We start from the raw sequence: 55241 nt of genomic DNA, 5'->3' as shown, positions 1-55241 counted from the left end.
CCGCCGTCGCTGCTCGATGCTGGTGGAACGGGACGGGCCCAAGGGCACAACCTCAGTCCTGATCGACACTACACCGGATATGCGCAGTCAGTTACTGGATACGGGTACTGGGCGGCTGGACGGGGTGGTCTACACCCACAGCCATGCCGACCACGTCCACGGCATCGACGACCTGCGTATGATCGTGTTCAACATGCGCACCCGTGTGCCCGTCTGGGCCGATGGCGACACTCAGAACGACCTGCTCGGGCGGTTCGGATATGCGTTCATCCAGCCTGACAGCTCGCCCTACCCGCCGATCCTTGATCTGAAAACCATCAGTGGCCCGTTCGAGATCGACGGCCCCGGCGGCCCGATCCCGTTGCAGCCGTTCAAGGTTAATCACGGCTCGATCGACGCGTTGGGCTTTCGGATTGGCGGACTGGTCTATCTGCCTGACGTGGCCGAGATCTATGACGACGCATGGCCTGCACTGCAAGGGCTGGACTGTTTGGTCATCGACGCGCTGCGCCGCACGCCGCATCCAACTCACGCGCATCTGGAAAAGACGCTCGGTTGGATCGAACAGCTCCAGCCCAAGCGCGCGGTGTTGACCAATATGCACATCGATTTGGACTACGCCACGGTCGAGGCTGAAACCGCCGACCACATCACCCCTGCCTATGATGGCATGGTGATCCATCAGGCCCTTTAAATAGCCCATGGTGCCTGCCGTAATACTCCACAGGATGGCACCATGCTGCAAAGCCTGATCGACGTTATCCTGCCAGTATTTCTGGTGATCGGTGCCGGGTACACAGCCACCGCGTTAGGCTATTTCAAAGAGGCCCATATCGACGGGCTAATGAAGTTCACTCAGGGGTTCGCCATCCCGTGCCTGCTGTTTCTGGCTATCGCCAATCTGGACCTCAGCGCCAGTTTCGACCCACGCCTACTGTTCAGTTTCTACACCGCTGCGGGTCTATGTTTCTGCGCAGGTCTGTTCGGTGCGCGCCTGATTTTCCGGCGCGAGTGGGAAGATTGCGTCGCCATCGGCTTCTGCTGCCTGTTCTCGAACTCGGTCCTGCTGGGGCTGCCAATTACCGAACGCGCTTATGGTCCGGAAAACCTGGCCGGGAACTACGCGATCATCGCCTTCCATGCGCCATTTTGCTATGGCATCGGCATCACAGTGATGGAGGTCATTCGTAGTCGCGGCCACGGTGGCACGCGGATGGTGCGCTCGGTCTTGTCTGCTATGTTCCGCAATGCACTGATCCTGGGGATAGCGTTGGGGTTTATCGTAAACCTATCCGGGATCGGTGTGCCCGGAGTGGTCAATGACGCTCTTGGCTTGATCACCCGTGCGGCCCTGCCCGGCGCATTGTTTGCCTTGGGCGGCGTACTGGTCAAATATCGACCCGAGGGTGATTTACGCACCATTGCCTATGTCTGCGGCGTTTCGCTTATGCTGCACCCCAGCCTTGTCTGGTTGTTCGGCTCGACTGTGGGATTGCCGCAAGACTTGTTCCGCTCAGGGGTGCTGAACGCTGCCATGGCACCCGGCTTTAACGCCTACATATTCGCGAACATGTATGGCCGCGCCAAACGGGTCGCGGCCTCCTCCGTTTTAGTCGGCACCGGCGCCTCGATCCTGACGGTCTGGCTGTGGCTTACGTTGTTGGGTTGATACGTTCGCAAGGCGCATTGACTTCGCCAAAACACACGCCACCTTTGGCAGAACCAAACAGGATCGCACCTATGCCAAACGCTGTAATTGTCGCCCACGGTCAACCGTCTGACCCCGAGCCAGCCGAAGCGGCCCTGGCGGCTTATGCGGCCGAGGTGAATGAAATGTGCAGTGGGGTGAATGTCACTTCTGCAACGCTCGCTGCACCAAGCAAGCTAGAACATTGCCTGGACGACTTACCTGATGACACGGTAATTTACCCATTGTTCATGGCCAAAGGTTGGTTTGTCACTAGCGCTTTGCCAAAACGGCTGGGGGGAAGAGAATTGCGCATCCTCGATCCTCTTGGCGTTGATAAAGCCCTTCCAGCCATCGCTGCCGAGGCGATTGGATCGACCATTCAATCAAACACATGGTCAACAGACCAGTGCAACTTGATCCTCGCTGCACATGGATCGGGTCGCAGCCGCAATCCTTCGGCTGTCGCCAATCAGTTCGCGGAACTCGTGAGTGAGAGGATCAAGCTGAAGTCCATCCGGGTAGGATTCGTTGAAGAGGCCCCTTCGATTTCTGAGGCGGCGGCAAACTCTGGGCAAATCGCGCTTTGCCTGCCTTTCTTCGCGTGCCGCGGCGGTCATGTGTTGGAAGACGTACCTCAGGAATTGGAACAAGCTGGATTTCAAGGGAAGGTCATGCCTGTAATAGGCGAACTCGCCGGAGTAAAACGCCACATCTCGGCTGTTCTGGCACAGGCTTTCGAAAAAGTTTAAGTCGTGAAAGCTTAGTGCGGCGAGGCTTGCGAATGCGCAGTTTGTACGCGCTGACCCAAAAATGACGAATACAGGCAATGCCTTGATCGCCCCATTCGCTTGGCCTCATAGAGGGCCTGATCTGCCGCATTCAAAATCTCGGCTGCTTTCGGCGCCTGAAACTGCGTCGACAACGCAGTGCCAATACTAGCTGATATCTGACACACGGCCCCCTCAAAGATCATGGGTTGTCGCAACCTGTCAATCAGGCGGGACGCAATTGCGGACAGAACAGATTCGTCGATCAGGTGTTTGAAGATGATGACAAATTCATCGCCACCAACCCTTGCGACAGTATCGTCGTTTCGGGTTTCTTCGATCATAATACAAGCCGCCTGTTGCAGGACATAGTCGCCCGCCGCGTGACCGTATCTGTCGTTCACTGACTTAAAAAAATCCAGGTCCAGATGCATCAAGGCAAATGGCGTGTCACCAGAAGCCAAATGCCCAAGCAACACATCCATGGCCCTGCGGTTTTTCAACCCGGTCAGCATATCCGTGTATGCCTGTTCCTCGGCCGCCAGCATCGCGCCCTGCAGGCGCAGGTTCAAAGATCGCGACGCCTCCATCGCGGCAGACTTAGCCTCGACCAGATAAAGTAGCTCGATCGCGAGATCCGTTCCTGAGAAATCCGCACTGGTCAGCGCATAGTCACGAACCGCATCCAAAATAGAAATTCCGAAGGACAGGTTTATCACCGCCCCCTGCCCGTTTGGCAAAGGAGCGATCAACCCCTTGAGCGCTGTGTGTGGCTCACCCTTTATTCTCAGGTGCAACTTCGCTCCGGCCAAGGACGAGAGCGCTGCGAGCGTCGTCACTTTGCGAGGTCTGACAAGCTCGAATACTTCCAAAAAGTCTTTTCCAGGCATTGGCTGATCTGGACGCAACTTCTGCAGGGTCGGACCGACCTGCGCGATTCTACCCCCACCATCCACAAGAACAAACATCGGACACAAAGTCCCAAGCATACCTGCAAGATCATCGATTTCGATCATGGCTTCCTGGCCCCCAGATCGAAATTCCGCCCGGCGGAAAATGCGCTTTCAACGAGTGCAATCGTGATGACCTCGACCTCGCCTTGCTGTCCTTCATGGGTTAGGAAGGCAAGCGCCCCGTAGTCGTCGGCCACAGCGCGCAATACCCCAACCATGACACTGGCATACCCTGGCAAACCCGAATAGCAGTGCAAGTGATACTCTGACGAAGAGACCTCTCGCAGCTCCAGAAGAGGCAACCGCAAATCGGACACCGCCAATCTAACCCGATCCGAAAGATCATCCAAAGAATGCAGGAACTCTACATACGTATCGCCGCCAAATCGGAGTAGACGACGCAAATCCTCCATATTGGGGTGCGAAACCAAATAGGTTCCCAGATCTTCCAGAATCTCTGCTCGTGGGCGCTTTAGTTCGGCGCAAAGCGCATCCAGAACCCGCGTGGTCATCGCGTCATCGTAAACCAGCATTGCCTCGAACTCGGTAAAACCAAGATCTGCGGCATCAGTCACCCGCATCCAGCAAGATTGCCCGTATGTCGCGCTCACAAAGGACTGTACTGCCCGGTTTATCAGACCATGCATGGGAAGCCTCGGTTTGGTTTCCGATGCACTGTGACTCAGAAATCCTTAACAAAACGCGAAAATGCAAGTTCCGAGATGCAAAACACGCACAAGTCTCAAAGTGGAAGCCATTGGCTTTGCACTAAAAATCAGTCGGAGCACCTCCTTCGGCTTTACGGCGCTCGACAAAGTCTGCAAGTTCTTCGCGAATGCCCTCATCTATTGCCGGGGGCTCAAAACTGGTAATGATTTCCTTGAACATGTGATGGGCCCGTTCAGCGGTCCAGATTCCGCCCGCAACGTCCCAGCCTTCATAATTCTTCCAGTCACTCAGAAACGGTTGGTAGAACGCTGTGGTATAGCGATCCTGAGTGTGCTGAATGCCAAAGAAATGACCGTCATTCCCGACCGCACGGATCGCGTCCAAAGCAATCTCATCCGGTCCCGTCGCCGTGATCTCGGGCTGCATATAGCGTTGGATTTGCTGTAAAATTTCGCAATCCATGATAAACTTTTCGGGGCTGGCGATCAGCCCCCCTTCCAGCCACCCGGCCGCGTGATAAACCATATTCGTCCCCGATTGCACAGCCGCCCAAAGCGAGTTCGAGGTTTCCCAAACCGACTGACCGTCGGGTACGTTGGCCGCGCAGACCCCAGATGACCGCATGGGTAGGCCATAAAACCGCGCCATTTGCCCGGTCATCTGCGTCGAACGCATGTACTCGGGCGTTCCAAACGCGGGCGCACCGGATTTCATGTCTACATTCGATGTGAACGTCCCGATCACGCAGGGTATGCCCGGCCGGACGTACTGGAACAGAGCAATCGCACACAGAGCCTCGGCCAGCGATTGCGCCACCGCACCCGCCATTGTTACCGGGGCCATCGCTCCGGCCAGCGTGAAGGGAGTTACAACAATCGCTTGCCCACGTCGCGCCAGCCTCAAACACCCGTCGATCATCGGGTGGTCATGTTTTAGCGGCGAGGTCGAGTTGATGTTGGTGTACATCCGGGGTTCTGCCTCGAATTCTTCGTGGCTGTGCCCACCAGCGATCCGCACCATTTCCATGACGTCTTCGACACGTTCCTTACCCAGCGAATACGCGTGCATCGCTTTGTCAGTGAGGGTCAACTTGTCATAGAGTACATCTAGATGCCGGACACTTGCGTGGATATCAACGGGCTCGACCGGGTATCCGCCTGCGAAATGAATACAGTTGAAATACTGAGTCAGTTTCAGCAGATTACGGCACATTTCACGGTTCCCCGGAACCTTGGTACCGATCTCCATATCCCAATAATTCGGAGGCGATGACACATTACCAAACAACAGGTTGCGACCACCGATTTCGATCCGGCGATCCGGATTGCGCGGCGTGATCGTGAAAGATGATGGTGCCTTGCCCACCATCTCCATAACAAAATCCCGCCCCATACGGACGTTATCCCCTTCGATGGTGCAACCGGCCTTACGCAGGATATCGATAGCTTCTTCATTGTAGAATTCGACACCAATCTCTTCGAGAATGCGCATTGCGCCCTCGTGGATCGCTTGAATTCCCGCCTCGTCCAGAGGCTCGGTCGGCTTGTCGATATTGATCGGTGGGCTCCACGGCATCTGGTCAATAACCGCGCTGCCCCTGCGTTCGGCTGCTCCTGCCCGCCCGCCACTGCGACGTTTGCGTGTTTTCGCCTCTGCCATTGAATCCTCCGCGAGCTTGTCTTTTGTCAAGCAAGCCTCGAAGCAAGGCATGTGGCCGCTCTGTCTGCGACACCTCTTGTCGGTTTTGAGGTCCGATGCGCCGATTCTGGAGCTTAGGCGATCAGTTTCGTGTCAACCATTCCGGTATGTGGCCGATATTTGGTAAGACGACATCCGCCATTGGCTGCAGAACTTCAGCCGGAGCCAAGCCCGTCAGCACACCGATCGTCGTCATACCCGCTGCCCGGCCCGCCTGAAGATCATGGAGGCTGTCACCAACCATAGCGACGCGTTCAGGCGGAAGATTCACATGCGCGGCAAAGGCCAGCAACTGGCCCGGACCCGGCTTGAACCCATGGCCGCTGTCATAACCAGCAACAAAATCGAAATGATCCCGAATACCGGCTGATGCCAAATGCTCCAGCGCTGGCGCTTCGCCGTCATTTGTTGCAACACCCAGCTTAAGTCCCGCCTCCCGCAACCCGTCGAGAAATGGGGTCAACGGCACAGCTTGCGCCTGTGGGGCCGAGGCGGATTCTGCGTTCAACAGGTCGATCAGGGCGTCTCGTGGCATCTCCGCCAAGTGTGGTGCCAACGTCTCGGCCACTTCTTCGACTGTTCCCGCAATCACGATGCTGTCTTCCGAGTATGTGACTCGATCCAGATCGAAGCCAATCACACGACCCAGCACCCTTGCCCTGTCATGATCCCCATCGGTCAGGCGCAGCAACATATTGCGCCCGAAAGCACCCCAGGTATCGGCAAAGTCGAACAGAGTTCCGTCCTTGTCGAACAGAAGCGCGTCTATCGGCATCTCAAGCTCCAGAAGTGTTTTCATCAAGTCCAATGCATGTCTGCCGCCCCGGACAAAACCGCACGCGCCTGTCCGGGAAGATCATAAGGCACAGAATTGGCGTCACAGAATTCCACAACCCACGAATCGTCAAGCATGAGGAATTCAAGAATCGAGCCAAGGAACTCCGGCTCTGCAGCTCTATCACGCAGATCCTGAGCTGAAGCGCCAGTTGACCCAAGAAAAACAGGCAACAATTCCTCATTTCCCGCAAGCCAAGCCAGAACATTCAGCGCCAGCGTTTCGGCAGATTGAGCAGAGATTGGCATAAAGAGACCCCGGAATTGATCTTGGAAAGGGTTTGTTAACCAGACTCATAAACACTTTGACAACGCATGCAATCAACGGTGACAGATATGTCCGTGCAGGGAACTATCCTTGTCCTCGACAGGACCTCGACCAATCGCATCATGCTGAAGGTTCAGTTGACCGCAGCATGGTACCACGTCGTTCAAGGTGAAAAACTGGAAGGGCTGGCTGGGCTTTTACGGCGAACACGGCCTGATCTGGTTCTCACGGCCCAGACTCTGCCGGATGGAACAGCAACTGATGTCAAACAGCTTCTCGCGGCTGATCCGGACTTAGCCGATGTCCCTGTTGTTGCGATAGCGGCGCAAAACGACAAAGCCGCCCGGCTGAAAGCCCTTTCGGAGGGGCTGGACGACGTGCTGGTGCATCCCTTTAAGGATTCGCTTCTGCTGGCACAGGTCCGCAGCCTGTTGCGCGCTCGTGCTGAAACACAGGATCTGAAGCTAACTACAAACGTTCAACCATTGGGTTTCGCCGAGCCCGCAGTAAATCTGATCGCGCCACCCAAACCGTCGCGCGTGGCCGTTTTGGCCAGAACCGCGCGATCGGGTGCCGCGTGGCGAAATTTGCTTGCGGATCAGACAGGACATAACGTCTCCGCGCACACTTCTTCGAACCTGCAGGGCGTTTTATCAGGGCCGGTCCCGGACGCAATTGTAATAGAAGTCGGCACAACACTGGCGGGGCTCAATGTTCTGGCGGATCTGAAGTCCCGAGCGGCCACACGTCGCACAGTATTGATCGCGGTACTTGACCGCAATAACGCGACGCTCGCCGCCGAAGCACTCGACCGGGGGGCTGACGCGGTTTGCATGGGAGGCTTCTGTGTCGAGGAGGTTAGGCAGCGACTGACCAACAGGCTTGCCCGCAAAACCCAGATGGATCAGATGCGCGCATCGCTTCACAGGGGAATTGCGGAATCTTGGATTGATCCTCTGACCGGTCTGCACAACCGCCGATACGCCATGCGGGCTATGGATCAGATCGCGCGCAAGTCGTTACAGCTGGGTCAGGGTTTTGCCGTTATGCTGGCTGATCTAGACCATTTCAAATCCATTAATGACCAGTATGGCCACGCTGGCGGGGATATCGTTCTGACCGAGGCGGGAACCCGGATGGAACGTGCAATCGGATCCGATGGTTTTGTCGCGCGGATTGGTGGCGAAGAATTCATGATCGGGCTACCTCATGCCACTGAAACGAGGGCGGTCAATGTTGCGCGATCACTGTGTAATTGCATCAGACAAAAACCGTTCTCGCTACCGGACAATACAGAACCCGTTCCAGTCACTATCAGTATCGGTCTAATCACAACCCAGCCCACCCCATTTCAAACTGAGCCACTAGATGAGCTGATCAAGTCCGCCGATACGGCGCTTTATGCTGCCAAAAAGGCAGGGCGCAACCAAGTCAGGGTCAGACAATGCGCGGCCTGAGGCACTAATTCTTCCTCTTCTTGCCATGAGGACCATGACGCACAACCTCGTCCAGGCGGTCGGCGTAAAGCGCGCGTTCCGCGTCAGTCATGTCGGTGACCTGCTCTAGCCATTGACCTTGCAAGTTTGACTGCAATTCCGCCAAAGACTGTGACTGCTGCAACAAGATATCTTGCACCGTCTTGGGGTCAAAAGGGACTTCCCTCAAAGCAGCACTGAGGATCTCGAAATTCCGGACCCGATCCTTCGAACCGGCTTTATGGCGCGCTGAGAGTTGCCCACGCAGTGCCTTTCGATCCTCTTTCGGCAAGGCCCGGTACAGCGCCGATCCAAATCCCGGAGGCGCCTTGGCGTGATCTCCGCCCTTGACCCGCAGCACAGTTCCTACGGCGACACCAACCACAAGAAGGTTGAACCCCAAAGATACGGCCAACAAAACCTTCACCCATCTGCGTTTTGGTTTAGGATTGTCGCTCATTCCGCGCCCTCCAGAAATGAAGTGTCCAAATCGGCCAGAGCAAGCCCGGCTTCTTGCTGGTAGATATAGGTCGCAGGGTCCGGCAAAAAGTCGGGCGCAGCAAAGCCGATCCAAACGCCGGCCGCGCTGGCCGCCACCAAACCACCAAAGCTGTGCCAGCCGCCGATACCATCTAACACCCTAGCCCAATAAGAACGTCGGGGCCTGTCAGCAGCTTTGATCTGATTTAGGCGTACCTGCTCTGCATCTGTCAGGATACGAACCGTCAGATCATCAGAAAGCAAAGGCCGGTTCTCACGGGCCGTCGCAAACATCTCGTCCAGATTTTTTTCATCTTCGGTCATCGTCATACCCCAATTCCTCGCGACGCCCTGCCAGAATCCCGGCCAAGGCCCGCTTGCCACGTGCGGTCAGGCTTTCAACCGCTTCTACCGAAATCCCCATGACACCGGCGATCTCGGGGTTTGGCAGCTCTTCTATGTGCCGCAAAATAACTGCCTGACGTTGCCGTTCGGGCAGCTGCTCCAGTGCCAGCTGAAGCGCATCCTTGCGGGCTTCGTCCTGCATACGGTCCGCTACACTCGGACTGCCATCTTCTGGCTCGGGCACGTCAGCAAGCCGGTCAGGTTTGTTCTTGCGCATGTGATCAACGCACAGGTTCATCGTCACGCGATACAACCACGTCGACACTTTCGCCTGCCCCGATACCCAATCCGGCGCAACTTTCCACAGCCGCATCATTGCATCTTGGGTAACATCTTCGGCCTCGGCCCGATTGCCCAGCATGCGCATGGCGACCGACAAACACCGCGGCCCCAAACGGTCCGTCAAAATACGAGCAGCTGCGGCATCACCCTGTGCGAAAAGGCCCAGCAACGTATCGTCGCTGGGCATATCCGCAGCACGCGACTGGCTGCGGATGGAAGTGGATGAGGACGTCAGAGCCTCCATCCTGCATCAGCTGTCGTCAGTGTCCGACTTTGCCCGCTTTTTGTGATGGCGGCCCATCTTGTCCTTCGCATCGGCAAATTCCTGTTCCGAGATCGCCCCGTCGCTATCCGCGTCTATTCGATCAAACATCTTGTCAGCGCGGCGTGGTTTCGGCAACTCGTCCTGACTCAGAGACCCGTCCTGATTGGCGTCATGCTTCTCGAACATCTTGGTCACACGGTCATTGACCCTTTTCTGGCCAGCGGCCTGCATCTCTTCAATGGTCAACTGCCCATCTCCGTTCGTATCCGCATCAGTAAAGCGTTTGCTGCGATGGGCCAGCATTTCTTCCTTCGTCACCTGGCCATCGCTGTTGGCATCCAGTTCCTGGAAAGTCACAGGTTCGCGATCACGCGGCCCTGCGGCCAGTACAGAGGTGCCCGTGACGGCCACAGCCGCGATCAGGACTACCGGGATGAATTTGGCGCTTTTCATATCGTTTTCCTTTGTTTTCGCGGCCCTTTTGCCGCTGCTTACATGGGTTCAAACGATGCGGCGCCCGGGTTCCGTCGCGAAACTTTTAAAATTCCCAGAAAAAAACAGCGATGCAAAGCGACGCACCCCCCTTTTAAGTTGCACAAAAGATGCGCAATCTCCGCTTTATTCAAACCCGCGAGTATCGAAATGACAGATCAAACGATAAACACTCTGCCCGAAGCGGAACGTGCCACCAAGCCAGCGTTGCTCAAAGGTTTTCGCGGTCGTTGCCCAAAATGCGGCGAAGGCAAACTGTTGAAAGGGTATCTGACGGTAAACGACAGCTGCTCGAATTGCGGGCAAGAACTGTTTCATCATCGCGCCGATGACGGGCCAGCATACCTGACAATCCTACTTGTGGGTCACCTTCTGGCCCCCGCCCTGCACGTAACGTATGTCGAATTCCGCCCAGAACCGCTGACCATGTTTCTGATCTTCGCAATCGGGTGCACCGCGTTGTCCTTGTTCCTTTTACCTCGCTTAAAAGGGGCCGTTGTGGCCTATCAGTGGGCACGTCGGATGCACGGGTTCGAGAACGCGTAATGCTTGTTTCCAACGAATTGACCCGCATATGATTCAGGACAAGACCGCAATCCGCAACGCGGCCACGGTTATTGTTCTGCGCGACCGCAAGACCGCCCCGTCGATCCTGATGGGTCAACGGGGGGCCAAGGCCGCTTTTATGCCCAACAAATTTGTCTTTCCCGGCGGAGCTGTTGACCCCGAGGATGCCGACATACCGCTGGCAAGCGAGTTGCCACCTGTGTGTTTTGATCGGCTAGGTGAACGCTCGGAACTTGGGTTGCAAGGTGCCCTTGCGGCGGCGGCAATTCGCGAACTTTGGGAAGAAACAGGTCTGGTCTTGGGCCAGCCGGGTAATTGGCCTGAACCCGCGCCATCGGATTGGCGCGGATTTGCCGAGCTGGGGTTTCGACCTTCGGCTGAGGCTTTGCAGTTCGTCTTTCGCGCGGTGACCCCACCCGGTCGCCCGCGCAGGTTTGATGCCCGTTTCTTTCTTGTTGATGCGTCGGCGATATGCGGGGACTTGGACGATTTCAGCCGCGCCTCGGATGAGTTGTCGCATCTGCAATGGATCCCACTCGACCGCGCGCGCGAGTTCGACCTTCCCTTTATCACCGAAGTCGTCCTGGCTGAAATCGCGGCACGGGTTTTGGATCCGGCGCCGCCCAGCTCGGTCCCCTTCCTGTTGAATCAGGAAGAGGAAAGTCTGTTCTTGAAACTCAAAGGCTATCCGATGCCTCTGACCGACTGAGGTCGGGCTTATTTCATCCGGCTGATAACAGTCGTGACTTCGGGTTTTTTACCAATCTCAGCTTTTGCGGTCTGACGCACGATGCGGCGCATGGCTTCTTCCAGCTTGTCATCATCACGCAGAGTCTTGGTATCCGCGCGCATCAGGAATTGGTTCAGATCTTCTTCCAGAACTTCAACCAACCCGGCACGAGACGATCCCATTTCGGGCAAGCCCATCGTGTCGCACCACGGCTCGCCCAGCGGCTCGTCTTCTTCGTCCAGAATAACCGTTACCGTCACGTGGCCATTCAGCGCCATGCGGATACGGTCACGAACAACACCGTCCAGCGCGCCGACCTTGACAGTGCCGTCCAGATAAGTCCGACCCGTCTCGACATAGTCCACCACTTTCGGTGCGTTGCCGGTCAGATCCAACATCGTGCCATTAACAGCCAGAATTCCGGTGCGCCCTCCAGCCTCGGCCAGCTTAGCATGCTCGCGCAGGTGGCGATGCTCACCATGCATTGGGATCACGATCTGCGGGTTGATCAGTGCATGTACCCTCTCAAGATCGGGACGGTTGGCATGACCCGACACGTGATACAGACCCGAGCTGTCATCGACAACATCCACACCTTTTTCGCTAAGCTGGTTGATGATGAAGATCACGCCCCGCTCGTTGCCCGGAATGGTTTTCGACGAAAACAGGAACAGATCGCCCTCTTTCAGTTCCAGACCGCGATACTTGCCACGTGCAAGCTGCGCGCTGGCGGCACGGCGTTCGCCTTGGCTGCCAGTCACGATCAACATCAGGTTTTGGCGTGGAACGTCCACCGCCTCTTCTGCACTGATGACTTTGGGGAAGTCCGACAGGATACCCGTTTCGGTCGCAGCCTCAATCATGCGGCGCATCGCGCGACCCAGCAACACGACCGAGCGTCCGGCCCGCTGCCCCGCCTCGGCCAAGGTTTTCACCCGCGCAACGTTGGACGCGAAGGTGGTTGCAACAACCATCCCCTCGGCGCTTTCAACCAGCTTGGTGATCTCGGGGCCAACCTCGGATTCCGATCGTCCGTCATGGGGCGAGAATACATTGGTGCTGTCACAAACCAGCGCCTTGACGCCCGGTTTGGCAATCTCGGCCCACAAATCGGCGTCGAAAGGCTCGCCCACCACCGGGTTGGTGTCCAGCTTGAAGTCACCCGAATGTACAATCCGTCCCGCTGGCGTATCTATTACCAACGCCGCACTTTCCGGGATCGAATGCGAGACCGGCAGGAAACCTACCGAGAACGGCCCCACCTGAACCTGCTCGGGCCAGGGCGAAACCGTTTGAACCGCATCCTCGGGATGGCCATGCTCTTCCATTTTCCGGCGTGCGATATTGGCAGTGAAAGCACGCGCATAAACCGGGGCGCCCAAAGCCTCGTAGCAATGGGCCACAGCACCGACGTGATCCTCGTGCGCGTGGGTCACAAAAACCGCTTCCAGCCGGTCGGCCCGCTCTTGCAGCCAAGAGATATCGGCATGGATCAGATCGACACCCGGCGTCGTATCCATATCCGGAAAGGTCACGCCAAGATCGACTAGGATCAACCTTTCCTGCCCGGGCTTTCCATAGCCGTAGACATAGGCGTTCATGCCGATTTCACCTGCACCGCCCAGCGGCAGATAGATCAGTCGTTCACTGCTCATGTTGAGCCATTTTCCTTGTTATAGCGATGGATCACGGTCAGTCCGTGCATCGTCAGATCATCTTCGATCGCGTCAAACCCTACATCCGCCTGATCAAACAGCGGGGCAAGCCCCCCGGTTCCGACAACCTTCATCGGATGGCCGTACTCGGCCTTGATCCGCGCAATCAGTCCTTCGATCAAGCCGGAATACCCCCAGTACACGCCGGATTGAATGCAGCCAACTGTATTCGTACCAATGACTTTGTCGGGGCGCGTGATATCAATATGCGGTAGAGCCGCAGCACCTTGGTGAAGCGCCTCAAGGCTGAGGTTCACACCCGGCGCAATAATACCCCCAACGTAGGCACCATCCGAGGCCACAACATCGAAATTGGTGGCAGTCCCGAAGTCGACCACCACAACGTCTCCGCCATGCCTGTCGAAGGCCCCAACCGCATTGGCCAGCCTGTCCGGTCCAGGAATAGTGCCCTCATCAATGCGCGGGGCCACCGGCAAAAGGCATTCAGGTTTGCCAACGACCAACGGGCGGCAACCAAAGAACCGGTCCGCGAAAATACGAAGGTTGAACACCACGCGCGGCACGGTCGAGGCGATCACCACATCGGTGATGTCCGCCTCGATCCCGTAGTGTTTCACTAATGTCGAATACCATGTGAAATAGGCATCTGCCGTGCGGGAATGATGGGTCGAGGTTCGCAACGTGCACAGAAACTGCTTACCATCCCAGATCGAAAAAACAGTGTTTGTGTTGCCGCAATCAATAGCCAAAAGCATTTGCGTTCCTCTCAGAAATACACGTCGGCGGCTGGGATCGCGACCCGGCCTTTGGCGGTGTTTAGGACAAGGTTACCGCTGGCGTCCACCGTTTCAAAAGTGCCCATCGTTTCGGACGTCGCTGTTTTGGCTGTAATCACTTCGCCCAAACGCGCGGCCCGATCCAACCATGCCGTACGGATCGGCTCGAACCCATAGGTCACGAGCTGCGTCTCATAGCGAGCAAACGCGGCGGCCAACTCTGTTAGGAAATCCTCGGGCATGACGTCTGCGCCGGTCTCGGACAAAAGCGAAACGGGTCGGACCGCACCCTCCTCCAGCGCGTCGGTTGGTGGGGACTGAGACAGATTGACCCCGATCCCAATCGCCAAGTGAGACAGGTCGCGCCCTTGGCCCGTACTCTCCAGCAATATCCCCGCAAGTTTTCCGCCGTTCAGCAGCACATCATTTGGCCATTTCAAAGACAGCCCATCGGACCGCCCCGAGACAGCAACACAGGCATCAAACAGAGCGAGGGCTGCAACAAAGCTCCGCAACGCTGCTTGTTCGGGATTACCACTTGGTCGCATCAATAAAGTGGCAGCCAGGTTTCCAACCGGATTGGCCCATGCACGTCCCCGACGTCCACGCGCCGCAGTTTGGTTATAGGCCATGATCCACACTGGCCCCACCGCCGTTGGTGCGATGCGCGAAGCTTCGTTCAACGTACTGTCAACCGTTTGCAACACATGCAAACCGTAACCTTGTGGCCAATCCGTCATGGTAAAAAGGCCCGGTCCAACGACCGAGCCCCTCTGATTTGTGTGATTTCAGGGTTAATTGACAAGCGTCGCCGCCGCAGCAGCTGCCGCGCCTTCAACACCAAATTGATAGAAGATTCCCACCAGCATCAAAGCAGCCGACCCCATCAGGGCGACCCACAGAACAGGCGTCGACCGCGTTTCAATCGGGTCTTCGTTTTCTTCGCCGAAATACATGTAGAACACGATCCGCAGGTAATAGAACGCACCGATGACCGATGCGATGGCCGACACGATCACCAGACCCGTCAGGCCCGCGCTCACACCGGCCTGCCAAACGCCAAACTTGGCGAAGAAACCCAGCATCGGCGGTACGCCCGCAAGGCTGAACATCAGGATCAGAACCGCAAGCGCCTTGCCCGGGTCACGTTTGGAATACTGCCGCAGCGCGTCAATATCCGTGACGGGCTTGCCGTCCCGCTCCATCATCAGGATGAACGCAAAGGTGCCGATATTCATGGTCACATAGATCGCCAGATACATCAGCATCGCCTTGACGCCCATTTCCGTACCCGCCGCCAGACCGATCAGCGCATAGCCCATATGCGCAATCGACGAAAATGCCATCAGTCGCTTGATGTCACGCTGCCCGATCGCAGCCACTGCACCCAACAGCATCGACAAGACCGAGAGCAGAACGATCACCTGCTGCCAGTCCTTGATCACGCCGCCGAACGCGTCATGCAGCAGCCGCGCAAATAGCGCCATCGCCGCCACTTTCGGCGCGGTAGCGAAGAAAGCGGTGATTGGTGTCGGTGAGCCTTCGTATACGTCCGGCGTCCACATGTGGAACGGCACGGCTGACACTTTGAAGGCCAGCCCCGAGATCAGGAAGATCAGGCCAAACAGCAGTCCGACCGAGACGTCTCCGTGATGGACCGTCTGGATGATGCCCGAGAACAGCGTGGTGCCCGTGAAGCCATATACAAGCGACGCACCGTACAGCAACAAGCCCGAGCTTAGCGCGCCCAGAACGAAATACTTCAGACCAGCCTCGGTGGATTTTGCACTGTCGCGGCGCAGAGCGGCCACGACGTACAGCGCCAGCGATTGCAGCTCCAACCCCATATACAGGGACATCAGATCACCGGCGCTGACCATCATCATCATACCCACGGCGGCAAGTGCCACCAGCAAGGGGTATTCGAACCGCAACAGCCCGCGACGCGACATGTAATCCTGGCTCATCAACAGAACGGCTGCCGCAGATAGCAGGATCGCTACCTTGGCAAAGCGCGAGAACCCGTCATCGACGAACATGCCATTGAAGGCCACGTTGGTGCCGTCGCCATTGGTGGCGATCCAAATCGCCAGCAGCGCCATCAGGCCCGAGGTCGCCCAGACCAGAACCGGGGCCAGCCCGTCTTTTGTGGTGTAGACAGCCCCGATCAGCGCCGCCATCGCATATACGGCCAGAACGATCTCTGGCAGGATGATTGTCAGATCAGCTTGGATCATCTCCGAAGCTCCCTTAATGCGAAGCGGCTGTCTGGATCACGGCCTCAGCCGCGGCCAGAGCCGTGTCATAGTTCGAAATCAGTGCGGCGGTCGAGTCGCCGATCACATCGGTTACCAGCGACGGATAGACACCCAGCAGGATGGTCATCACGATCAGCGGTGCAAAGATCAGCCGCTCGCGCGAGCTCATGTCCGTCATCGCCTTGAGGCTTTCCTTGATCAGATCGCCAAAGACCACTCGACGGTATAGCCACAGCGCATACCCGGCCGAGAAGATCACCCCGGTCGCAGCCACCGCCGTTACCCATGTGTTGACCTGGAAGGCTCCCATCAAGGTCAGGAATTCGCCGATAAAGCCCGAGGTGCCAGGCAGACCGACATTCGCCATGGTGAACAGCATGAAGACCAGCGCATAAGCGGGCATCCGGATCACCAAGCCGCCATATGCGTCAATGTCACGGGTGTGCATCCGGTCATAGATCACGCCGACACACAGGAACAACGCCGCCGAGATGAACCCGTGGCTGATCATCTGGAAGATCGCGCCATCAATCCCCTGCTGGTTCGCCGCAAAAATCCCCATGGTCACAAAACCCATATGCGCGACCGAAGAATAGGCGATCAGCTTTTTCATATCCTCCTGCACCAGCGCCACCAGCGAGGTGTAGACAACCGCAATCGCCGACATCCACAGCACCAGATCGGTCATCACCGCCGAGCCCACTGGGAACATCGGCAAGCTGAACCGTAGGAAGCCATAGCCGCCCATCTTCAGCAGAATCGCCGCCAGAACGACCGAGCCCGCCGTCGGGGCCTGCACGTGCGCGTCTGGCAACCAGGTATGCACCGGCCACATTGGCATTTTCACCGCGAAAGATGCAAAGAACGCCAGGAACATCAGCGTCTGCATTCCGCCGACAATATAGACACCCATCACGCTGAAGCTTTCAGACGAGAACTGATGGCTCATCAGTGCTTCGATATCCGTGGTGCCTGCATCCGCGTACATGGCAACCATCGCCACCAGCATCAGCACCGAGCCGAGGAAGGTATAGAGGAAGAATTTGAAGCTGGCATAGATGCGGTTCGCCCCGCCCCAGATGCCGATGATCAGGAACATCGGGATCAGACCGGCCTCGAAGAACAGGTAGAACAGCACCAGATCCAGTGCCATGAACACGCCCAGCATCAGCGTTTCCAGCAGCAGGAAGGCGATCATGTATTCCTTGACCCGGTCGGTCACATTCCAGCTGGCCAGAATGGTCAGCGGCATGATGAAAGTGGTCAGCAGCACGAACAACACGCTGATGCCGTCCACGCCCATCTTGTATTTCAGGCCCAGCAGCCACTCACCCTCTTCCACCATCTGAAAGCCGGTGTTCGAGGGGTCAAAGCCTGTATAGATGCCAATCGAGACAAGGAACGTCACCGTGGTCGCCACCAGCGCGACCCATTTCGCGTTGCGCTGCGCGGCGTCGTCATCTCCGTGCAGGAACAGGGCCAGAATGGCCGCTGCCACAGCGGGGATGAAAGTAACGATCGAGAGGATATTATCCATTAGTGTGCGCCTCCGCCGATCGACATCCAGGTGACAAGGGCTGCAATCCCCAAGACCATCCAGAAGGCATAAGTAAAGATGTAGCCCGTCTGCGCCTTGCCTGCGAGGCGGGTGAAGAAGGGAACAACGCCCATGGCGATCCCGTTCAGGAAGCCGTCAATGGTGTTGCCATCTCCGCGTTTCCACAGGAACCGTCCAAGCGCCACGGTGGGTTTGACGAAGATCACATTGTAGATTTCGTCAAAGTACCACTTGTTCAGCAGGAACAGGTACAGCGGCCGCTGGTTCGCTGCCAGACGTCCTGGCAGAGACGGGTTCACGATGTAGAACCAATAGGCCATCGCAAAGCCCAGCAGCATCGCAACAAAGGGTGAAAACTTGACCCACTTAGGCGCCGCATGCGCATCGTCCAGCACATGGTTGTCCGGCGCCATATACAGCGCGCCCTCGCCCGGCTCACCTGCGAAAACATAGTGATGATCGCCATGAGCATCCTTTTCACCATGACCGTCATCCGCGTGGTCATCGCCGTGGCTATCATCTGCGTGGCTATCATCGCCATGCGCGTCGGCTTTGCCGTGATCACCGGCCTCGGCATGTTCCGACGCCTCAGCCACCGGGATGCCATAGAACTTGCCGACCTTGTCCGCGTGGCCGAAGAAATTGCCGTACCAAATCATGCCCGCAAAGACCGCGCCCAGCGAGAGAACGCCCAGCGGCACCAGCATGACCATCGGGCTTTCATGCGCATGGTCATGCGTATGTTTGTCGCCGCGCGGCGTGCCGTAGAAGGTCAGGAAGATCAGACGCCAGCTGTAGAAGGACGTAAACGCCGCCGCTACGACCAGCAGCCAGAAGCCATAGGAAGACCCACCGGCATAGGCGCTCTCGATGATCGCATCCTTCGACAGGAAACCAGCGAAACCGAAGGTCGTCAGCGGAATGCCCACACCGGTGATGGCCAGTGTGCCAATCATCATCGCCCAGAACGTATAGGGGATCTTTTTGCGCAATCCACCATACTCGGTCATCTCTTGTTCGTGATGCATAGCGTGGATCACCGACCCTGCCCCAAGGAACAACAGCGCCTTGAAGAAGGCGTGTGTGAACAGGTGGAACATCGCCGCCGAATACATGCCGACACCTGCGGCCACAAACATGTAGCCCAGCTGCGAACAGGTCGAATAGGCGATGACGCGCTTGATGTCGGTCTGAACCAGACCCACAGTCGCCGCAAAAAACGCGGTCGAAGCTCCCAGCACGGTGATGAATCCGGTCGCACCCGGCGCGAACTCCATAAGCGGCGACATACGGCATACAAGGAACACACCCGCCGTCACCATGGTCGCGGCGTGGATCAGGGCCGACACAGGCGTCGGGCCTTCCATCGCGTCGGGCAACCATGTGTGCAGGATCAACTGCGCCGATTTCCCCATCGCGCCGATAAACAACAGCACGCAGATGACCTCAACAGCGGTCCATTCGCCCCACAGGAAGTGCAGCTTCTCTTCGGCCAAGGCGGGCGCCGAGGCGAAAATGTCCGAGAAGTTGATGCTGTCGGTCAGCAAGAACAGCGCGAAAATCCCCAGCGCAAAGCCAAAGTCGCCGACACGGTTCACGATAAACGCTTTCATCGCCGCCTCATTGGCCGATGGCTTGCGATAATAAAACCCGATCAGCAAGTAGGATGCGACGCCCACGCCTTCCCAGCCAAAGAACATCTGCACCAGATTGTCCGCCGTCACCAGCATCAGCATCGCGAAGGTAAAGAAGGACAGATAGGCGAAGAAACGCGGCTTATAGCTCTCGCCCTCGCGCCATTGCGGGTCGTGATCCATGTAGCCGAAGGAATAGAGGTGCACGAGCGCCGAAACCGTCGTCACCACGATCAGCATGATCGCGGTCAGACGGTCCAGACGGATGGCCCAGCTTGTCGACAACGATCCGCTCTCGATCCAGCGCATAATCTCGATCTGTTGCGTCACCCCGTCGAAGGCAAAGAACACGATCCACGACAGCAGACAGGCCAGAAACAGCAGGCCCGTTGCGGTCCACATGGCGGCTTTCTCACCAATGAACCGCCAGCCGAAACCGCAGATCAACGCGCCCACCAGCGGGGCAAAGAGGATGGTGGTTTCCATAGTTCTCTTAGCCCTTCATCATATTGACGTCTTCAACCGCGATGGTGCCACGGTTGCGGAAGAAGCAGACCAGAATGGCCAGACCAATCGCCGCCTCGGCGGCCGCAACTGTCAGGACAAACAGCGTAAACACCTGTCCGACCAGATCGCCCAGGAAACTGGAAAACGCCACGAGGTTGATATTCACCGCCAAAAGCATCAACTCGATGCTCATCAGCAGGATGATGACGTTCTTGCGGTTCAGGAAGAGACCGAAGATGCCGATGACGAACAGCGTCGCCGCCACAGTCAGGTAATGTTCAAGTCCGATCATTTTCTTTCGGTCCCATTCGTTTCCTGTTTTTCGCGGCCCTATACCCGATCCAACCAAGTACAACAGGCACCGCAATTAGTATTTTTAGCAGCCGGTACTCCATTGGAAGTACCAGCGGCAATGTCACAACCCCTGCCCCGGTTTCACGTCCTTCAGCTCCATCGCCTTGGCCGGGTCGCGCATCATTTGGCCGATGATGTCCTGACGTTTGATGTCCTGACGGTGGCGAAGGGTCAGTACGATGGCGCCAATCATAGCCACCAGCAGGATCAGACCCGCCAGTTGAAACAGAAGGAAGTATTGGTCGTAAAGGATGACACCCAGCGCCTCGGTGTTGTGGCGGTCGGTCGGAACCGGTTGGGCCAGATTGGCCTCAACGCCTTGCGCGCTGTCCCATGCACCGAACGCCATGACGAACTGCATCAGGATGACCAGACCGATCAGCAATGCCAGCGGCATATAACGCGCCATCTCGGCCTTAAGCTCGGCAAAGTCGACGTCCAGCATCATCACCACGAACAGGAACAACACCGCGACCGCGCCCACATAGACGATGATCAGCAGCATCGCCACGAACTCGGCCCCCAGCAGCACGAACAGCCCCGCCGAGGACAGGAAGGACAGTATCAGCCAAAGCACTGAGTGCACCGGCTGGCGGCTGATCACCGTGAACAGGCCGCCGGTGATGGCGCTGATGGCAAACAAATAGAAGGCAAAGACGGTCATTGATCCTCATCCTTGTTGTCGTCCATGACCTCTTGCGCCAGATCAAGCGCACGGGTCATGGCCGGGATGCCAGCAAACACCGACATCTGACCGATCGTTTCCACGATCTCTTGTTTTCTGGCCCCGGCTTCCAGAGCGTGACGCACGGTTTGACGCACCGCGGTATCGGCCTGCGCGCCCTGACAGGTCAGCCCGGCCAGCGTCAGCAACAGGCGGGTTTTGGCGTCCAGTCCGTCCTTGTTGACGGTGTTGCCGAACATCATCTCCATGATCTCTTTTGGCATGGTCGGCCAAAGCGCCTCGAACCCTTTGGGCGAGAAGTTCTCCATCGCCGGGTTCATCGCCTTGGCCATGTCCTGAGCCTGACGCATCATCAGCTCGAACGGATTTGTCGGCGTGTCATTCATCGGTACGGCGCATCCATTTCCAGATTGCGGGCGATCTCGGCTTCCCAGCGTTCGCCGTTGTCGAGCAGTTTTTCCTTGTCGTAGAACAGCTCTTCGCGGGTTTCCGTGGCGAATTCGAAATTCGGACCTTCGACGATGGCATCGACCGGGCAGGCCTCCTGGCAGAAGCCGCAATAGATACACTTGGTCATGTCGATATCATACCGCGTGGTGCGGCGGCTGCCGTCTTCGCGCGGTTCGGCGTCGATGGTGATGGCCTGGGCCGGGCAGATCGCCTCGCACAGTTTACAGGCGATGCAGCGTTCCTCGCCGTTTGGATAACGGCGCAGGGCGTGTTCGCCACGAAAACGAGGGGACAGCGGTCCCTTTTCATGCGGGTAATTCACGGTGGCCTTCGGGGCAAAGAAGTACTTCAGACCCAGTTTCATCCCGACCCAGAAGTCCTGCAGCAGAAAGTACTTAGCGGCACGGGTATAGTCGATTTGGGTCATATCAGCCTCCTACGCTCCAACGGGCGAACGCGCCCCAGAACCAGTCGAATTTCGCCGCAAAGGCCACGAAAACCACCCATACCAGCGAGAATGGCAGGAACACCTTCCACCCCAGACGCATCAGCTGGTCGTAGCGGTAGCGGGGCGTGATCGCCTTGACCATCGCGAAGAGGAAGAAGAAGAACGCCATCTTGGCGACCATCCACAAAACGCCATCCGGCAGGCCGGGGATTGGCGAAAGCCAGCCACCAAAGAACAGCAGAGAGATCAACGCGCACATCAGGAAGATGGCGATGTATTCCCCTGCCATGAACAGCAGGAAGGGCGTGGCCGAGTACTCGACCTGATAGCCTGCGACCAGTTCCGATTCCGCCTCGGGCAGGTCAAAGGGTGGTCGGTTGGTTTCGGCCAACGCCGAGATGAAGAACAGGAACACCATCGGGAAATGCGGCAGCCAGTACCAGCTAAAGAAGCCAAACCGACCGTCCTGTGCCTCGACGATGTTTCCAAAATTCATCGACCCGGTCGAGATGATCACGCCGATGATGATCAGGCCCAACGAGACCTCGTACGAAATCATCTGCGCGGCAGACCGCAGTGACCCAAGGAATGGGTACTTTGAGTTCGACGCCCAACCGCCCATAATCACGCCATAAACTTCCAACGACGATACAGCAAAGACATAAAGGATCGCCACGTTCAGGTCGGACAGAACCCAGCCATCGTTGAACGGGATCACCGCCCAGGCGATCATCGCAAGCACGAAGGATGTCAGCGGCGCCAGCATAAAGACCGTGCGGTCGGCACCTGCCGGAATAACAACCTCTTTCACCACGTATTTCAGCGCATCCGCCACCGATTGCAGCAAGCCATAGACACCCACCACGTTGGGCCCCCGGCGCATCTGGACCGCCGCCCAAATCTTGCGGTCGCCATAGACGAGGAACAACAGAGAGATCATCACAAAGGCAACGACTGCAAGCACTTGCGCCAGAATGATGATGGCTATTCCGCCTGGGGTGTTAAAGAATTCAGCCATTGGTCCTCACACCGTGGGTATTCCGTTTTACGCGCGCGATACGAAGGCCAGATGCCTGCGCATTTAGCGGCTGGGTCGGCGCGTTGGTGTAAACAGCATCTGTCGCCATTGCGCCACCCTTAATCTTGAGTTTCACACACAAATCAGGCGCGGCGTACTGCCACCCGGCAGTCGCCTTACCTTGCGATATGAAACAGTTCTGGTTCATTCCGCTGCAATCTTCTCGGATTTAAGAGCCAGCGCCTGCGCCGAGAGCTCGGCCATCAACTGCGACGCCCGGGCAATCGGGTTGGTCAGATAGAAATCCTTGACGGCATAGCGGAAGGTTGCCTTGCCTAGTGGACCTGCATCCAACACCTGAGCTTCGTTCTCGATCACCTCATCAACGCGAGCCAGATGTGGAACCGCCTCGATCAGAGTGGTGCGCAATTGCGCCAGCGAGTCGAAAGGCAATGTGGCACCCAGCTCGGCCGAGAGCGCACGCAGGATCGCCCAGTTTTCCTTGGCCTCACCGGGCGCAAAGCCAGCACGCATGGCCAGTTGCGGGCGACCTTCGGTGTTGACGAACAGGCCGTTTTCCTCGGTGTAGGCCGCGCCAGGCAGGATCACGTCGGCACGGTGTGCACCCCGATCTCCGTGGCTGCCCTGATAGATGACAAAGGCACCCTCACCAATCTCGACCTCATCCGCGCCCAGATTGTAGATCACGTCTGCAGCGCTGACTGCGTCCATGCCGCTGTCGTTCGTCGCGTCCACGTCCATTGCGCCGACACGCGATGCTGCGGTGTGCAGAACGATCAGGCCGCTTTCGGTGTTGGCGGCAATGGCTTGCGCTGCGGCCAGAACGGCGGCCCCGTCAGCCTCTTGCAGCGCACCCTGACCAACGATCACCAGTGACGGCTTGCCCTTGATCTCATCATCACCGCCCATATCCACGGCAGCCTGCAGGGCGGCGCGGTCGTCACCCATATGATGGTAGGGATACGTCAGTTCCGCAGCGGGCCCGACCAGGGCCACTTCGGCCCCATGCGCCCACGCTTTACGAATACGCGCGTTCAGAACCGGCGCTTCGTCGCGCGGGTTGGTGCCGATCAGCAAAATGCGTTCCGCCGAGTCGATATCTTCGATCGCGGCGGTGCCGGCATAAGCCCCACGATTGCCCGCAGGCAACTTAGCACCGTCGGTACGGCATTCGACAACACCGCCCTGCCCCTCGATCATCTGTTTCAGGGCAAACGCAGCCTCAACCGGGGCCAGATCTCCCACGATACCGGCGGGTTTCTCGGCTCCTTTCAGCGCTTCGGCAGCTTTGGTCAAAGCCTCGGGCCAGGTCGCCGGGCGCAATTTGCCATTCTCGCGCACGTAAGGCTTGTCAAGACGCTGGCGACGCAGCCCATCCCAGACAAACCGCGTCTTGTCGCTGATCCATTCCTCGTTCACGCCATCATGGTTGCGCGGAAGGAACCGCATCACTTCGCGTCCCTTGGTGTCTACGCGAATGTTCGAGCCCAGAGCATCCATGACATCGACGCTTTCGGTCTTGGTCAATTCCCACGGACGGGCGGTAAAGGCGTAAGGCTTCGAGGTCAGCGCCCCAACCGGGCACAAATCGATGATGTTCCCCTGCAGATTCGATTGCAGAGTCTCGTTTAGATACGAGGTGATCTCGGCATCTTCACCGCGCCCGGTCTGGCCCATCTGGGTGATCCCGGCGACCTCGGTAGTGAAGCGCACACAGCGCGTGCAGCTGATGCAGCGCGTCATCGCGGTGCCGACCAATGGCCCCAAATCCAGATCATCAACCGCGCGTTTGGCTTCCTTGAAGCGAGAGCCCGAAACACCGTAGGCCATCGCCTGATCCTGCAGATCACATTCGCCACCCTGATCGCAGATGGGGCAATCCAGCGGGTGATTGATCAGCAGGAACTCCATCACCCCTTCGCGGGCCTTCTTAACCATGGGCGAGTTCGTCTTGACCACCGGCGCCTGACCTTCCGGCCCAGGACGCAGGTCGCGCACCTGCATCGCGCAGGACGCCGCCGGTTTCGGCGGTCCCCCGACGACTTCGACCAGACACATCCGGCAGTTTCCGGCAATAGAAAGACGCTCGTGGTAGCAGAAACGCGGGACCTCGACCCCGGCCTCTTCACAAGCTTGGATCAGGGTCATCGAGCCATCAACTTCGATTTCCTGCCCATCGATATTCACTTTGCGGAGGTCAGACATGGCTTTCAGTTCGCCCTCAAATACACGCCAATGGCGCTGTTTCTATCGATTTCCTTCTTGCCCAACGAGCAAAAGGAAGTGGGGTTGTCGTACGATACGCCATTGGCGGCCAGATACGCTTCGCCTTTGGCGCGCATACGGTCCTTTTCGGCGTCCGAGTCCACATAGGCCCGGATTTCCGTGTCCGAATACCCCAGTTTGTTCGCTTTGGACCTAAGGTCCCACATCACACCAATCGCCTTCAGACGGCGCCCGCTGATCGACGGGCAGAGTTCCGAAATCTCGTTTGCGATCGCGATGTAATAGAGTTCGTCGTCAATCTCTTTGACTTCGCGCAAAGGCGGTTTCGCCTCAGCCAGGGCAGGAATGCCCAATACTGCGAAAAACGTCAGAGCTTTTAGGACTTGCATGACATATCCTTTCGTCTTGGTTCCACCAAGACGACCTGCGGGCTGGACGTTATGCAATAACGCCTGCAACAACCCAGCATGATATGTCTGCATCTGCATCATGGACGGCGACACCGCCCTGCAAAGGTCAATTTATCGTCTACCACGCGCAACTTTTCAGGCTCGGTGTCCGGACCAACAGCCCAGTCGATACGAGATGACCCAAAACTGGTGATACAGAACTTTGTTCCTTCAAAGCGCCCTGCCTCGCGGGCCCCGTCCAAGGAAGCAGAGACGCCGTTGACCACCACTGTGAATTCTGTAGGTGACCTTTTCTTGTCGACCGGCTTCACCTTGGTGCGGAAATACTGGCCATCAAACCTAACCTGATCCGAAGATGGGGTTATCAGTCCACAGGCCGAGACCGCAAATAACGCCCCAAGGGCGACCGACCGGACTATGCCTGCCCCAAAGGTCTTGTTCCGAAGCATCCGACTTGCCACCATCAGAATGCCGCCACCAGTGCAATGATGCCCATTACGACCATGCAAGCCCAGCCAATCACGTAGAGAACGGACCTTAAGCCACTGTTTGGGCGACCAAGTCCACGAATATGGACAAACAGCATTACCAGCCGCGCAACCAAGGCAAGCGAAGCCAGCAGGTTTACCCAGAATGGATTGGCACCCATCAGAATAGCGGCAAACGTTACGGCGGCATAGGCTGGCAGTGTTTCGGTCCCATTCAGATAGGCACGGTTCAGACGATACGCCTTATCCGAGTAGTCCTGTTCAGGCGTTGCACCGGGCGCAAGTCCTTTGCCCTGCTTTGCCAGGGCTGTGAACGGAGCCATAAACAGCACGACCAGGGTGAAAATCACCACCGATGCAACAGCATGACCGTATTCTGCAAAGGTCTCCATCAAAAGTTACTCCGCCGCCATCGCGCCGGTGCGACCGGATTTCTGCGCCTTGATACGGTCCTCAATCTCTTCGCGGAAGTTGCGGATAAGGCCCTGGATAGGCCAAGCAGCCGCGTCGCCCAAGGCGCAGATTGTGTGACCTTCGACCTGTTTGGTCACATCGAACAGCATGTCGATCTCTTCCAGATCGGCCTCGCCGCGCACCAGACGGTCCATGACGCGCATCATCCAGCCAGTACCTTCGCGGCAAGGCGTACACTGGCCACAGCTTTCGTGCTTGTAGAACTTCGACAGCCGCCAAATCGCCTTGATGATATCAGTGGACTTGTCCATCACGATCACCGCAGCCGTCCCAAGCCCCGAGCCCAGATCGTTGCGCAGGTAATCAAAATCCATGATTGCGTCGCGCATATTATCGCCGCGCACACACGGAACTGACGAGCCGCCCGGAATCACCGCCAGCAAATTGTCCCAGCCGCCGCGAATACCGCCGCAATGGGTCTCGATCAGCTCTTCGAACGAGATCGACATCGCCTCTTCGACGACGCAGGGGTTGTTCACATGGCCCGAGATCGCAAACAGCTTGGTGCCTGAATTGTTCTGGCGACCAAAGCCCGCAAACCAATCTGCGCCCCGGCGCAGGATCGTCGGCACAACGGCGATCGATTCCACATTGTTCACGGTCGTCGGGCAGCCATAGAGGCCAGCGCCCGCCGGGAACGGAGGCTTCATCCGGGGCATGCCCTTCTTGCCCTCAAGGCTCTCGATCAGGGCGGTTTCCTCGCCGCAGATATAGGCCCCGGCACCGTGATGCAGGAACAGGTCGAAATCCCAGCCCGAGCCTGCCGCGTTCTTGCCCAACAGGCCCGCATCATATGCTTCGTCAATCGCTGCCTGCAGGGCCTCACGCTCACGAATGTATTCGCCGCGCAGGTAGATGTAGCAAGTATGCGCATTCATCGCGAAAGACGCGATCAGGCAACCCTCGATCAGCGTGTGCGGATCATGGCGCATGATCTCTCGGTCTTTGCAAGTACCGGGTTCGGATTCGTCGGCGTTCACAACCAGATAAGCCGGGCGACCGTCGCTTTCCTTGGGCATGAACGACCATTTCAAACCGGTCGGAAAGCCCGCCCCGCCGCGACCTCGCAGGCCCGAGTCCTTCATCGTCTGGATGATCCAGTCGCGGCCCTTTTCGATCAGGCCAGCCGTGCCGTCCCAATGCCCGCGCGCCTGTGCGCCCCGCAATGTGCGCTCATGCATCCCGTAGATGTTGGTAAAGATCCGGTCCTGATCCTTCAGCATCGCGTGTTACCTTCAGCTGTCCTGACGCATACGCCAGAGTTGAAATATGTTGACGCCCGCATAGATGAAACCCGCCAGAGCGGCGAAATCAAACAGCAGCGCATACCGAGCGGTCAAACCCAGCGCGGGACCGATGAACAGGTTCATGGCAAGCCAAATCACCATCGTCACCGCAATGACAATGCCGATATGTCGGCCCTTTCGGGCTATGGCCAGTTCCTTGTCCTTATCCATCTTACCCTGATGCCCGACTGGGCACCGTCATCTAGTCTTCGTATGTGCCATCTTCCTTGGCACGTTTGGCAAATTCTGTCTCTTGGCCCGAGGCCAAACTTTTCGCCTGTTCAATCCAGCCGTCGCGTTCGATCCGGCCTTTGAACTTCAGCCGCGCATCGACCCAGGCCATATGTTCGGGTGTCCAGCCTGCGATCTGGTCGTAGTGATAGAAGCCCAGCCCGTTCAGCGTTTCTTCTAACTTCGGTCCGACCCCTTTGAGCAGCTTGAGGTCATCTGCCTTGCCACCGCGCGGGTCGGTCAATGTCTCGGGTTGTTCCTCGCCAACTGTCTCTGCCTTGGCCTTCGCCTCTTCAGCCTGCTTCGCGGCAGGTTTCGACGTCGCACGCTCCTTCGGAGGTTTCGGGGCCGTTTTGGTTGCCGCCGCCTTGCCATCCTTACCCAGCCAAGGGGTCAGGATGGGCACTTCGGTTCCGTCGATGCGTTTGACAGTGTCCCCCAGATCAGAAGCCAGTTCGACACTCGCATTGTATTTAGGCTTGCCCGCCTCATACTCGGTCAAGCTGCTTAAACCGCTCAACGGTTCCGCCGCATAACGCCCGTTCTGCGGGCCCGGAGTCGGAACCTTGCCCGCCACCAGATCATCGATGATCTTGCCAAAGTTCTCGGCGGTCAGGTCTTCATAATAGTCCTTGCCGATCTGCGCCATCGGCGCGTTGGTGCAAGAGCCGAGGCATTCCACCTCTTCCCAACTCAGCTTACCATCTGCGGACAAAACGTGCGGCTTGGCGGCGATCTTGTCCTTGCAGACAGCGATCAAGTCCTCGGCCCCGCAGATCATGCAAGAGGTTGTGCCGCATACCTGAATATGTGCCACCGATCCAACAGGTTGCAGCTGGAACATGAAGTAGAACGAGGCGACCTCAAGAACGCGAATATAAGCCATGCCCAGCATGTCGGCGACGGATTCGATCGCCGGACGGGACAGCCACCCCTCCTGCTCTTGCGCGCGCCAAAGTAACGGGATAACCGCGCTGGCCTGACGACCTTCGGGGTATTTGGTGATCTGTGCTTCCGCCCATTGCTGGTTGGCAGCCGTGAAGGCGAAAGCATCGGGTTGTTCGGGGTGAAGACGGCGGAGCATTAGCGGTCAATCTCTCCAAATACGACATCCATGGTGCCGATGATGGCGGCGACGTCGGCCAGTTGGTGTCCTCCGGCGACGTGATCCATGGCTTGCAGGTGCAGGAAGCCCGGCGCGCGCAGTTTGGCGCGGTAGGGTTTGTTGGTGCCGTCGGCGACCAGATAGACGCCGAACTCACCCTTGGGGGCTTCGACGGCGGCGTAAACCTCGCCCGCAGGGACGTGGAAGCCTTCGGTATACAGTTTGAAGTGATGGATCAGGCTTTCCATCGAGGTCTTCATGTCCGAGCGTTTCGGCGGGGTGATCTTGCCGCGCGCCAGCACGTCACCCGGGCATTCGCGGATTTTGGCGATGGCTTGGCGGATGATCAGCAGTGACTGACGCATCTCTTCCATTCGCACCAGATAGCGGTCATAGCAGTCGCCGTTCTTGCCGACGGGGATCTGAAAATCGAACTCGTCATAGCATTCATAGGGCTGCGCGCGGCGCAAATCCCAGGCCAGACCCGATCCGCGCACCATCACGCCGGAGAAGCCGTATTTCTGAATGTCATCCTCAGTCACAACGCCAATATCGGCGTTGCGCTGTTTAAAGATGCGGTTTTCGGTCAACAGGCCGTCGATGTCGTCCAGAACGGCGGGGAATTCGTGACTCCACGCCTCGATATCATCCAGCAGTTCGGGCGGCAGGTCCTGATGGACACCTCCGGGGCGGAAATAGGCCGAGTGCAGGCGGGCTCCGCAAGCACGCTCATAAAACACCATCAGCTTTTCGCGTTCCTCAAAACCCCAGAGCGGCGGCGTCAGTGCGCCCACGTCCATCGCCTGCGTGGTCACGTTCAGCAAGTGGTTCAGGATGCGCCCGATCTCGGAATACAGAACCCGGATCAGCGAGCCACGGCGCGGCACCTCAACCCCGGTCAGTTTTTCAATGGCCAGACACCAGGCATGTTCCTGGTTCATAGGTGCCACGTAATCCAGACGGTCGAAATACGGCAGGTTCTGCAGATACGTCCGGCTTTCCATCAGCTTCTCAGTACCACGGTGCAGCAGACCGATATGCGGGTCGCAACGCTCGACAATCTCGCCGTCAAGCTCAAGAACCAGACGCAAAACTCCGTGCGCCGCAGGGTGTTGCGGGCCGAAGTTAATGTTAAAGTTGCGGATCTTCTGTTCTCCGCTCAGCGCGTCTGTGCTGCCGTCATCGTATCTTGAGCCGTCCATCAACGCCCTCGTTTCTTCTTTGCTTCGGCCCGAACCCGGACCTTTTCGGCCTCAGCCGCCTTGGCTGCGGCCCCTGCAAGCAAGACGCCCAAAGCGCCCAAAATGATCAATTCGCCCATCATGTCAGCGTCGCTCCATCTCTTGCAGCTTCATGGCCATCATCCACAACAGGACAATCACAGCCGGAGAGATAATGCAGGCAAACGCCCAGTTCTTGTTGATCCCGAAATGCGGCAGCAGCTTGATCATCGGTACGACCGTTGCGACCACCAGAATTATCCAGATCAGGAACTCGAGCATGACGGTTACTCCTGTTTTTCATCCCCCGGCAGAATGTAATTCGCACCTTCCCATGGGGACATGAAATCGAACTGCCGGTATTCCTGTACCAAGCTCACCGGCTCATAAACGACGCGCTTTTCGGCCTCGTCATAACGAACCTCGGTATAGCCCGTTGTCGGGAAATCCTTGCGCAGCGGATAGCCGCGGAAACCGTAGTCGGTCAGGATGCGCCGCAGATCGGGGTGACCCGAGAATAAGATGCCGAACATGTCGAACACCTCACGTTCGAACCAGTTGGCCGAGGGGTGAACATCGACGATCGAAGGCACCATGTCTTCCTCGCGGATCGACACCCGCAGGCGGATCCGCTGATTCTGGTACATGGACAGGAAGTGGTAAACCACATCGAACCGCTTGGCGCGCTCCGGGTAATCGACGCCGGTGATATCGACCAGAGACGAGAACTTGCAATTCGGGTCGAACTTCAGGAATTCGACGAATTCAACCAGGTTCGACGGGGCCACATCCACGTTCAGTTCGCCATGAGTCACGTCCCAGGACAAAACGCAATCAGTGCGCTTGAGTTCCAGCTGTGCGCCGAGTTCTTTGAGTGCTTCGCTCATTCACCCTCTCCTTCAGCGCACAATCGTGCCGGTGCGGCGGATTTTGCGTTGCAACTGCATCAGGCCATAAAGCAACGCCTCAGCGGTCGGAGGACAGCCAGGCACGTAGATATCCACCGGAACGATGCGGTCGCAACCGCGCACGACAGAATAGGAATAGTGGTAGTACCCGCCCCCATTGGCGCAGGACCCCATCGAGATCACATAACGCGGCTCGGGCATCTGATCGTAAACTTTGCGCAGCGCCGGGGCCATCTTGTTGGTCAGCGTCCCGGCCACGATCATCACGTCCGACTGACGTGGGGACGCACGCGGCGCGATGCCGAACCGTTCCGCATCGTAGCGCGGCATCGAGGTGTGCATCATCTCAACAGCACAACAGGCCAGACCGAATGTCATCCAGTGCAACGATCCGGTGCGCGCCCAGTTGATAATGTCCTCGGTCGAGGTCAGCAGGAAACCTTTGTCCTGCAACTCGGCATTCAGGGCCTGGGTGGCGACTTCTTTATCGACGCCGGCGGTGTTTGCACCCGTCATCACTCCCATTCCAAGGCCCCTTTCTTCCATTCATAGGCAAAGCCAATGGTCAGAACGCCCAGGAACACCATCATGGACCAGAAGCCCACATCGCTGATGTCTTTAAAGCCCACGGCCCATGGGAAAAGGAACGCGATTTCCAGATCGAAGATGATGAAAAGAATCGAGACCAGATAGAACCGGACATCAAACTTCATCCGCGCATCGTCAAAGGCGTTGAAGCCACATTCATATGCGCTGACCTTTTCGGGGTCGGGATTGCGGACAGCCAGAACCACAGCGGCCAGAATCAGGACGATTCCAAGGCCCACGGCAACGGCCAGAAACACCAGAATCGGGAGGTACTCCCGCAGCAGGTCTTCCACGTAAAGCTCCTTTCCTGCGCATGCCCCCAAAGGGTGCGCCGTCAATTGGCGTGTTGACTGGACATTCTCTATCCCTGCCGGGTCAGAGGGTCAACCGAACACAAACGCGCAGGGCGTGAAATATCTGCTTGCCATCAAAGGTTATTCCGGAAGAGTGATTCCTATCACCATGGCACGACGGCTATTGTCTAATCCTTACTAATCCAGGTTGGTTTTCGTTTCTCGAAAAAGGCGGCGATTCCCTCTTTGGCCTCGTGGGTTTCCCAACGGCCAACCAAAGCGCGGATCGTCTGGTCGATTACCGTGTCATCTATTCTTGGCCCCAAATCACGTACCAATCCCTTGGCCGAAGCGACAGCACCCGGCGCGCAGGACAAATAGGGGGTCACTTCGGCTTCGACCGCCTCGGGCAAATCGACGGCTGCAACCACTTTCGCCAACAAACCAAGCTCAACCGCCTCACTGGCATCGAAAAGGCGTGCAGACATAAAAACCCGCCGCGACCGTGCCTCGCCCATGCGCGCGATGACATACGGACCAATCGTGGCCGGGATCAGCCCAAGCCGCGTTTCGGTCAGCCCCATGGTCAATGTGTCGACCCCGATGGCCACATCACAGACCGCGGCCAGCCCAACACCGCCCCCGAACGCATTGCCCTGCAGCGCCCCGATCAGAGGTTTCGGCAGTGTATTCAGCGCCTGCAGCATCTCGGCCAGCTTGCGCGCCTCGGTGAACCGCGTTTCGGGGGCGGCTGCCATCTGATCCTGCATCCAGCCCAGATCACCACCGGCACAAAAGCTCTTGCCCGCGCCAGTCAGGACCACAACCCGCACCGAGTCGTCCGCCCCCAACTGCCCTGCCGCTTGCGTCAGTTCGGAGATCATCTGCGCCGACATGGCATTATGCTTGCCGGGGCGGTTCAGCGTCAGAGTGGCAACACCGCGCGTATCATTCGTAACCGAAATCGTTTCGAACATCGTTTATTCCGCTCGCATGGCGCGCGCCATCTGGGCGGCCTCTTCCACGATCGCGACATCAATGCCCGTCTGATATCCTAGCCGATCAAGATGGGCGACTACAGATTCAGTGGCGACATTCCCTGCCGCCCCCGGCGCATAAGGGCACCCTCCCAGACCGCCGACCGCCGAATCGAATGTCCGCACACCAAGCGCCAGAGCTGCGTCGATATTGTCGATGGCACGTCCCGTGGTGTCATGAAAATGCCCCGACAAACGCGTCACAGGCACCCGTTCGCGCACGGCCAAAAGCATATGAGCGATTGTGTCAGGCGTCCCCTGCCCGATCGTGTCGCCCAGCGAGATCTCATAGCAGCCCAGCGCGAACAATGTGTCGGCCACCTCGGCCACCTTTTCGGGCGAGGTCGGACCGTCATAGGGGCAGTCGGTCACGCAGGACACATAGCCCCGCACCGGCAGGTCGATACGGCGCGCGGCCTCCAGTATGGGTGTGAAGCGTTCAATGGATTCCGCAATCGTCGCGTTGATATTGGCCTTCGAGAACCCCTCGGACGCCGAGGCAAACACTGCAATCTCATCGGCTTTGGCGGCCAGCGCGTCCTCGTACCCGCGCATATTCGGTGTCAGCGCAGCATAGCGGATACCATCGGCCCGGCTGATCCCGGCCAGCACCTCGGCACTGCCTGCCATCTGCGGCACCCATTTGGGCGAGACAAAGCTGGCCACCTCGATCCGGTTGAACCCGGCTCGGCTCAGGCAATCGACCAGAGCGACTTTTTCCGCAACTGGGATTTCCCGCTGCTCGTTCTGCAGCCCGTCGCGCGGCCCCACTTCGAATATCTCGACCCGATCGCCCATCTTACTCCTCCGCTAAGCTGTTGATCCAACTGTGCCACGGCTGAGGCGGCAGGAACAGATCATTCCTCCTCCAGCCGGACCAGTGCGGCCCCGGCCTCGACCTGAGCGCCCGCCTCTACCAGCACTTCGGCCACGACGCCATCGCGGGCTGCCAGCAACGAATGCTCCATCTTCATAGCCTCAAGGATGGCCAACCGGTCGCCCTCGGCCACAGCCTGCCCAGACTGCGCAAAGACCGCCTTGACCAGACCGGGCATCGGGGCCTCGATCACATTGGTATTGCCAATGGCGCTGGTATCGCGGTCCAGCGGGTCGATCATCTCGAACACCTGGCCATAACCCTCGAATACCGTGATCTTGGAAACAGCGACCGAAACGCGCGGCATAGCTGCACCGCCGATAGTCCAGTCGCCCGCGCTACGTTCGGCCAGAATCGTCTCGTTGCCGATGTGCCAGACCTGCCGGTTCGGACCTTCGACCTGCACATCCAAATCAATCACATCAGCCGCCATAAGCTGAACGGCACGGTGCAGAGGCGCCCAAAGCGAGAACCCAGCCTCCTCAGATGTGTCCACCAAACCCGCAGCGGTCATGGCCGCCGCAACTGCAGCACGCGTTGAGGTTGCCGAGGTCTGAACCAACCCATCCAGATCACGCCCGATCAGCCCGGTATCCACATCACCCGACGCGAACCCTTGATGGCGCGTCAGCGCGCCAAGAAAGGCAAGGTTGGTTACAGTGCCCGCGACCTCGGTCTGACGCAACGCACGGTGTAACTGTTCCAGCGCAATGTCGCGCGTAGGGCCGTGGACGATGACCTTGGCAATCATAGGGTCATACCAAGGACTGATCGTATCCCCTGCCCTCACACCGCTGTCGGCCCGGCAGAGCGCCGGGAAGTGCAGATGCGTCAACGTCCCTGTCGCAGGCAGAAAGCCTTTGGGCACGTCCTCGGCATACAGCCGCGCCTCGAATGCGTGACCCGATATAGAAAGGTCACCCTGCTGTTTCGGCAGCGTCTCGCCCGCCGCCACGCGCAACTGCCATTCCACCAGATCAACCCCGGTAATCGCCTCGGTCACAGGATGTTCCACCTGCAGGCGCGTGTTCATCTCCATGAACCAGAACCGATCCGGCCGCAGCCCGTCCGAGGCATCAACGATGAATTCAACCGTACCCGCGCCCTTATAGCCAATCGCCTCGGCGGCGCGTACACCGGCCTGCCCCATCGCTTCGCGCATTTCAGCCGTCATACCGGGTGCCGGAGCCTCTTCGATCACCTTCTGGTGCCGCCGCTGCAACGAGCAATCGCGTTCGAACAGATGAACCGCATGGGTGCCGTCGCCGAAAACCTGCACCTCGATATGGCGCGGTTTGGAGACGAATTTCTCGACCAGAACGGCGTCGTTGCCAAAAGCGGTGCGCGCCTCGCCACGCGCGCTGTCCAGCGCTTCTGAAAAATCTTCGGCACGTTCAACCAGCCGCATGCCCTTGCCGCCGCCGCCCGCGACCGCCTTGATCAGCACCGGATAGCTGATGGTTTCTGCGGCGGCTGCCAAATGCTCGGCATCCTGATTGTCGCCATGATAGCCCGGCACGACGGGCACGCCCGCCTGTTCCATCAAGACTTTGGCAGCATCCTTGAGGCCCATCTTGTGGATCGCATCCGCCGATGGCCCGATGAAGGTCAGCCCAGCCGCCTCAACCGCATCGACGAAATCGGGGTTCTCGGACAGAAACCCGTATCCCGGATGGATCGCCTGCGCTCCAGTGTCGAGCGCCGCCTGAATGATCGTGTCGCCCTTCAGATAACTCTCCGCCGGAGCCGCGCCACCGATATGCACAGCCTCATCCGCCATCTGCACATGCTTGGCCGAGGCGTCCACATCAGAATAAACCGCGACGCAGGCCACACCCATCTTCTGAGCTGTCGCGATCACCCGGCAAGCAATCTCACCTCGGTTGGCAATCAGGATTTTGTTGAACATGACTTACCCCTCAACCGTCAGATCTTCGACCAACCGGAATCGCTCACAGAGCAACTCCATTTCCGGCTCGAACCCGCCATTTCGTTCAAAGTACCGGCGGTGATCTGCGCGCCACCCCTCAAGCGTCTCATTCTCGCCTTCGGCCAAAGCAAATTCCTCGGTCACATCGCAATAGCGGCAGATCGAAACTTCGACCGTTTCGATCACCAGCGCCGGTCGGTCGTCCCATTCCAAAGCGATGTCCCTGCGCCCTACAACCGGCGTGTCCGCACTGTCCTCGGGGTAATCCCGCAACGCGCCGCAGGTCGCGGTTTTCTTTCCTGCGCGCACCAACGCCAACAACTCGGCGCTCAGCGTTGCGTTGTCTCCAAACTTGAAGGTCTGCGCACCGGGGTAGCGGGATTTCAGTTTTTCCAGATCGACCATTTTACATCCTGAACACGCCAAAGCGTGTCTCCTCGATCGGAGCGTTCAACGCCGCACTCAGCGACAAGGCCAACACATCGCGCGATTTGCGCGGGTCGATGATGCCGTCATCCCAAAGCCGCGCCGAGGCATAAAGCGGATGCGATTGCTCTTCGAACATGTCCAAGGTCGGGCGTTTGAATTCGGCCTCTTCCTCGGTCGACCATGTGCCGCCCTGCCGCTCGATCCCATCGCGCTTGACGGTGGCCAGAACGCCCGCAGCCTGCTCCCCGCCCATCACGGAAATCCGGGAATTCGGCCAGGTCCACAGAAAACGCGGCTGATACGCCCGCCCTGCCATGCCGTAGTTCCCCGCGCCGAACGAGCCTCCCACCAACATTGTGACCTTCGGCACCGAGGTCGTCGCCACCGCCGTCACCATCTTGGCCCCGTGCCGCGCGATGCCCTCGTTCTCGTATTTGCGGCCGACCATAAACCCGGTAATGTTCTGCAGGAACACCAGCGGGATGCGACGCTGAGAACACAGCTCGACAAAATGCGCGCCCTTCTGCGCCGCCTCGGAAAACAGCACGCCGTTATTGGAGATGATCCCAACCGGGCAGCCTTTAACATGAGCAAAGCCGGTTACCAGCGTTTCCCCGAAGCGCGGCTTGAACTCATCGAAGCGCGAGCCATCGACCAGCCGCGCAATCACCTCGCGGATATCATAGGGCGTGCGCAGATCGGCAGGCACAACCCCGAGGATTTCCTCTGGGTCATAGGCCGGGTCCTCAGGGTTGGCCCAATCCACCGTCTGCGGTTTGCGCAGGTTCAGCGACCCTACGGCTCGGCGCGCCAAAGCCAGTGCATGCGCATCATCCTCGGCCAGATAGTCCGCCACGCCGGACAGACGCGTATGTACGTCACCACCGCCCAGATCCTCGGCGCTGACCACCTCGCCCGTTGCGGCCTTGACCAGAGGCGGACCGGCCAGAAAGATCGTGCCCTGTTCCTTGACGATGATCGTCACATCCGACATCGCGGGCACATAAGCCCCGCCTGCCGTGCACGACCCCATCACCACCGCGATCTGAGCAATCCCCTTGGCGCTCATCCGCGCCTGATTATAGAAGATGCGGCCAAAGTGGTCGCGGTCCGGGAAAACCTCATCCTGATTGGGCAGGTTCGCACCGCCACTATCGACCAGATAGATGCAGGGCAGATGGTTTTCCTCGGCAATCTCCTGTGCCCGCAGGTGTTTCTTGACGCTCATTGGATAGTAGGTGCCGCCCTTCACGGTGGCGTCGTTGCACACCACCATGACCTCGCGCCCCTGCACCCGGCCAATACCCGCGATCACCCCGGCACAGGGCGCGGCATCGCCATACATCCCATGCGCAGCCGTCGCGCCGATTTCCAGAAACGGAGACCCCGCGTCCAGCAGGTTCGCCACCCTGCGCCGGGGGAGCATCTTGCCCCGGGATTCATGCCGCGCGCGGGATTTCTCACCGCCGCCCATGCGGGCGGCCTCGGCAGCTGTTGAGATTTGCGCGAGGGCGTCGAGGTGGGCCGCGCGGTTTGCCTTGAAGCCCTCAGAGGCGGGCATGGTTTTGGACGTGAGTTTCATTGATCCTCCTGAGGTGCAGCGGGCACAAAGGTCCTAGATATCAGGCTACTTCTAAGTTTCTCGCCGAAGGACAAGAGATGAACGGCGACCTGATCAGCGAAAGCTCTCATTCGATGGCCTCTACTTTAAGCAATTTGCACGTCATCGCGGCTGCTGCGTAAGCGAACAGGATAATCAACAATAAGAAGCCGAGGAAATTCGGTTCAACGCCTCCTCTCGCTTCGTGAAAATAGCTGGTTGCGCCAAACTGTGAGAAAAAAACCGCGCCAACACCACCACCGAACACAAACATGAAAACGCTTAGAATTAGAACAAAGTTGTAACGGCGCCCTCTCTCAAACTGCAAAATAGTGTTACATGATGGGCATGCCGCCCCTTCCTTTTTGCCCAAGCGTTTGCTTCGGCGGAGAGCTTTGAACAACATATTCTGTGAAATTTTGGCAGCGCATACGGGACACTTAGTCATGTAAGGATGCCGAATAGCTTGCCAGATCAGCCAATTCAGACGGTTTGGAAAAGTATCAGCAGCCACTTTCAACCTCCCTCGCCGCCCGCACCTTCAATTCCTTCCGGATTACCTTCCCCGTCACCGTCATCGGCAACTCCTCCAAAAACGCCACCTCGCGTGGGTAGGAATATTGCGCCAGCCGCTCCTTGACCCACGCCTGCAACTCTGCGCCCGACGCTTCGACCCCCGGTTTCAACACCACATAGGCCTTCACGATCTCGGTCCGTAGCTTGTCGGGTTTGCCGACCACACCCACCGTCGCCACCGCCGGATGGGTCAGCAGGCAGTCCTCGATCTCAGCGGGGCCGATCCGGTATCCGGCTGAAGTGATCACGTCGTCATCGCGCCCCACGAAGCGTAGGTACTCGCCCTCCCACACGCCACGGTCGCCGGTGATCAGCCAGTCGCCGCGGAATTTCTGCGCGGTCTCCTCGGGTCGTTTCCAATATTCCAACAGCATCGAAGCCGAGCCACGCCGGATGGCCACGTCGCCCTCGTCATCGGTCGGATGGCCATCCTCGTCGATCACCGCTACCTCATGCCCCGACACCGGTTTACCAATACAACCGGGGCGCACCGGGAAATCCTCGGCGCAAGAAGACACGACCATGTTGCATTCGGTCTGGCCGTAGAATTCGTTGATCGTCAAACCGAACGCCTGCTGCCCCCAGGCCAACATTTCGGCCCCCAGAGGCTCACCGCCCGAGGCGACCGAGCGCAGGCCGGGGATGGCCTGATCCGCCGCTTTCAGCATCCGCAGCGCGGTGGGCGGAAAGAACACGTTGCGCACGCCGCCACGCGCGACCACATCGGCACAGGCCTCGGGCGTGAACTTCTCAAGCCGCGCGGCGACCACGGGGATGCCTAGCGCCAGACCGGGCATCAGCACATCAAACAATCCCCCGATCCAAGCCCAGTCAGCGGGGGTCCACAGGCAGTCACCGTCGCGCAGGTGGTTGTGACTGATCGAGACGCCCGGTAGATGCCCCGTCAGTACCCGATGCCCGTGCAGCGCGCCCTTGGGGCTGCCAGTGGTGCCCGAGGTATAGATCAGCACGGCAGGGTCTTCGGGGCCGGTATCAGCAAAGGGCAGTGGCTCGTTTGATGGCGCAATCTGATCCACCAGAATGGGCCGCGCCAGATTGGCCAGCAGCGCCGCACCCTCCTCATCCGTCAGCACGATCTGCACGCCCGAGTCGCCAATGCGCGAGGCCAACGCGTCCTGCTGGAACAGTTTGAACAAAGGCACGGATATCGCGCCCAGCTTCCAAATCGCTAGATGTGCCGCTGCGCACCAAGGGGATTGGCTTAGCAGAACCCCTATGCGATCGCCGGGCTGTACCTGCTGCGCAAGAACCCGGGCCAAACCATCCGTCATTTGTCGCAGCACCCCAAAACTGACACCCTGGCCTTCTGCGGCGGTGAGGTCGATGATTGCTGTTTGGTCGTCGGGTTGCGACAAGCATTGCAACGCCATGTTGAGGCGCTGAGGCACGTCCCACCCCCCTTCTGTCAGCAACCCAGGTATGCGCTCAGCGGGACGCATATTCATCATCCTTTGTTTTCAACGAAGTTACCCGGCGTCGCGAATTTTCGCGGGTCACAGAAATTTGACACAGATCAGAGTTTGCGCCCCGAAAGGCGGGCAAGAACGCCTCATCAACAAATTCAAAGGCTGTAAAATGACCAAAAAACTCGCCGCTTTGACCCTCTCCACTGCGCTTGTCGCGCTGGCCGCCCCCGCATTTGCCCAGAACCAGGGTGACTGGACCGTTGGTATCGGTGCCGGGTATCTGAACCCGAAATCCGACAACGGCACACTGGCCGGGCTGGATGCCGACATCGATTCCGACGTCAGCGCCATCTTCACTGTCGAGTACTTCATCCGTGACAATCTGGGCATCGAATTGCTCGCCGCAACGCCGTTCAACCACAACATCGCGCTTGGCGGCACCGATCTGGCCAGCACCAAACACCTGCCGCCCACCCTGTCGCTGAACTACCACTTCGACACCGGCAGTGCGTGGAAACCCTATGTTGGTGCGGGTCTGAACTATACCATCTTCTTTGACGAGAAGACGCCGCTGGGCAATGGCGACCTCGACATCGACAACTCGTTCGGCGTCTCGCTGCAGGCCGGTATCGACTATCAGATCACCGAGAAAGGCGCCGTGCGCCTGAACGTGCGCTGGTTCGACATCGACTCGGACGTCAAACTGGATGGCGTCGACATTGGCGAAGCCGAAATCGATCCCTGGCTGGTTGGCGTATCCTACGTCCATCGCTTCTGATCCTTCAATTCCAACGCCCTGCAATCACCCGGATTGCGGGGCGTTTTTCTATCAGAGCATTTCGTTCATCATTTCCCGCCCGATCAGCATCCGACGGATTTCGCTGGTTCCCGCACCAATCTCCATCAGCTTCGCGTCACGGAATATCCGGCTGACCGCTGAATCCGACAGGAACCCGGCCCCTCCCATCGCCTGAACAGCCTGATGCGCCTGCGTCATCGCCTGCTCTGACGCGTAAAGACAGCACGCCGCAGCATCCTGACGAGTCACGTCACCCCGGTCACAGGCCTTGGCAACCTCGTACACATAGGCCCGCGCAGAGTTCATCGCGGTGTACATGTCGGCGATTTTGCCCTGCATCAACTGAAAGCTGCCGATGGGTTTGCCGAACTGTTTGCGCTCGGCCAGGTACGGCATGATTTCATCCAGACAGGCCGCGATGATCCCGGTTCCGATCCCGGCTAGAACCACGCGTTCATAATCCAGACCGGACATCAAAACGGCAACACCCTTGCCCTCTTCGCCCAACACGTTTTCGAAAGGCACCTCGACATTTTCGAAGATCAACTCAGCCGTGTTCGATCCGCGCATCCCCAGCTTGTCGAAATGGGGAGACGTCGAGAACCCCGTCATTTCCTTCTCGATCAGAAAGGCGGTAATCCCCTTCGATCCGGCTTCGGGGTCCGTCTTTGCATAGACGACCAAAGTATCTGCATCCGGCCCGTTGGTGATCCAGTATTTGCTGCCATTCAGCCGGTAGTGATCGTTGCGCTTTTCCGCGCGCAGCTTCATCGACACCACATCCGATCCGGCACCCGCCTCGGACATGGCAAGCGCCCCCACATGCTGGCCGGAAACCAGACGTGGCAGGTATTTCGCCTTTTGTTCATCGGTTCCGTTCAGCTTGATCTGATTGACGCACAGATTCGAATGCGCCCCGTAGGACAACGAAACAGAGGCCGACGCCCGCGCTACCTCTTCAACGGCGACGGTATGCGCCAGATAGGACATCCCCACCCCGCCATATTCCTCAGGCACCGTAATTCCCAGCAGCCCCAGATCACCCATCTCTCGCCATAGCGCATTTGGGAAGGCATTCGTGGCGTCAATCTCGGCGGCCATCGGCTTGACCCGCTCCTGAGCCCAGCGATGCACCGATTCCCGAAGGGCGTTTACATCCTCGCCCAGGTCAAACTGCATGGTGGCCGTGAACATCTGCGATTTCCTCCCCTCGCATTAATGAACGGTTGTTCAAATAACTATCAGCGAATCCTTTCAGCGTCAACGACGGCCACACACAAACACAGCGCCGACCCGTCAGGGCGGCGCTGTGTTTACATAGAGCGTGCGCTGCAGGCGCACTCGATTGGATTAAGACTGATAGACCGCACCGACCTCGGCCCGGATGATCCGCGCGATCAGGCGGCAATCCTCCAGCGAGAACGTCAGCGGCACCCGCATATCCATGATCCCGGCCAAAACCCGGTCGCTGGCGGGCAATGGCGCGCTGTCCGCATAGCGCCAACTGTCATAGCGCGAGGTAAACCCGGTGGGCTCGGCTCCGCCGAACCACTTCAATTCGACCCCGCGCGCGGCGCAGCGGCGGATCACCTCGGCAATACGCTCGGGCGACCAGTCCAGCAGCAGGAACTGAATGGACGAGCCGACATAGGTCTCACCTTCGGGCCGTTCGACAATCGTCAGGCCCGGTGTGTCGCGCAGTCCGGCCTCGATCTCGGCATAGCGTTCGTTCCAGCGCGAAACTTGCCGGTCCAGATCGCGTAGCTGAGGCCGCAGGATCGCCGCCCGCAGGTTATCCATCCGCCCGGAAACGTTGGGAGTGGTATATTTGATCCGCTCGAACACTTCCGGCCCCGGCGCGGCCAGATGACGTTCATAGAGCATATAGGATCCCGACAGCATCGTGGCCTTGGCCGCCAGTTCCTCATCATCGGTGACCAGCAAGCCGCCCTCACCCGAGTTCACATGCTTGTAGGTCTGGCAGGAATAGCATCCGATGGCCCCCTGCCGCCCAGACAATTGCCCGCGCCACGCTGCCCCCATCGTATGGGCGCAGTCCTCGATCACGATCACTCCAGCGGCGTCGCACATCTGCATTAGCCGGTCCATGTCACACAGATGCCCGCGCATATGGCTGAGCATCAGCACTCGCGCCTGATCCAGCTTGGCTTCAAGATCGTCCAGATCAATCACCAACCCTTCGGTCACGCCCACGAACACCGGACGCGCCCCGACCGAGGCGATTGACCCCGGCACCGGCGCCAGCGTGAAAGCATTGGTCAGCACCGGATCGCCCGGCTGCACGCCGACTGCGCGCAGGGCGGTGGCCAGCGCATATCCGCCCGAGGATACCGCCAGACAGTATTTCGCCCCCATCTGCGCCGCGAATTCCTGCTCCAGCAGCGCGGTTTCACCCAGTTCTCCGGGCACCACGTTATATCGGTGCAACCGCCCATGGCGCAGTACAGCGAGCGCGGCCTCGACCGCCTCTTCGGGGATGGATTCCTGCTGGGTGAAGCTGCCAGTGAATATCTCGGTCATGGCTCTGTTCTGGTCCTCACGCCCGCTTGGGTCAAGAGACTAAGCCGCCGCACCGATCAACCCCTCGACCACGCGGGGCAGATCATCGAAATGATGCAGCAACGCCTCGGGCTCCAGCGCGGCCATATCGTCACCAGAAGGGCCGAATGTAACCAGAACCGAAGGCACGCCCGCCGCCTTTGCCGTATTCCGGTCGGTATCGGAGTCGCCGATCAGAACACACAGGTCTGGATGGCCACCTGCCCGCCGCGCTGCCTCACGCAACGGTTCGGGGTCGGGTTTGCGCACAGGCAACGTATCCGCCCCGACCAGAGCGGCGAACTGATCCCGCACTCCCATCTGTGACAGCAACTGATGCGCCAGCGCCTCGGGCTTGTTGGTGCAGATGCCCACGCCGTAACCGGCCGCTTTCAGCGCCTCGACCGCGTCCAACGCGCCGGGATAGAAGGTGGTGTGGGTGTCGATGGCCTGCGCATAGGCCTCCAGCAACATCGGGTAATAGTCCGAAATGGTCTGCTCTTCGAATGCTCCAACGCGCTTCAACCCGTGGGTCAACATCATCCGGCCACCCCGCAGCGCGACGCCCGCGTCCTGCCCGTGGATCAGCACGTCGCCATGGCCCATATGACGAAAGCAATGGTTCGCGGCCTCTAGCAGATCGCCGGATGTATCCGCCAAAGTTCCATCCAGATCGAAGATTACGGTACGCATAAAGCCTCCTGCCTCGGCGGGTTTTCGCCACGTCGTGTTGCAAACGGCAATCTAGTTTGATGCCCGAACCGCTTGCGCCTTTGCACCCAGCGGATAAAACGGTCGCCAACAAAACACAAAGAGAAAACGAATTCATGAGCACCGCCCTTGTCATCCTTGCCGCCGGAAAAGGCACCCGGATGAATTCGGATATCCCCAAAGTTCTGCATCCCATCGCGCAAACCCCGATGCTGGTCCATGCCATGCGTGCCGGGGCCGTGCTGTCGCCCGAACGCACCGTGATCGTCACCGGCCATGGGTCCGAGGCCGTCGCCAAAGTCGCCACAGCCGAGGATGAGACCGCGCAGATCGCCGAGCAGGAAGAGCAGTTGGGCACCGCCCATGCCGTCGCCCAGGCCCGCCCCGCGCTGGAGGGGTTCGAAGGCGACGTGGTTATCCTTTACGGTGACACGCCGTTTCTGCAGCCCGACACGCTGGAACGGATGATCGAGGCACGCGCACAGAATGATTTGGTCATTCTGGGGTTCGAGGCCGCCGATCCCGCTCGCTACGGCCGCCTTGTCATGCAGGGCGACACGCTGGAACGGATCGTTGAATACAAGGATGCCTCGGATGAGGAACGCGCGATAAGCTTCTGCAATTCTGGACTTTTGGCCTGTGACGCGCAGACGTTGTTTTCGCTGATTGACGCGGTGGGCAATGACAACGCGTCCGAGGAATACTACCTGACCGACGTGGTCGAGATCGCCCGCAGCCGGGATCTGAAAGTCACCGCCGTTGCCTGTGACGAGGCGCAGACGCTGGGTGTGAATTCACGTGCGGATCTGGCGGCCGCCGATGATGTCTTCCAAGTTCGTGCCCGCGCTGAGCTTCTGGATCTGGGCGTCACGCTGATGGCCCCCGAAGCCGTTTATCTGGCCGCCGATACGATCATTGGGCGGGACACGGTGATCGAGCCCAACGTGGTCTTCGGCCCCGGCGTAACCGTCGAAAGTGGCGCGACGATCCGCGCGTTTTCGCATCTGGAAGGCTGCCATGTCAGCCGCGGAGCTATCGTCGGCCCCTACGCCCGCCTGCGCCCCGGCGCGGAACTGGCCGAGAACACACACATCGGAAATTTCGTCGAAATCAAGAATGCCGAGATCGCCGAAGGGGCTAAGGTCAATCATCTTAGCTATATCGGGGATGCCTCCGTTGGCGCCGCAACAAATATCGGAGCGGGTACGATCACCTGTAACTATGACGGGGTGATGAAGCACAAGACGACGATTGGTGAGAATGTCTTCATCGGATCAAACACCATGCTGGTTGCCCCAGTGACCGTGGGTGACGGGGCGATGACGGCGACCGGCACGGTGGTCACGCGCAACGTGGAACCAGACGCACTAGCCGTGGCGCGCGCCAAGCAGGACAACAAACCCGGCTATGCACGCAAACTTTTTGAAATGCTCAAGGCGAAGAAGGCTCGCCGCGATAAAGGAGCCTGACCCATGTGTGGTATCGTAGGCGTATTGGGCGAACACGAGGTCGCCCCCATTCTGGTCGAGGCGCTGAAGCGCCTTGAATATCGCGGTTATGACAGCGCCGGGATTGCGACCGTGAACAACGGCGCGTTGGGACGCAGACGGGCCGTGGGCAAGCTGGTGAACCTCAGCGATTTGCTGGTACATGACCCCTTGCCCGGTAAATCGGGTATCGGCCATACCCGCTGGGCCACCCATGGCGTGCCCTCGGTCACGAATGCGCACCCGCATCAGGCGGGCCCCGTGGCCGTGGTTCATAACGGAATCGTGGAAAACTACCGCGAATTAAGGGCCGAACTGGCAGAACATGGCGTCGATTTCGTCACCGAAACCGACACCGAAACCGTCGCCCTCATGGCCGAGCATTTCCTGAATACGGGCCTGTCGCCGGTTGACGCCGCATTCAAAACCATCGACCGCCTACAGGGTGCCTTTGCACTGGCATTCCTGTTTGATGGGCAAGATGACCTGATCGTCGCGGCGCGAAAGGGCTCGCCGCTGGCCATCGGGCACGGGGATGGCGAGATGTTTGTAGGTTCGGACGCCATCGCGCTGGCCCCGCTGACCGACCGTATCACCTATCTTGAAGAGGGTGACCGCGCCGTGCTGACCCGCACCTCGCTGGAGATCCGCAACGAAGCCGGTGAATTGGTCAATCGTGAGCTCCGCCAGATCAAGATCGACCAATCCCGCGCCGATAAGGGCGGGCACAAGCATTTCATGGCCAAAGAAATTGCCGAGCAACCCGTCGTTGTGGCCGAGGCGATCCGATCCTATCTGCGCACCGGCGGGGACGAGATCACCCTGCCCGGCGATCTGGACTTCACCAAGCTGGACCGTCTGACCATGGTCGCCTGCGGCACCGCTTTCTACGCCTGCCTGACCGCGAAATACTGGTTTGAACAACTGGCGCAAATCCCTGTCGAGGTCGATATCGCCAGCGAGTTCCGCTATCGCGAACCGCCCATTCCCGGTCGCACAGCAGCGCTGTTCGTCAGCCAGTCGGGCGAAACCGCCGACACGCTGGCCGCGTTGCGCTATTGCGAGGGCAAGGCCGACAAGATCGTCTCGGTGGTCAATGTTCCCGAAAGCTCGATCGCGCGGGAAAGCGATATTGCTCTGCCGATCCATGCGGGGGTTGAGATCGGCGTCGCCTCGACCAAAGCCTTCACCTGCCAGCTGAGCGTGTTGCTGATGCTGGCGCTGAAAGCGGCCGCTGATCGCGGCACTCTGACTCCCGAGGAACTGACCGATCACGCCGCCGCCTTGCGTGGCCTACCATCTGTGCTGAACACTGCGCTGGAGCAAAACGATGCCATTCGCGCCGCTGCCCAACGCCTGTCCGAGGCGCGCGACGTTCTGTTTCTGGGTCGCGGCCTAATGTTCCCATTGGCAATGGAAGGCGCACTGAAACTGAAAGAAATCAGCTATATACACGCCGAAGGTTATGCATCAGGTGAGCTGAAACATGGGCCCATCGCCTTGATCGACAAGCATATGCCTGTGGTGGTGATGGCCCCGCGCGATGCGGTTTTCGACAAGACGGTGTCGAACATGCAAGAGGTCATGGCGCGCAAAGGTAAAGTCATCCTCGTTTCCGACGATGACGGCATCGCCGAGGCCAAGGACGGGGTGCAAAGCACCATTCGAATGCCGCATATCCACCCGAGCCTTGCGCCCATCCTCTATTCGGTTCCGGCGCAACTACTGGCCTATCACACAGCCGTGGCAAAGGGGACGGATGTGGACCAGCCGCGCAATCTGGCGAAGTCCGTCACCGTCGAATGATGCAAGCCGCCACATATCTGGACCAGATCAAAACATTTTCGGACACTGAGCGCGCGCAGCAGGCCGCCGCCTATCACAAGGCGGACCGTCCCTATCTGGGCGTGCCCAATCCGGTTCTGAATGATTTGACCAAAAGCTGGCGACAAGAACTGGTTGTGTCGGATCGCGTCGCTCTGGCAGATGCGCTTTGGCAGACGAATATTCACGAAGCCCGTATTGCTGCCGCGAAATTACTTACACAAGCGCGCATCCGATCAGACGACGCGGTTTGGGACTTGCTGCAAAGCTGGTTGCCCGACTTCGACGCATGGGCGATCGCCGATCATGCTTGCATGGCGATGCAAAAACGCCTTTCCGCAGAGCCATCCCGGCTGGATCAGGTCGAAGCATGGACGACCTCCGAGCATATGTGGACGCGCCGCGCGGTTTTGGTGGCCACTTTGCCATGGACCAAGCAAAACCACCCCAAAGTCGATGATCTGCACCGCCGCGACCGCATTTTGAAATGGGCCGCAGGCTATGTCCCGGATCGGGAGTGGTTCATACAAAAGGCAATCGCATGGTGGTTGCGTGATCTGTCGAAACACGATGCACCCAGGGTCGTTGCCTTTCTGGACGCGCACGGAGAAGCAATGAAGCCCTTTGCCCGTCGCGAAGCGGGGAAATACCTCAGGGGTCAGTTGGAATAGACTTCCAACTCGACTAATTCGTCAAACGGCAGCAACAAAGCTCGCATGGCATCCAGAGACAACTGGCTGCCCCCACCTTCCGGTCCCGGTGAGGGAACCAGAGTGATGTAGGCTTGCGCCCCGGTGCGTGGAACGACCACCCGTCCGGTAAACTCGGTATCGACCAGAGGTGTGCGCAACCACCGGCCCGGCGTAGTCGGATCGCCTAAACTGGCAATGGTCGTTTTCGCCCCAAGCCATCCAGCGGCAGTCGCGGGCAAAGGCTCGTCGTCGGCTGCTGCCTCTTCGACTTGGGTTTCATCTGCCGAAACGGGTTCAGGCTGGGCAGTGGCATCGCCACGCTTCAACAAACGATCGGACGTCGACCGAACCGTCTCGCATCCTGCCAGGAAAACACAGAAAACCAAAAGCGCATATTTCATCCCTGAACCCTATCGTCCTGCGCGCATCTGCACCAGCGCAAAGCGCAGTTCGCCCTTGCCGCAGGCCCTGCGCCGCTTTAGTTAAGAACCATGACAGCTCCACTTATCGACCCGTTCGCTCGTGCCATCACTTACCTCCGCGTTTCCGTCACGGATCGCTGTGATTTCCGCTGCGTATACTGCATGTCCGAGGACATGAAATTCCTACCCAAAAAAGACCTGCTCACGCTCGAGGAATTGGACCGCATGTGTTCGACCTTCGTGAACATGGGGGTTGAAAAATTGCGCATCACCGGGGGTGAGCCGCTTGTACGCCGCAACATCATGACGTTTTTCAACGCCATGACCCGCCATCTGGATAGCGGAGCGCTGAAGGAGCTGACCCTGACCACAAATGGCTCGCAGCTGCATCGCTTTTCGGAAGACCTCTATGCTGCGGGCGTGCGCCGGGTGAATATCTCGTTGGATACGCTGGACGAAGACAAGTTCGCGCAGATCACTCGCTGGGGACGCCTCAAACAGGTGCTGAACGGCATTGATGCCGCGCAAAAGGCCGGGCTGCGGATCAAGATCAACGCTGTGGCCCTGAAGGGCTTCAACGAGGAAGAACTGCCGACCATTACAAAATGGTGCGCCGAGCGCGATATGGACCTGACATGGATTGAGGTCATGCCGATGGGCGATATCGGCAACGAAGACCGCCTGGATCAGTACTGGTCCCTGAAAGACGTGCGCAAGGAATACGAAAACCACTATACCGTGACTGATCTTGCCGAACGCACCGGCGGACCCGCTCGCTATGTGCGGCTGGAAGAAACGGATCAAAAAATCGGCTTTATCACGCCCATGTCGCATAACTTCTGCGAAAGCTGCAACCGCGTGCGCCTGACCTGTACCGGCGAGCTGTTTATGTGCCTTGGACAAGAAGATATGGCGGACCTGCGCGGCGCTTTGCGTGACCATCCGGACACCGAGCAACCACTTGAAGAGGCGATCCGCACAGCGATCAACCTCAAACCCAAAGGGCACGACTTCGACTACTCCCGCCAGGCGGTGGACGGCAAGATGAGCCGCCACATGAGCCATACCGGCGGCTGACGTGCCTGCCCCTGTTGACCGACCGACACTGCTCTACCACCTGTATTGCAGCCTGACAGCAATTGCGGCACCGTTTGTCTGGCGGGCAGTTCGCAAAAAGCTGCTTGCTGCTGACGTTCCAACACTTCGTCAGCATGAACGCCTAGGCCATGCCAGCCAGCGACGGCCAAGGGGGCAACTCATTTGGTTCCACGCCGCAAGTGTGGGTGAGACTTTGTCGGTCATCAGCCTCATAAAACGCTTAGGCGAACGACTGCCAAGCGCCGAGTTTCTGATCACTTCGGGCACGCCAACTTCGGCTTCGTTGATTGAAAAGCGGATGCCGCCCCGCACGCGTCACCAATACCCCCCGCTTGACGCCGGCGGCCCAGTGAAGCGTTTTCTTAACCATTGGCGCCCCGATGCTGGCATCTTTGTCGAAAGCGAGATCTGGCCACAACTGATAATCGAGGCTGGAAAACGCGAAACCCCACTGGCCCTTCTGAATGCGCGTCTTTCAGACAAATCAGTAGCAGGTTGGAAAAAGCGGCCTAAAACAGCGCGATTCATTCTGAATCACTTCCGCCTTTTCCTGACCCAGAATGATCGGACTGCGCAAAACCTGATCCAGATGGGCGCGCCGGAAACACACGTGCAACCCGGAACCAACCTCAAAGCGATGTCCGACCCGCTGCCGGTAGATCAAGCAACCCTGGGCGATATGAAAACCCAGATCGCTGACCGCCCCGTCTGGATTGCCAGCTCCACCCATGCCGGCGAAGAAGAGACCGTTCTGGCCGCCCATGCCGAATTGTTGAAACACTGGCCCGATCTGCTTCTGCTGCTGATTCCCCGCCATCCCGAACGCCGCGGCGACGTTGCTGAGCTGATCGACCAGGCCGGACAAAAAGCCGCCTTTCGGTCCGCTAATGACCAAATCACCCCCGAAACTCAGGTCTATGTGGCCGACACGCTGGGCGAAACCGGCACATGGTACGCGCTCTGCCCCATCGTCTTTCTGGGCGGCTCGCTGCGCGAGATCGGAGGCCACAACCCGTTCGAACCCGCACAGGCGGGCGCTGCCGTGATCACCGGCCCTGGCTATTTCAACTTCGCGGAAACCTTCGCCCCCCTGATCGAAACCGGCGGCGCTATACAGGTCCAGTCCGCACCCGACCTGACCGCAGCCGTCACCGAATGGCTGTCCGATCCGACTGCGCTGACCACTGCCCGCAAGGCCGCGCAATCCTGCGTCAACACCCAGAAAAATGCGCTGAGCGCTATCGTTGACACTCTCTGCGATCAACTTGAACTGGGCGCGCAGGATCCCTCTTCATCTGACTAAAAATATCTCGGGGAGCGCGAGGGGCTGGCCCCTCGCTGCCGCAAACGGTCAAGCCGATGGCATCCTCTGTTCAACGATTTCTGCCCACCAGCTGCATCCGGCTGGGATCGCCTCGTCATTGAAGTTGTATTCCGGGTGGTGCACCGCAGCAGTGTCGCCGTTGCCCACCAAAATATACGCCCCCGGACGCTCTTCCAGCATGAAGGCGAAGTCTTCTCCGCCCATAATCAAGGGTGCGTCATCGCAGTCGCCAGAAACCGACCGTGCGACCTCGGCAGCAAAATCCGTCTGCTCATCACTGTTAACCATCACCGGATATCCCCGGTAATAGGTCACATCTACAGCCCCGCCAAAGGTCGCAGCGACCCCGTTACAAATCTCGCCAATCCGTTTTTCCGCCAGATCGCGCATGTCAGCACTCATCGTGCGCACTGTACCGCGCAGTTTGACCGTTTGCGGGATCACGTTGAAGGCGGTCGAAGAAGTTTCAAACGAGGTAACCGACACCACCACCTGATCAACCGGATCTGCATTGCGCGCCGCAATCGTCTGCAGCGTCAAGACCGCCTGCGCGGCCATAACAGTCGTGTCCACGGTCTCATGCGGTTTAGCTGCGTGGCCACCCTTGCCTTCAAAAACGATATCGAACTGATCCGTCGCAGCAAAAAACGCGCCCGGGCGAATGGAGAAGCTGCCCACAGGGCGGCCGGGCCAGTTGTGCATCCCATAGACCTCTTGAATGCCCCAACGGTCCATCATCCCGTCTTCGCACATCTCGCGACCGCCGCCGCCGCCTTCTTCAGCGGGCTGGAAGATCACCACGACAGTACCATCGAAATTGCGCGTTTCGGACAGGTATTTGGCCGCGCCCAACAGCATCGCCGTATGTCCATCATGACCACAAGCATGCATTGCGCCCTCGGTCTTCGAGGCATAGTCAAGCCCAGTTGCCTCAAGGATCGGCAAAGCGTCCATGTCAGCGCGCAACCCGATGACCTTGCCCTTGGTATCCGCTTTGCCCTTGATCACACCGACAACACCGGTCCGGCCGATCCCAGTCACAACCTCATCGCACCCGAATTCAGCCAGTTTTTCAGCGACCAATGCACTGGTCCGATGAGTTTCGAACAGGATCTCAGGATGCTGGTGGATATCCCGCCGCCATTCGGTGATTTCACTTTGCAATTCGGCGAAGCGGTTTTTGATCGGCATGTGTTTCTCCCGGTTCAGTTATTTATTGTGCTGGCGGGACGCAAGGCCCCTGACAACAAGACGATCAGCACCGCCAGCGGTAGCAGAGCAGTAAACGCCAGACGCAATGTAAGCATCTCTGCCAAAAACCCAATAAGCGGAGGGCCAATGAGCAACCCGCCATAGCCCAGCGTTGCCACACTTGCGATGGCTTGCCCGGGCGGCACGTCAGGGTCGTTGGCTGCTCGACTGAAAGCCAATGGCATGATCACCGCATATCCAATCCCCATCAAGGCGAATCCAGACAGCGCTATTGCAGCCTCGGAGGCGGTCACAACTCCTAGCACCCCTAGTGCCGCGCATATCCCGCCAAATCGAGCTGTAGCGGCTGGACCAAAACGTGAAATGACGACCCCTCCGGCCAGACGAAAGGCGACCATCGTCACCGAGAACACGGCGTATCCCAAGGCTGCAACACTTTCGGTAGCGCCTGTCACATCCCGTAGGAATATCGCGCTCCAATCCGCCACTGCTCCCTCGCCCAATGCGCCACACAACGCCGTAAAGCCGACCAGAACCAATGCCCCTGATGGCAGCGCAAAGACCTTACCACTTGAGCTTTCGGTACGACGTGACGTCCAACGCACCATGGACAACGCCAAAGCCAACCCCACAACAACACCCCCCGCCAATAGGAAGTGTTGCATAACCGTCAACTCAAGTTGAACCGCTCCGTAGCCACTGAGCGCACCAAGACCTGCGCCCAGACTCCACATCGCGTGAAACGAAGACATCACAGGTTTGTCGTAAGCCTGCTCGACCTCGGCGGCCCAGGCGTTCATGGCGACATCCATCGACCCGTGAAACGCGCCGAAGACAAACAGAAATGCCGCCAGTGACCAGAACCCGTTCGCAAAGGCCAACAGGATCAGCGACAGCGTATACAAAACGGCAATCACCCTCGTGATTGCCACTGCACCGAACCTGTCGGTCAGTCGGCCTGTCACGGGAAAGGAACACACCGCCCCCGCAGCCATGAATAACAGGCCAAGCCCCAATGCCTCATGCGTGAGGTCCAGCCGGTCCCGCACGGCAGGAATACGAGAGGCCCAGATGCCAAACAAAGCACCGTTCAGAATGAACATGGCGGCAACGGCCCGCCAAGCGGTTACGATGCCAATCACGCAATCCCCTTTCCGCAGTTCAACCCCGCCAGTACTACAGGCGTGGGGCGGATTGGCAATCGGCGACTATTCCAACCGCTTGCGGATCCTTCGCACAGCCACCCAGACTGCCAGAACAACTGGAACGGTCACTGCAGCTGTCAGCATCCCCTTGCTGATCCCGGCCTTGGTCAATGGGTACAAAAGATAGCTGGCCAGAGACACGGCATAATAACTGATGGCAACAACCGACAAGCCCTCGACCGTGTGTTGTAACCGCAGGGCCAGATCGGCGCGGCGGTCCATGCTTTCCAGCAACGCCTGATTCTGCGCGCTTCGTTCGACATCCACACGGGTTCGCAACAACTCTCCTGCACGAATGGCCCGATCGGACAGAGCTTGCAGACGACGTTCCGTGGACTTAACCGTACGCATTGCGGGATCGTAGCGACGCATCATGAAATCGGCAAAGCTCTGGCGGCCCTCGAACCGTTCCTCGCGCAAAACCTCGATCCGCTGGTTTACAATGGCTTCATATGCCCCAGTCGCACCAAACCGAAACGAACATTGCGCCGAAAGAGTTTCAAGCTGGGTCGAGGTGTGCAGCAGATCGGGCAACAACTCATCCGGATGGGCTGAGTTGTCTGTCATTTGCCGCATCAACCTTGTCAGTTTCCCGTCCAGTTCGCCAATGCGAGGCGTCAGTTCCTTGACCCGGGCAAATCCCAACATCGACATTGCCTTGTAGGTCTCGATCTCACACATACGCTGAATGATGCGCCCTATCCTGCGTTGACCCGTACCTTTCGAGATAAACAACGCGAATCTCATATGCCCGGCTGGATCGATGCGAAAATCGCTGGCGCAAATGGCGGTATTGTCCAGCATACGAGATACCGCAAGGCTCTCGGGCTCGAACCAATCCGCCAAAGCAGATTTCACCGTACCATCATCCGCACGGTCAATCACACGGATCATCGCCGACGTCACACGCTGACCGGGGCTGGCGGCCAGCCAGTCCTGCGGGAATACTTCAAAATCAGCGGGGTTAAACGGGCGGTCACTGACATTCTGCGTGATCGCAGTATAGGTGACAAATTCCGTGTGCTGCTCCCACTTCAGCCAATGACGGCCGATTTGCCCGGCAAAATGCGTAGCAGCGGGCTGCGGGTGCTGTGCACCGTGGCGGTCCAGCAAATTCACAAGATGCGCCATATCCTCTTGGCGATCCCGCCCGACAGCGACTTCCGATTTCTTGATCGCCAGAAACGCGACCGTGCACGGACTGTTCGCCACAGGAAATGGTCGGGCGTGCAGCTCATTGGCCAATGCGTATCGCAGTGGATGGTCGTCAATCGGTGTCATATAGGGCTCCGTCTCATCCGACGCACTATACGACACAATTTTCCAACATCAATTATCTTTTTATTTCATATACTTACGTGAATGCAATGGTATACACTTGACCTATCTCATTGATTTGGTTGCCACAGCTCGATGGGATTACCTTCAGGATCGTGGATCCGGACAAAAAGCCCCACCTCACTGTTCCATTCCGGGTTGGTTTCAACTGCGATTCCCGCGCCCTCCAACTGGGCCGTCATTGCGGCCAGATCATTGACCCTAAAGTTGATCATCCACTGTTGCTCAAGCCTGCCAAAATACTCGGTTTCCTGCGCGAATGGCGCAAAAACAGTAAAGCCTTCACGCTGTTTCCACGGCAGAGGGTTAAGCTGGTTTACGCCCAGATGCTTTTCGTACCATGCGGCCAAAGCTTTGGGGTTTTCGGCACGAAAAAACACACCGCCAATTCCGTTTACAGTCTCCATAGGGCACCTCCTGCTGTTCAACCTACCGCGAAACGCGGAAAGGCGCCCGTTTGGGCGCCTTTTTTTGTGTTTTATGTGCCTTGGATCAGTCGATCATG

General features: G+C 58.4%; 60 protein-coding genes (1 of these 60 running past the window's edge). 12 read left to right on the top strand and 48 right to left on the bottom strand.

What is annotated here, in order from left to right:
- From AC2FF7_RS03090 to AC2FF7_RS03080, 3 genes are all read left to right on the top strand, one after another.
- Positions 1 to 694: the 3' portion of an MBL fold metallo-hydrolase gene (locus tag AC2FF7_RS03090; protein ID WP_480869282.1), read on the top strand. It extends 104 nt beyond the left edge of the window; 694 of the gene's 798 nt are visible here — the last part of the coding sequence; its start codon lies beyond the left edge, outside the window; its stop codon occupies positions 692 to 694.
- Positions 695 to 736: 42 nt separating this feature from the next.
- Positions 737 to 1669, top strand: coding sequence for an AEC family transporter (locus AC2FF7_RS03085; RefSeq protein WP_480869284.1), 933 nt, complete (start codon positions 737 to 739; stop codon positions 1667 to 1669).
- A 71-nt stretch (positions 1670 to 1740) separates the two neighbouring features.
- Positions 1741 to 2439, top strand: a complete 699-nt coding sequence (locus tag AC2FF7_RS03080) for a CbiX/SirB N-terminal domain-containing protein (protein ID WP_496905178.1) — start codon at positions 1741 to 1743, stop codon at positions 2437 to 2439.
- 11 nt (positions 2440 to 2450) lie between these two features.
- Here AC2FF7_RS03080 and AC2FF7_RS03075 read toward each other — a convergent pair whose 3' ends face one another.
- The 5 genes from AC2FF7_RS03075 to AC2FF7_RS03055 form a co-directional block, all read right to left on the bottom strand.
- Positions 2451 to 3473: a GGDEF domain-containing protein gene (locus tag AC2FF7_RS03075; protein WP_496905177.1), complete on the bottom strand. Its 1023-nt coding sequence runs from the start codon at positions 3471 to 3473 to the stop codon at positions 2451 to 2453.
- A complete protein-coding gene (locus AC2FF7_RS03070; protein ID WP_170724230.1) occupies positions 3470 to 4057 on the bottom strand; it encodes a heme NO-binding domain-containing protein in 588 nt (195 codons plus the stop codon). Before AC2FF7_RS03070 ends, AC2FF7_RS03075 begins: the two co-directional genes overlap by 4 nt.
- A gap of 121 nt (positions 4058 to 4178) precedes the next feature.
- Positions 4179 to 5738: a trimethylamine methyltransferase family protein gene (locus tag AC2FF7_RS03065; RefSeq protein ID WP_170352636.1), complete on the bottom strand. Its 1560-nt coding sequence runs from the start codon at positions 5736 to 5738 to the stop codon at positions 4179 to 4181.
- 121 nt (positions 5739 to 5859) lie between these two features.
- Positions 5860 to 6552: an HAD family hydrolase gene (locus AC2FF7_RS03060; protein WP_480869365.1), complete on the bottom strand. Its 693-nt coding sequence runs from the start codon at positions 6550 to 6552 to the stop codon at positions 5860 to 5862.
- A gap of 23 nt (positions 6553 to 6575) precedes the next feature.
- Positions 6576 to 6860 (bottom strand): DUF3572 domain-containing protein, encoded by a 285-nt coding sequence (locus tag AC2FF7_RS03055; RefSeq protein WP_480869291.1) that lies wholly within the window; start codon positions 6858 to 6860, stop codon positions 6576 to 6578.
- An 87-nt stretch (positions 6861 to 6947) separates the two neighbouring features.
- Here AC2FF7_RS03055 and AC2FF7_RS03050 point away from each other — a divergent pair, with 87 nt between their 5' ends.
- Entirely contained in the window at positions 6948 to 8336 is a 1389-nt protein-coding gene (locus AC2FF7_RS03050; RefSeq protein ID WP_480869293.1) for a diguanylate cyclase, read from the top strand.
- Positions 8337 to 8340: 4 nt separating this feature from the next.
- Here AC2FF7_RS03050 and AC2FF7_RS03045 read toward each other — a convergent pair whose 3' ends face one another.
- From AC2FF7_RS03045 to AC2FF7_RS03030, 4 genes are read right to left on the bottom strand one after another with little or no spacing between them, the layout of a single operon-like run.
- Positions 8341 to 8814: a periplasmic heavy metal sensor gene (locus AC2FF7_RS03045; protein ID WP_170352634.1), complete on the bottom strand. Its 474-nt coding sequence runs from the start codon at positions 8812 to 8814 to the stop codon at positions 8341 to 8343.
- Positions 8811 to 9164 (bottom strand): hypothetical protein, encoded by a 354-nt coding sequence (locus AC2FF7_RS03040; RefSeq protein WP_234899558.1) that lies wholly within the window; start codon positions 9162 to 9164, stop codon positions 8811 to 8813. Before AC2FF7_RS03040 ends, AC2FF7_RS03045 begins: the two co-directional genes overlap by 4 nt.
- Positions 9145 to 9765, bottom strand: coding sequence for an RNA polymerase sigma factor (locus AC2FF7_RS03035; RefSeq protein WP_480869296.1), 621 nt, complete (start codon positions 9763 to 9765; stop codon positions 9145 to 9147). Before AC2FF7_RS03035 ends, AC2FF7_RS03040 begins: the two co-directional genes overlap by 20 nt.
- Before the next feature lie 6 nt (positions 9766 to 9771).
- Positions 9772 to 10239 (bottom strand): EF-hand domain-containing protein, encoded by a 468-nt coding sequence (locus tag AC2FF7_RS03030; RefSeq protein WP_480869297.1) that lies wholly within the window; start codon positions 10237 to 10239, stop codon positions 9772 to 9774.
- Between the two features lie 189 nt (positions 10240 to 10428).
- On the opposite strand from AC2FF7_RS03030, the gene AC2FF7_RS03025 reads away from it, so the two are divergent.
- Both AC2FF7_RS03025 and AC2FF7_RS03020 read left to right on the top strand, forming a co-directional pair.
- Positions 10429 to 10824: a DUF983 domain-containing protein gene (locus tag AC2FF7_RS03025; RefSeq protein ID WP_170352630.1), complete on the top strand. Its 396-nt coding sequence runs from the start codon at positions 10429 to 10431 to the stop codon at positions 10822 to 10824.
- 28 nt (positions 10825 to 10852) lie between these two features.
- Positions 10853 to 11554, top strand: a complete 702-nt coding sequence (locus AC2FF7_RS03020) for an NUDIX hydrolase (RefSeq protein ID WP_480869299.1) — start codon at positions 10853 to 10855, stop codon at positions 11552 to 11554.
- An 8-nt stretch (positions 11555 to 11562) separates the two neighbouring features.
- Here AC2FF7_RS03020 and AC2FF7_RS03015 read toward each other — a convergent pair whose 3' ends face one another.
- From AC2FF7_RS03015 to AC2FF7_RS02865, 31 genes are all read right to left on the bottom strand, one after another.
- Positions 11563 to 13230 (bottom strand): ribonuclease J, encoded by a 1668-nt coding sequence (locus AC2FF7_RS03015; protein ID WP_480869301.1) that lies wholly within the window; start codon positions 13228 to 13230, stop codon positions 11563 to 11565.
- On the bottom strand, positions 13227 to 14006 hold the full coding sequence (locus AC2FF7_RS03010) for a type III pantothenate kinase (protein ID WP_170352627.1): 780 nt from the start codon (positions 14004 to 14006) through the stop codon (positions 13227 to 13229). The genes AC2FF7_RS03015 and AC2FF7_RS03010 overlap by 4 nt, the downstream gene beginning before the upstream one ends.
- Before the next feature lie 11 nt (positions 14007 to 14017).
- Complete coding sequence (locus AC2FF7_RS03005) at positions 14018 to 14767, bottom strand: biotin--[acetyl-CoA-carboxylase] ligase (RefSeq protein WP_496905176.1); 750 nt, start codon at positions 14765 to 14767, stop codon at positions 14018 to 14020.
- 54 nt (positions 14768 to 14821) lie between these two features.
- Positions 14822 to 16264 (bottom strand): NADH-quinone oxidoreductase subunit NuoN, encoded by a 1443-nt coding sequence (gene nuoN / locus AC2FF7_RS03000; RefSeq protein ID WP_480869305.1) that lies wholly within the window; start codon positions 16262 to 16264, stop codon positions 14822 to 14824.
- Positions 16265 to 16277: 13 nt separating this feature from the next.
- On the bottom strand, positions 16278 to 17822 hold the full coding sequence (locus tag AC2FF7_RS02995) for an NADH-quinone oxidoreductase subunit M (protein WP_170352624.1): 1545 nt from the start codon (positions 17820 to 17822) through the stop codon (positions 16278 to 16280).
- A complete protein-coding gene (nuoL, locus tag AC2FF7_RS02990) occupies positions 17822 to 19963 on the bottom strand; it encodes an NADH-quinone oxidoreductase subunit L (RefSeq protein ID WP_480869307.1) in 2142 nt (713 codons plus the stop codon). Before nuoL ends, AC2FF7_RS02995 begins: the two co-directional genes overlap by 1 nt.
- A gap of 7 nt (positions 19964 to 19970) precedes the next feature.
- A complete protein-coding gene (gene nuoK, locus AC2FF7_RS02985; RefSeq protein WP_005984024.1) occupies positions 19971 to 20276 on the bottom strand; it encodes an NADH-quinone oxidoreductase subunit NuoK in 306 nt (101 codons plus the stop codon).
- 123 nt (positions 20277 to 20399) lie between these two features.
- Positions 20400 to 21002, bottom strand: a complete 603-nt coding sequence (locus AC2FF7_RS02980) for an NADH-quinone oxidoreductase subunit J (protein ID WP_170752153.1) — start codon at positions 21000 to 21002, stop codon at positions 20400 to 20402.
- Positions 20999 to 21409: a carboxymuconolactone decarboxylase family protein gene (locus AC2FF7_RS02975; protein ID WP_170752155.1), complete on the bottom strand. Its 411-nt coding sequence runs from the start codon at positions 21407 to 21409 to the stop codon at positions 20999 to 21001. Before AC2FF7_RS02975 ends, AC2FF7_RS02980 begins: the two co-directional genes overlap by 4 nt.
- Complete coding sequence (gene nuoI / locus AC2FF7_RS02970; protein WP_039524264.1) at positions 21406 to 21900, bottom strand: NADH-quinone oxidoreductase subunit NuoI; 495 nt, start codon at positions 21898 to 21900, stop codon at positions 21406 to 21408. The genes AC2FF7_RS02975 and nuoI overlap by 4 nt, the downstream gene beginning before the upstream one ends.
- A 1-nt stretch (position 21901) precedes the next feature.
- Positions 21902 to 22939, bottom strand: coding sequence for an NADH-quinone oxidoreductase subunit NuoH (gene nuoH, locus AC2FF7_RS02965; RefSeq protein WP_170352620.1), 1038 nt, complete (start codon positions 22937 to 22939; stop codon positions 21902 to 21904).
- A 204-nt stretch (positions 22940 to 23143) separates the two neighbouring features.
- The gene (gene nuoG, locus AC2FF7_RS02960) at positions 23144 to 25165 is read right to left on the bottom strand and encodes an NADH-quinone oxidoreductase subunit NuoG (RefSeq protein WP_170352619.1); all 2022 of its coding nucleotides are present in this window, start codon (positions 25163 to 25165) and stop codon (positions 23144 to 23146) included.
- A gap of 5 nt (positions 25166 to 25170) precedes the next feature.
- On the bottom strand, positions 25171 to 25575 hold the full coding sequence (locus AC2FF7_RS02955; protein ID WP_496905175.1) for a DUF5333 domain-containing protein: 405 nt from the start codon (positions 25573 to 25575) through the stop codon (positions 25171 to 25173).
- A gap of 98 nt (positions 25576 to 25673) precedes the next feature.
- Positions 25674 to 26045, bottom strand: coding sequence for a hypothetical protein (locus AC2FF7_RS02950; protein WP_480869312.1), 372 nt, complete (start codon positions 26043 to 26045; stop codon positions 25674 to 25676).
- Between the two features lie 14 nt (positions 26046 to 26059).
- Positions 26060 to 26476, bottom strand: coding sequence for an MAPEG family protein (locus AC2FF7_RS02945; RefSeq protein WP_496905174.1), 417 nt, complete (start codon positions 26474 to 26476; stop codon positions 26060 to 26062).
- A 6-nt stretch (positions 26477 to 26482) separates the two neighbouring features.
- Positions 26483 to 27781: an NADH-quinone oxidoreductase subunit NuoF gene (gene nuoF, locus AC2FF7_RS02940; protein ID WP_496905173.1), complete on the bottom strand. Its 1299-nt coding sequence runs from the start codon at positions 27779 to 27781 to the stop codon at positions 26483 to 26485.
- A 12-nt stretch (positions 27782 to 27793) separates the two neighbouring features.
- On the bottom strand, positions 27794 to 28015 hold the full coding sequence (locus AC2FF7_RS02935) for a DUF5337 domain-containing protein (RefSeq protein WP_170752163.1): 222 nt from the start codon (positions 28013 to 28015) through the stop codon (positions 27794 to 27796).
- 31 nt (positions 28016 to 28046) lie between these two features.
- The gene (nuoE, locus tag AC2FF7_RS02930; RefSeq protein WP_496905172.1) at positions 28047 to 29159 is read right to left on the bottom strand and encodes an NADH-quinone oxidoreductase subunit NuoE; all 1113 of its coding nucleotides are present in this window, start codon (positions 29157 to 29159) and stop codon (positions 28047 to 28049) included.
- The gene (locus AC2FF7_RS02925) at positions 29159 to 30382 is read right to left on the bottom strand and encodes an NADH-quinone oxidoreductase subunit D (RefSeq protein ID WP_496905171.1); all 1224 of its coding nucleotides are present in this window, start codon (positions 30380 to 30382) and stop codon (positions 29159 to 29161) included. Before AC2FF7_RS02925 ends, nuoE begins: the two co-directional genes overlap by 1 nt.
- Complete coding sequence (locus tag AC2FF7_RS02920) at positions 30382 to 30504, bottom strand: hypothetical protein (RefSeq protein ID WP_257599041.1); 123 nt, start codon at positions 30502 to 30504, stop codon at positions 30382 to 30384. Before AC2FF7_RS02920 ends, AC2FF7_RS02925 begins: the two co-directional genes overlap by 1 nt.
- Before the next feature lies 1 nt (position 30505).
- A complete protein-coding gene (locus AC2FF7_RS02915; protein ID WP_480869323.1) occupies positions 30506 to 30682 on the bottom strand; it encodes a hypothetical protein in 177 nt (58 codons plus the stop codon).
- A gap of 5 nt (positions 30683 to 30687) precedes the next feature.
- Positions 30688 to 31287 carry an NADH-quinone oxidoreductase subunit C gene (locus tag AC2FF7_RS02910; RefSeq protein ID WP_496905170.1) on the bottom strand — a complete coding sequence of 200 codons (600 nt, stop codon included), beginning with the start codon at positions 31285 to 31287 and terminating at the stop codon, positions 30688 to 30690.
- A gap of 12 nt (positions 31288 to 31299) precedes the next feature.
- Positions 31300 to 31833 (bottom strand): NuoB/complex I 20 kDa subunit family protein, encoded by a 534-nt coding sequence (locus tag AC2FF7_RS02905; RefSeq protein WP_037307875.1) that lies wholly within the window; start codon positions 31831 to 31833, stop codon positions 31300 to 31302.
- Complete coding sequence (locus AC2FF7_RS02900) at positions 31824 to 32189, bottom strand: NADH-quinone oxidoreductase subunit A (RefSeq protein WP_050602775.1); 366 nt, start codon at positions 32187 to 32189, stop codon at positions 31824 to 31826. The genes AC2FF7_RS02905 and AC2FF7_RS02900 overlap by 10 nt, the downstream gene beginning before the upstream one ends.
- A 188-nt stretch (positions 32190 to 32377) precedes the next feature.
- Entirely contained in the window at positions 32378 to 33166 is a 789-nt protein-coding gene (locus AC2FF7_RS02895) for a crotonase/enoyl-CoA hydratase family protein (RefSeq protein WP_496905169.1), read from the bottom strand.
- A 3-nt stretch (positions 33167 to 33169) separates the two neighbouring features.
- Positions 33170 to 34024, bottom strand: a complete 855-nt coding sequence (locus tag AC2FF7_RS02890) for a hydroxymethylglutaryl-CoA lyase (RefSeq protein ID WP_496905168.1) — start codon at positions 34022 to 34024, stop codon at positions 33170 to 33172.
- Between the two features lie 59 nt (positions 34025 to 34083).
- Positions 34084 to 36012 carry an acetyl/propionyl/methylcrotonyl-CoA carboxylase subunit alpha gene (locus AC2FF7_RS02885; RefSeq protein WP_496905167.1) on the bottom strand — a complete coding sequence of 643 codons (1929 nt, stop codon included), beginning with the start codon at positions 36010 to 36012 and terminating at the stop codon, positions 34084 to 34086.
- A gap of 3 nt (positions 36013 to 36015) precedes the next feature.
- Complete coding sequence (locus AC2FF7_RS02880; protein WP_480869331.1) at positions 36016 to 36438, bottom strand: ASCH domain-containing protein; 423 nt, start codon at positions 36436 to 36438, stop codon at positions 36016 to 36018.
- A gap of 1 nt (position 36439) precedes the next feature.
- Positions 36440 to 38044: a carboxyl transferase domain-containing protein gene (locus AC2FF7_RS02875; RefSeq protein WP_496905166.1), complete on the bottom strand. Its 1605-nt coding sequence runs from the start codon at positions 38042 to 38044 to the stop codon at positions 36440 to 36442.
- Positions 38045 to 38150: 106 nt separating this feature from the next.
- Complete coding sequence (locus tag AC2FF7_RS02870) at positions 38151 to 38576, bottom strand: hypothetical protein (RefSeq protein ID WP_480869336.1); 426 nt, start codon at positions 38574 to 38576, stop codon at positions 38151 to 38153.
- A complete protein-coding gene (locus tag AC2FF7_RS02865) occupies positions 38566 to 40098 on the bottom strand; it encodes an AMP-binding protein (RefSeq protein WP_496905165.1) in 1533 nt (510 codons plus the stop codon). The genes AC2FF7_RS02870 and AC2FF7_RS02865 overlap by 11 nt, the downstream gene beginning before the upstream one ends.
- A gap of 136 nt (positions 40099 to 40234) precedes the next feature.
- Here AC2FF7_RS02865 and AC2FF7_RS02860 point away from each other — a divergent pair, with 136 nt between their 5' ends.
- The gene (locus tag AC2FF7_RS02860; protein ID WP_353393421.1) at positions 40235 to 40843 is read left to right on the top strand and encodes an OmpW/AlkL family protein; all 609 of its coding nucleotides are present in this window, start codon (positions 40235 to 40237) and stop codon (positions 40841 to 40843) included.
- Between the two features lie 51 nt (positions 40844 to 40894).
- Here AC2FF7_RS02860 and AC2FF7_RS02855 read toward each other — a convergent pair whose 3' ends face one another.
- The 3 genes from AC2FF7_RS02855 to AC2FF7_RS02845 form a co-directional block, all read right to left on the bottom strand.
- Entirely contained in the window at positions 40895 to 42058 is a 1164-nt protein-coding gene (locus AC2FF7_RS02855; protein WP_480869340.1) for an isovaleryl-CoA dehydrogenase, read from the bottom strand.
- A 156-nt stretch (positions 42059 to 42214) separates the two neighbouring features.
- On the bottom strand, positions 42215 to 43405 hold the full coding sequence (locus tag AC2FF7_RS02850) for a DegT/DnrJ/EryC1/StrS family aminotransferase (RefSeq protein WP_496905164.1): 1191 nt from the start codon (positions 43403 to 43405) through the stop codon (positions 42215 to 42217).
- A gap of 39 nt (positions 43406 to 43444) precedes the next feature.
- Positions 43445 to 44116 carry an HAD-IA family hydrolase gene (locus AC2FF7_RS02845; protein WP_170352600.1) on the bottom strand — a complete coding sequence of 224 codons (672 nt, stop codon included), beginning with the start codon at positions 44114 to 44116 and terminating at the stop codon, positions 43445 to 43447.
- A 134-nt stretch (positions 44117 to 44250) separates the two neighbouring features.
- On the opposite strand from AC2FF7_RS02845, the gene glmU reads away from it, so the two are divergent.
- From glmU to AC2FF7_RS02830, 3 genes are read left to right on the top strand one after another with little or no spacing between them, the layout of a single operon-like run.
- On the top strand, positions 44251 to 45603 hold the full coding sequence (gene glmU, locus AC2FF7_RS02840; RefSeq protein ID WP_480869344.1) for a bifunctional UDP-N-acetylglucosamine diphosphorylase/glucosamine-1-phosphate N-acetyltransferase GlmU: 1353 nt from the start codon (positions 44251 to 44253) through the stop codon (positions 45601 to 45603).
- A 3-nt stretch (positions 45604 to 45606) separates the two neighbouring features.
- Complete coding sequence (glmS, locus tag AC2FF7_RS02835; protein ID WP_480869346.1) at positions 45607 to 47427, top strand: glutamine--fructose-6-phosphate transaminase (isomerizing); 1821 nt, start codon at positions 45607 to 45609, stop codon at positions 47425 to 47427.
- Positions 47427 to 48116 carry a DNA alkylation repair protein gene (locus tag AC2FF7_RS02830; RefSeq protein WP_496905297.1) on the top strand — a complete coding sequence of 230 codons (690 nt, stop codon included), beginning with the start codon at positions 47427 to 47429 and terminating at the stop codon, positions 48114 to 48116. The genes glmS and AC2FF7_RS02830 overlap by 1 nt, the downstream gene beginning before the upstream one ends.
- On the opposite strand, the gene AC2FF7_RS02825 is transcribed toward AC2FF7_RS02830, so the two are convergent.
- Positions 48104 to 48538, bottom strand: a complete 435-nt coding sequence (locus AC2FF7_RS02825; RefSeq protein ID WP_496848558.1) for a hypothetical protein — start codon at positions 48536 to 48538, stop codon at positions 48104 to 48106. The genes AC2FF7_RS02830 and AC2FF7_RS02825 overlap by 13 nt on opposite strands.
- A 90-nt stretch (positions 48539 to 48628) precedes the next feature.
- On the opposite strand from AC2FF7_RS02825, the gene moaA reads away from it, so the two are divergent.
- On the top strand, positions 48629 to 49636 hold the full coding sequence (gene moaA, locus AC2FF7_RS02820; RefSeq protein ID WP_480869350.1) for a GTP 3',8-cyclase MoaA: 1008 nt from the start codon (positions 48629 to 48631) through the stop codon (positions 49634 to 49636).
- Position 49637: 1 nt separating this feature from the next.
- Positions 49638 to 50960, top strand: a complete 1323-nt coding sequence (locus AC2FF7_RS02815) for a 3-deoxy-D-manno-octulosonic acid transferase (RefSeq protein WP_496905163.1) — start codon at positions 49638 to 49640, stop codon at positions 50958 to 50960.
- 48 nt (positions 50961 to 51008) lie between these two features.
- Here the strand turns inward: AC2FF7_RS02815 and AC2FF7_RS02810 are convergent, their stop codons facing one another.
- From AC2FF7_RS02810 to AC2FF7_RS02795, 4 genes are all read right to left on the bottom strand, one after another.
- Positions 51009 to 52172 (bottom strand): M20 aminoacylase family protein, encoded by a 1164-nt coding sequence (locus AC2FF7_RS02810; RefSeq protein WP_496905162.1) that lies wholly within the window; start codon positions 52170 to 52172, stop codon positions 51009 to 51011.
- A gap of 14 nt (positions 52173 to 52186) precedes the next feature.
- Positions 52187 to 53335, bottom strand: a complete 1149-nt coding sequence (locus AC2FF7_RS02805) for an MFS transporter (RefSeq protein ID WP_480869356.1) — start codon at positions 53333 to 53335, stop codon at positions 52187 to 52189.
- Positions 53336 to 53401: 66 nt separating this feature from the next.
- A complete protein-coding gene (locus tag AC2FF7_RS02800; protein ID WP_170752204.1) occupies positions 53402 to 54679 on the bottom strand; it encodes a DUF3422 family protein in 1278 nt (425 codons plus the stop codon).
- A 107-nt stretch (positions 54680 to 54786) separates the two neighbouring features.
- Positions 54787 to 55143: a VOC family protein gene (locus tag AC2FF7_RS02795; RefSeq protein WP_480869358.1), complete on the bottom strand. Its 357-nt coding sequence runs from the start codon at positions 55141 to 55143 to the stop codon at positions 54787 to 54789.
- Positions 55144 to 55241 lie beyond the last annotated feature (98 nt).

The organism is Ruegeria sp. YTSC325, assembly GCF_059609525.1.
This window is presented reverse-complemented; position numbering and strand designations above follow the sequence as displayed.

What these genes read in the sequence shown, in the direction of transcription:
- nuoH (WP_170352620.1), bottom strand. Translation starts at nt 22,939, where the DNA reads ATGGCTGAATTCTTTAACACCCCAGGCGGAATAGCCATCATCATTCTG.
- AC2FF7_RS03070 (WP_170724230.1), bottom strand. Translation starts at nt 4,057, where the DNA reads ATGCATGGTCTGATAAACCGGGCAGTACAGTCCTTTGTGAGCGCGACA.
- AC2FF7_RS03055 (WP_480869291.1), bottom strand. Translation starts at nt 6,860, where the DNA reads ATGCCAATCTCTGCTCAATCTGCCGAAACGCTGGCGCTGAATGTTCTG.
- nuoG (WP_170352619.1), bottom strand. Translation starts at nt 25,165, where the DNA reads ATGTCTGACCTCCGCAAAGTGAATATCGATGGGCAGGAAATCGAAGTT.
- nuoN (WP_480869305.1), bottom strand. Translation starts at nt 16,264, where the DNA reads ATGATCCAAGCTGATCTGACAATCATCCTGCCAGAGATCGTTCTGGCC.
- AC2FF7_RS02855 (WP_480869340.1), bottom strand. Translation starts at nt 42,058, where the DNA reads ATGTTCACGGCCACCATGCAGTTTGACCTGGGCGAGGATGTAAACGCC.
- AC2FF7_RS02950 (WP_480869312.1), bottom strand. Translation starts at nt 26,045, where the DNA reads ATGCTTCGGAACAAGACCTTTGGGGCAGGCATAGTCCGGTCGGTCGCC.
- AC2FF7_RS02920 (WP_257599041.1), bottom strand. Translation starts at nt 30,504, where the DNA reads ATGATGGGCGAATTGATCATTTTGGGCGCTTTGGGCGTCTTGCTTGCA.
- AC2FF7_RS02995 (WP_170352624.1), bottom strand. Translation starts at nt 17,822, where the DNA reads ATGGATAATATCCTCTCGATCGTTACTTTCATCCCCGCTGTGGCAGCG.
- AC2FF7_RS02980 (WP_170752153.1), bottom strand. Translation starts at nt 21,002, where the DNA reads ATGACCGTCTTTGCCTTCTATTTGTTTGCCATCAGCGCCATCACCGGC.
- AC2FF7_RS02865 (WP_496905165.1), bottom strand. Translation starts at nt 40,098, where the DNA reads ATGCGTCCCGCTGAGCGCATACCTGGGTTGCTGACAGAAGGGGGGTGG.
- AC2FF7_RS02800 (WP_170752204.1), bottom strand. Translation starts at nt 54,679, where the DNA reads ATGACACCGATTGACGACCATCCACTGCGATACGCATTGGCCAATGAG.
- moaA (WP_480869350.1), top strand. Translation starts at nt 48,629, where the DNA reads ATGACAGCTCCACTTATCGACCCGTTCGCTCGTGCCATCACTTACCTC.
- AC2FF7_RS03060 (WP_480869365.1), bottom strand. Translation starts at nt 6,552, where the DNA reads ATGCCGATAGACGCGCTTCTGTTCGACAAGGACGGAACTCTGTTCGAC.
- AC2FF7_RS03030 (WP_480869297.1), bottom strand. Translation starts at nt 10,239, where the DNA reads ATGAAAAGCGCCAAATTCATCCCGGTAGTCCTGATCGCGGCTGTGGCC.
- AC2FF7_RS02795 (WP_480869358.1), bottom strand. Translation starts at nt 55,143, where the DNA reads ATGGAGACTGTAAACGGAATTGGCGGTGTGTTTTTTCGTGCCGAAAAC.
- AC2FF7_RS02825 (WP_496848558.1), bottom strand. Translation starts at nt 48,538, where the DNA reads ATGAAATATGCGCTTTTGGTTTTCTGTGTTTTCCTGGCAGGATGCGAG.
- AC2FF7_RS02915 (WP_480869323.1), bottom strand. Translation starts at nt 30,682, where the DNA reads ATGCTCGAGTTCCTGATCTGGATAATTCTGGTGGTCGCAACGGTCGTA.
- AC2FF7_RS03050 (WP_480869293.1), top strand. Translation starts at nt 6,948, where the DNA reads ATGTCCGTGCAGGGAACTATCCTTGTCCTCGACAGGACCTCGACCAAT.
- AC2FF7_RS02925 (WP_496905171.1), bottom strand. Translation starts at nt 30,382, where the DNA reads ATGGACGGCTCAAGATACGATGACGGCAGCACAGACGCGCTGAGCGGA.
- AC2FF7_RS02945 (WP_496905174.1), bottom strand. Translation starts at nt 26,476, where the DNA reads ATGGAGACCTTTGCAGAATACGGTCATGCTGTTGCATCGGTGGTGATT.
- nuoK (WP_005984024.1), bottom strand. Translation starts at nt 20,276, where the DNA reads ATGATCGGACTTGAACATTACCTGACTGTGGCGGCGACGCTGTTCGTC.
- nuoL (WP_480869307.1), bottom strand. Translation starts at nt 19,963, where the DNA reads ATGGAAACCACCATCCTCTTTGCCCCGCTGGTGGGCGCGTTGATCTGC.
- AC2FF7_RS02895 (WP_496905169.1), bottom strand. Translation starts at nt 33,166, where the DNA reads ATGTTCGAAACGATTTCGGTTACGAATGATACGCGCGGTGTTGCCACT.
- AC2FF7_RS03020 (WP_480869299.1), top strand. Translation starts at nt 10,853, where the DNA reads ATGATTCAGGACAAGACCGCAATCCGCAACGCGGCCACGGTTATTGTT.
- AC2FF7_RS02975 (WP_170752155.1), bottom strand. Translation starts at nt 21,409, where the DNA reads ATGAATGACACGCCGACAAATCCGTTCGAGCTGATGATGCGTCAGGCT.
- AC2FF7_RS03045 (WP_170352634.1), bottom strand. Translation starts at nt 8,814, where the DNA reads ATGAGCGACAATCCTAAACCAAAACGCAGATGGGTGAAGGTTTTGTTG.
- nuoF (WP_496905173.1), bottom strand. Translation starts at nt 27,781, where the DNA reads ATGCTGAAGGATCAGGACCGGATCTTTACCAACATCTACGGGATGCAT.
- AC2FF7_RS02880 (WP_480869331.1), bottom strand. Translation starts at nt 36,438, where the DNA reads ATGGTCGATCTGGAAAAACTGAAATCCCGCTACCCCGGTGCGCAGACC.
- AC2FF7_RS02830 (WP_496905297.1), top strand. Translation starts at nt 47,427, where the DNA reads ATGCAAGCCGCCACATATCTGGACCAGATCAAAACATTTTCGGACACT.
- AC2FF7_RS02845 (WP_170352600.1), bottom strand. Translation starts at nt 44,116, where the DNA reads ATGCGTACCGTAATCTTCGATCTGGATGGAACTTTGGCGGATACATCC.
- glmS (WP_480869346.1), top strand. Translation starts at nt 45,607, where the DNA reads ATGTGTGGTATCGTAGGCGTATTGGGCGAACACGAGGTCGCCCCCATT.
- AC2FF7_RS03085 (WP_480869284.1), top strand. Translation starts at nt 737, where the DNA reads ATGCTGCAAAGCCTGATCGACGTTATCCTGCCAGTATTTCTGGTGATC.
- AC2FF7_RS02890 (WP_496905168.1), bottom strand. Translation starts at nt 34,024, where the DNA reads ATGGGCGATCGGGTCGAGATATTCGAAGTGGGGCCGCGCGACGGGCTG.
- AC2FF7_RS03015 (WP_480869301.1), bottom strand. Translation starts at nt 13,230, where the DNA reads ATGAGCAGTGAACGACTGATCTATCTGCCGCTGGGCGGTGCAGGTGAA.
- AC2FF7_RS02935 (WP_170752163.1), bottom strand. Translation starts at nt 28,015, where the DNA reads ATGGATAAGGACAAGGAACTGGCCATAGCCCGAAAGGGCCGACATATC.
- AC2FF7_RS02850 (WP_496905164.1), bottom strand. Translation starts at nt 43,405, where the DNA reads ATGACCGAGATATTCACTGGCAGCTTCACCCAGCAGGAATCCATCCCC.
- AC2FF7_RS02955 (WP_496905175.1), bottom strand. Translation starts at nt 25,575, where the DNA reads ATGCAAGTCCTAAAAGCTCTGACGTTTTTCGCAGTATTGGGCATTCCT.
- AC2FF7_RS03080 (WP_496905178.1), top strand. Translation starts at nt 1,741, where the DNA reads ATGCCAAACGCTGTAATTGTCGCCCACGGTCAACCGTCTGACCCCGAG.
- AC2FF7_RS03075 (WP_496905177.1), bottom strand. Translation starts at nt 3,473, where the DNA reads ATGATCGAAATCGATGATCTTGCAGGTATGCTTGGGACTTTGTGTCCG.
- AC2FF7_RS02905 (WP_037307875.1), bottom strand. Translation starts at nt 31,833, where the DNA reads ATGGGAGTGATGACGGGTGCAAACACCGCCGGCGTCGATAAAGAAGTC.
- AC2FF7_RS03035 (WP_480869296.1), bottom strand. Translation starts at nt 9,765, where the DNA reads ATGGAGGCTCTGACGTCCTCATCCACTTCCATCCGCAGCCAGTCGCGT.
- AC2FF7_RS02860 (WP_353393421.1), top strand. Translation starts at nt 40,235, where the DNA reads ATGACCAAAAAACTCGCCGCTTTGACCCTCTCCACTGCGCTTGTCGCG.
- glmU (WP_480869344.1), top strand. Translation starts at nt 44,251, where the DNA reads ATGAGCACCGCCCTTGTCATCCTTGCCGCCGGAAAAGGCACCCGGATG.
- AC2FF7_RS03065 (WP_170352636.1), bottom strand. Translation starts at nt 5,738, where the DNA reads ATGGCAGAGGCGAAAACACGCAAACGTCGCAGTGGCGGGCGGGCAGGA.
- AC2FF7_RS02875 (WP_496905166.1), bottom strand. Translation starts at nt 38,044, where the DNA reads ATGAAACTCACGTCCAAAACCATGCCCGCCTCTGAGGGCTTCAAGGCA.
- AC2FF7_RS03010 (WP_170352627.1), bottom strand. Translation starts at nt 14,006, where the DNA reads ATGCTTTTGGCTATTGATTGCGGCAACACAAACACTGTTTTTTCGATC.
- AC2FF7_RS03025 (WP_170352630.1), top strand. Translation starts at nt 10,429, where the DNA reads ATGACAGATCAAACGATAAACACTCTGCCCGAAGCGGAACGTGCCACC.
- AC2FF7_RS03040 (WP_234899558.1), bottom strand. Translation starts at nt 9,164, where the DNA reads ATGACGATGACCGAAGATGAAAAAAATCTGGACGAGATGTTTGCGACG.
- AC2FF7_RS02810 (WP_496905162.1), bottom strand. Translation starts at nt 52,172, where the DNA reads ATGCCGATCAAAAACCGCTTCGCCGAATTGCAAAGTGAAATCACCGAA.
- nuoE (WP_496905172.1), bottom strand. Translation starts at nt 29,159, where the DNA reads ATGCTCCGCCGTCTTCACCCCGAACAACCCGATGCTTTCGCCTTCACG.
- AC2FF7_RS02885 (WP_496905167.1), bottom strand. Translation starts at nt 36,012, where the DNA reads ATGTTCAACAAAATCCTGATTGCCAACCGAGGTGAGATTGCTTGCCGG.
- nuoI (WP_039524264.1), bottom strand. Translation starts at nt 21,900, where the DNA reads ATGACCCAAATCGACTATACCCGTGCCGCTAAGTACTTTCTGCTGCAG.
- AC2FF7_RS03005 (WP_496905176.1), bottom strand. Translation starts at nt 14,767, where the DNA reads ATGACGGATTGGCCACAAGGTTACGGTTTGCATGTGTTGCAAACGGTT.
- AC2FF7_RS02910 (WP_496905170.1), bottom strand. Translation starts at nt 31,287, where the DNA reads ATGAGCGAAGCACTCAAAGAACTCGGCGCACAGCTGGAACTCAAGCGC.